A 57,671-nucleotide genomic window follows, 5' to 3' on the forward strand; every position below is an offset into this window, starting at 1 on the left:
CGTCCTCGCCGGCCGCCTCGCCCAGGCCCCGACCCTGAAGGACATCCCCGGCACCCTGTTCCTCGCCGGTGGCGCCCCGGTGACCGCCAAGGGCGCGCCGATCGCGGGCATCGGTGTCGCGGGCGCCCCCTCGGGCGACCTCGACGAGAAGTTCGCCCAGGCCGGCGTCGCCGCCCTCGGCAAGTAACCGCGGCAGCGGTCCACAGTCGGCGATGGCGCCCGGATCCCCCGCCGGGCGCCATCGCCTTTTTCCGTGTCGACCTTGCTTAGGATCGATACGTGACCCAGCGCAACCGGACGGACCGGCACCACCGGACCGGAGCAGCCGCGGGCGGCCTCGCCGCCGCCCTCACCGCCCTGGCACTCCTCGTGGGCGGCTGTACGGAGGCCACCGGCGGAGTCCGGGGGACCCCCGGGGCCGCCGGGCTGCGCGACCCGTACTTCCCGAAGCTCGGCAACGGCGGCTACGACGTCAGCCACTACGCCCTCACCCTCGCGTACGACCCCGGGACCGGGCGGCTCGACGGCACCGCCGAGATCACCGCCCGCGCCACCCAGGACCTCAGCGCGTTCAACCTCGACCTCGCCGGGCTCACCGTCGACCGGGCTTCCGTCGACGACGCGCCGGCCGCGGTCAACCGGGCCGGGAACGAGCTGACGCTCCGGCCGCGCGACGAGATCCGCGAGGGCGCGGAGTTCCGGACCACCGTCACGTACGGGGGCGTTCCCGAGCCGGTCACGGACGCGGACGGCTCCCAGGAGGGCTGGCTGCGCACCGACGACGGTGCCGTGGCGGTGGGTGAGCCGACGGGCTCGATGACCTGGTTCCCGGGCAACCACCACCCCTCCGACAAGGCCGCGTACGAGCTGACGCTCACCGTCCCGGCCGGGCTCGAAGGGCTCTCCAACGGCGTCAGGACGGCCCGCCGGACGGCGGCGGACGGCCGGGTGACGACCGAGTGGCACTCGGCCGAGCCGATGGCGAGCTATCTCGCGACGGTCGCGATCGGCCGGTACGAGACGGCGACCGCGGCGGCGACCGGGGCGCCTGGTTCCGTCCCCGTGCTCACGGCCGCCGAACGTCCGATCGCCGCCGCGACCGCCCCGCTGCGTGGCGAGATCCCCGAGATCATCGCCCGGCAGGCGCGGCGCTTCGGCCCGTACCCCTTCTCCACGGCCGGCGCGATCGTCACCGAGGACGGGACGCTCGGCTACGCCCTCGAGACCCAGACGCGGCCCGTCTTCCCGGCCGCCGCCTTCGACCGGACGACCCTGGTCCACGAGCTGGCCCACCAGTGGTTCGGGAACTCGGTGTCGCCCGCGAGCTGGCGGGACCTGTGGCTGAACGAGGGCTTCGCGACGTACGCCGAGTGGCTGTACACGGAGGAGTACGAGCACGTCCCCGCGCGGACGCACTTCGAGCGGGCCTTCGCCCAGGAGGCCAACTGGGCCTTCCCGCCGGCCGCCCCGCCCGCCGCCGAGAACCTCTTCGACCCGCCCGTGTACCAGCGGGGCGCGATGGTCCTGCACAAGCTCCGCGAGACGGTCGGGGACAGGACCTTCGACGAGATCCTGCGCGGCTGGCCCGCGAAGTACCGTCACGCCAACGCCTCCACGGACGACTTCACCGCCTACGCGGAGAGCGTGGCCGGTCGCGATCTGGACGCGCTGTGGGACGTGTGGCTGTACGGCGACGGCAGGCCGGCGCAGCCCTAGGGGGTGTCCGGCCTGATCGACCAGACACCCCCTACGGGACCAGCACGTCCTTGGCGGTCAGGCGTGGGCCGGACCAGCACAGGCGGTAGAGGTCGACCTCCGCGAGGAGGTTGCCGTTCGACCGGTAGAACACGCACTCCGTACCGGGTGGCCGGGGCGCCGAACGCGCGTCGTCCGGCGGATACGGGAAGGGGCGCGCCGGGAGCAGTTCAGCGAGCTCGGCGCGGGTCCCGCCGACGTGCAGCTCCTCGTAGCGGGACGGCGCCAGCACACCGGTGCTCAGCTGGTACGCGAGGAACACGGCGGCCGGCACGAAGAAGAGCGCCGCTCCGGCGGGTATCGCGAACGCGGCCGCGAGCCTGAGCCGGGTGCTGCGCCGCACCTGGGCGAGCCGCCGGGCCGCTTCGGACGCGGAGCCGCCGGCGTGCGGTCCGCCGCCGGTCTTCGTGCGGCTGTTCCGCCCGCTGCCGTCCTGTCCTCCGCCGTCCTGTCCTCTGACGTCCTGCCCCCTCGCGTCCTGTCCCCTGACGTCCTTCCCTGTGCCGTCCTTCCCGGCGTCGGGGTCCTCGGCGTGGTGCGGTGGGGTCGCGCGGTGCGGCAGGGTGGCGCTGACGTGGAAGCCGTCCTCGTACGGGCCGGTCCACAGGCTGCCGCCGAGGACGGTGACCCGTTCCCGCAGCCCCGCCAGACCGTGGCCGCCGGCCGGCCGGACGGCCGACGGGCCCGGCACCGGGAGGGCGTTGACGACCCGTACGCGGGTGTGGTCCCGCTCGTGGTCGTGGGTGATGCGGACCCGGACGGTGCTGCCGGGCGCGTGCTTGACGGCGTTGGTGAGGGCTTCGCGCACCACCCGGTACACCCCGCGTTCGATCAGCGGGGAGAGCACGGGCGGCGGTCCCTCGCGCTCCCACCGGACGGGGACGCCGGACGCGACCGCCCGGCCGAGGAGCGCCTCGACGGTGTCGGCGGGGGCCACGGCCGAGGGCAGGAGCGCGTCCGGCGCCGCGCGCAGCACCGTGACCGTCTCCCGCAGCTGGTCGACGGCGTCCGCGATCGTCCCGCGCAGCTCGGCCAGGTCCTCCCGGTCCCGTCCGGCCAGGGTGGGGGAGAGTTCGAGGGCCCCGGCGCGCAGTGCGGCCAGGCTGAGGGCGTGGCCGAGGGAGTCGTGCATGTCGGCGGCGATGTCGGCGCGTTCCGTCAGCCGGGCCCGCTCCGCCACGAACCGCTGCCGCTCCTCCAGGCTGCGCGCGAGCCGCCAGCCGCCGCTCACCAGCTCGGTCCGCCCGCGCCAGTACCGGCCGGCGAGCCACGGCAGGAGGAGCGCGGTCGGCAGCACCGTCAGCGTGTAGAACCACCACACCGGCCCCGCCCGCAGGACGGCGCAGACGGCGAGGGCGGCGGCCAGGCAGCCCGCGAGGACCAGCAGCGGGGTGCGCGTGCCGGCGGTCCGCACCCCGAGGAGGCAGCTCGTCGTGCCCAGGGTCAGGACGGCGACGTGCGCGGGGCTCGTGGCGTCCGCCAGGCCCGCGGCGCACAGGGCGCCGGCCAGGGCGACCGCCGCCGTCGGCCGGTGCCGGGCGAGCGGGACGACGACGGTCGCCACGAGGAGCGGGAGCACCAGGTCCCTCGCGACCGAGGGGGCCGGGTCGCCGCGGAACCAGACGACGTGGGCGCCGCACAGGGCGGCCCAGAGGGCCAGGTCGCCGAGGAGGCGCCGGGGCGCTGGGGCTGTCATCCGTCCGACGCTACGCGTCGCGCCGGAGCAGCAGGTAGCGGCCCGTCAGATGGGCGGCCAGCGCCCAGGCGGCCAGGAGCAGGACCGCCACGCCCGGGGGATGGGGAGTGCCGGGGCCGCCGCGCATGAGGTGGGTTCCCACGCTGTGCGGGAGCAGGTCGTGGACGGCGAGCAGGGCGGGGCCGCCCAGCGCCAGGAGGGTGGTCGGCAGCGCCCAGAGCAGGGTGACGAGCACGGTGAGTGCTCCGGCGGCGTGTCGGGTGGCGAAGGACACGCCCACGGTGAGGACGGCGACGAAGGCGTAGTAGCCGCCGACGGCGAGGGTCTGACGGGTGGCCGTGGCGGCGTCGAAGGAGGCGTGGCCGGAGAACGGGGCCCAGGCCACCGCCATGCCCAGGACCGCGCTCACGGTGCCGGCGGCGAACGAGACCGCGGCGGTGAGCAGGGCCTTGGCGAGCAGGACCCGGTGCCGGACGGGCACCCAGAGGAGCGAGGCGCGGATACCGGTGGTCGTGTACTCGCTGGTCACCGTGGTCATGGCCAGGACGACGACGGCGAACTGGACGAGGACGGCGGAGGAGACGGGGGCGTTGCCGAGAGGCTGGACGGGGTCGGCGTCGATGCGGGCGATCGAGCCGTAGTAGTAGGTGAACACCCCGGTGACCGCGAGGGCCGTGAGCAGACAGATGTACGGGGCGCGGACCGACCACAGCTTGGTCCACTCGGCGCCGAACGCCCCGGCGAGGCCGGCGCGTCCCGGGCTCGCGTCCGTGCGTCCCCTGGCCGGCGGGCCTTCCGTCGGGCCGCCCTCCGGCGGACGGCCGTCCGTGGTTCCGTTACGCGTACGGGTCGTGTTCACCGTTCTCGCCTCCCGTCACGTACTCGACGCTCCGCGCCGTCAGTTCCATGTACGCCTCCTCCAGGGAGGCCCCGACCTCGCTCAGCCGGTGCAGTCGGATGCCGTGCCGGTGGGCGAGGTCGCCGACCAGGGCGGCGCTCCGGCCCCGGACGACGACCGTCCCGGGGGCCGCCGATGTCTCCGCCTCCACCGTCACTCCGGGCTCGGCCGCGAGGTGGCGGACGAGGACGGACCGTTCTCCGGGGTCGGGCACCTCGGCCCGTACGGACGCGCCGGCGCCGCCCGCCAGGAAGTCGGCCATCGGGGTGTCGGCGAGCAGCCTGCCCCGGCCGATGACGACGAGGTGGTCGGCCGTCAGCTGCATCTCGCTCATCAGATGACTGGAGAGGAAGACCGTGCGGCCCTGGGCGGCCTGCCCGCGCACGAGTCGGCGCATCCAGCGCACGCCGTCGGGGTCGAGGCCGTTGACGGGTTCGTCCAGGACGAGCGTCGGGGGGTCGCCGAGCAGCGCCCCCGCCACGCCGAGACGCTGGAACATGCCGAGCGAGTACGAACCGGCCCGGCGGCGCGCCGCCTTGGCGAGGCCCACCAGGTCCAGGACCTCGTCGACCCGGCGTACCGGGATGCCGTTGCTGCGGGCCTGCGCGACCAGGTGGGAGCGGGCCGTACGGGTCGGGTGCACGGCCTTGGCGTCGAGGAGCGCGCCGACCTCGCGGACCGGGTGGCGCAGCGCCGCGTAGGGCCTGCCGTCGATGAGGGCGGAGCCCCGGGTGGGGTGGTCGAGGCCCAGGATCATCCGCATCGTGGTGGACTTCCCGGCGCCGTTGGGGCCGAGGAAGCCGGTCACCTTCCCTTCCCGGACGTCCAGGGTGAGGCCGTGCACGGCGGTCGTGCCGCCGTACCGTTTCGTGAGTTCTCTGAGTGCGATCACGGGATGGACGCTAGGAGCGGGTGCCGGGGCGGCGCATGGGGCGTTCGGCAGCGACCTCCTTCCCTTCGTCAGGGGTACGGCCCCTGCCTCCGGCCGTAGGCTCGACCGGTGGAAGAGAGCGCAGCAGCCCGCCGTCCGGTCCGTGTCCTGGTGGCGGACGACGAGGCGATGGTCCGGGCCGGGGTGCGGGCCATCCTGGCCCGGGACGAGCGGGCGGAGGTGGTCGCGGAGGCCGCCGACGGGCACGAGGCCGTCGAGCTGACCCGCCGTCACCGCCCCGACGTGGTCCTCCTCGACATCCGGATGCCGGGCCTCGACGGCCTTGCGGCGGCGGTGCGGATCCACCGCGTGCAGCCGACGGCCGGCGTGATCATGCTGACGACCTTCGGGGAGGACGCGTTCATCTCACGCGCGCTCGAAGAAGGGGCCAGCGGCTTCCTGCTGAAGGCGGACGACCCCCGGGAGCTCCTTCACGGGGTGCAGGCGGTGGGCGCGGGCGGGGCGTATCTGTCGCCGAGGGTGGCCGCCCGCGTCATCGCGGGCCTGCGCGCCCACCGGGCGGCCCGGCCCCACCGCCCTCTCGGCCACCTGACGCCACGGGAGCGGGACGTGCTCGCGGGGCTCGGCGCCGGGCTCTCCAACGCGGAGATCGGTGCCCGGCTCCATCTGGTCGAAGGCACCGTGAAGGCGCACGTCAGCGCGGTCCTCGCCAAGCTCGGGGCCAGGAACCGGGTGGAGGCCGCCATCACCGCGCACGAGGCGGGACTGGTCCCGCCGATGAAACCGGAAGGAAACCGATGAACACCCAAGTGCGGAAACGCGTCTCGGCCTACGCGATCGTCGTCGAGCAGGAGCAGCTGCTCCTGACTCGTCTGTCGGAGGCCTCGCCGGTCTTCGAGCCCGGTCTCTGGCACCTCCCGGGCGGCGGGATCGACCCCGGCGAGCAGCCGGTGGAGGCACTGGCGCGCGAGCTGTACGAGGAGACGGGCCGGGTGCTCACCGGGGCCCGGCTGGTCGACGCCCGTACGTACACGGCCACCCGGAAGGGTGTGACCTGGCACCTGGTGGCGGTCTTCTACGCGGTGGAGCTCCGTCCCGGTGATCCCCTGGCCGTCACCGAGACGGACGGCAGTACGGAGGCCGTCGCGTGGCGGCCGCTGACCGGGCCGGTGGAAGAGCTCTCCCCGGCGGCGGCCGACGCGCTCTCCCTGGTGGGGGTCAGGCCAGGGCCTTCCGCATGACCACGCACGCGCGGCCATGGGCGAGGTCCGGGCGGCGGTCGGTCTCCTCGTAGCCGAGGGAGGTCCAGAAGGCGAGGGCCTTCGGGTTGTTCTCCAGGACGGCGAGCCGCAGGCCCGTACGGCCCTCGGCGCGGAAGCGCTCCTCGACGTACGCGGCGAGCCGGCGTCCGTGGCCCGCGCGCCGTTCGTCCCCGTGGACCATGAGCAGTCCGAGCCACGGTTCGGGTTCCGCCGGGTCGGGGTGGCGGCCGAGGGTGACGGCGACGGCGACGAGCCGGCCCTCGGAGCGGGCGAGCAGGACCTCGGCGGTGGGCCGGGCGAGTTCGTCGGCGAGGGCGGCCGCGACCTGCTCGGGCCGGATGTCGGACGGGTCCGGGAAGTCGCCGCTCAGCTGCTGGAACTCCTCGTTCGAGGCGTACAGCGCGGTGAGTTCGGTGAGCAGCGGGCCGGGGAGGGCCGCACCGTCCTCCAGGGCCTTGGGGGCGAGGGCTTCGACGATCACGCGGCAAGGGTAGAGCCCCGGCGGAAAAACCCGGCCGGGGCTCAAGGGTGCTGCGGGGGCGTCGGTCAGAGGTTGACGCCGAAGTCGCGGGCGATGCCCTCGAGGCCCGAGGCGTAGCCCTGGCCGACCGCGCGGAACTTCCACTCGGCGCCGTTGCGGTACAGCTCGCCGAAGACCATGGCGGTCTCGACGGCGGCGTCCTCGGAGAGGTCGTAGCGGGCGAGCTCGGCGCCGCCGGCCTGGTTCACGATGCGGATGTAGGCGTTGCGCACCTGGCCGAAGTTCTGCGAGCGGTTGACCGCGTCGTAGATGGAGACCGGGAAGACGATCTTGTCGACGGTCGGCGGGAGGCCCGCGAGGTTGACGTTGATCTGCTCGTCGTCGCCGCCGCCCTCGCCGGTGCGGTTGTCACCGGTGTGGACGATGGTCTGGTCCGGCGTCGCCTTGTTGTTGAAGAAGACGAAGTGGGCGTCGGAGGCGACCTTGCCTGCGGCGTCCACGCCGATCGCCGAGGCGTCGAGGTCGAAGTCGGTGCCGGTGGTGGTGCGGACGTCCCAGCCGAGGCCCACGGTGACAGCGGCGAGGCCCGGGGCCTCCTTGGTCAGAGAGACGTTGCCGCCCTTGGACAGGCTCACAGCCATGGAAAGTCCCTTTCATCGTGGTGTCTTCGCCTGGAGAAACGCGTGGTGCCCCCGGACGGTTCCCGGCGCCCTCCCGGCGAAAACAGGATGACTCCGATGGCCCCCTGCGGGGAATATGGAGGGCATGTCCGGTCCGTATCCCATCCGCGGCTCCGTCTCGCTCCCCGAGGCCGAGCTCCAGTGGCGTTTCTCGCGTTCCTCGGGCCCGGGCGGTCAGCATGTGAACACCAGCGATTCCCAGGTCGAGCTGCGCTTCGACCTCGCGGCCACCGACGCGCTGCCCGAGGTGTGGAAGGCCCGCGCCCTCGAGCGCCTCGCCACCCGCCTGGTGAACGGCGTCGTGACGGTCCGCGCCTCGGAGCACCGCTCCCAGTGGCGCAACCGCGAGACGGCGGCGGTGCGGCTCGCCGCGCTGCTCGCCGAGGCGACGGCCCCGCCGCCGAAGCCCCGCCGTCCGACGAAGATCCCCCGCGGTATCAACGAGCGCCGGCTGCGCCAGAAGAAGCAGCGCTCGGAGACGAAGCGGACGCGCCAGTCCCGCGACTGGGGCTGAGCCGGCCCCGTACCGCCGTACGTCCCGGGCTCAGGACAGGTTCCGGTACTTCCCCTGGTAGTACGTCAGCGGCCCGCCGCCCGCCGCCCCGGCGTCCACCGTCAGGACCCGGCCCACCACGAGCGTGTGGTCGCCGGCCACGACCCGGCTCTCCGTACGGCACTCCAGGGTCGCCAGTGCGCCGCCCATGAGCGGGGCGCCGCTCTCCTCGCCGCGGGTGTACGGCAGGTCGGCGAAGAGGAGCCGGTCGCTGACGCGGTTCTTCATGGCGAAGCGTCCGGCGATGTGCCGCTGGTTCTCGCCGAGGAGCGACACCGCCCAGACGGGTACGTCGGTGAGCAGGTCGTCCATGCGGGAGCCGTTGCGCAGGCTGACCAGGACCAGGGGCGGGTCGAGGGAGACCGACACGAAGGCCGTGGCGGTCATGCCGACGTCCTCGCCGCGCGGGCCGTCGTCGGGGTCGTGCGCGGTCACCAGCACCACGCCGGCCGCGAGGCGGGACATCGCCGCCCGGAACTCGTCGTTGCTCACCCCCTCAGCATGGGGGATGGCCAGATCGGACACGGGGGGCGAGGTCGGAGTCTTCTGCAGCACACCCGCACGCTAATCCCGGCCGTTCGGGTGCCGCATCGGGCCGGGGGACCAGGCCGCCACCCCCGCCGGTCCTAGGACCCGCGACCCGCGGCGGGCGCGACCCGCGGCGACCGGCGGCGACCCGCCATGACCTGCTGTGACTTGAGTCACAGCGACCAGTATTTGCTGACCCTGTGTACCGGGTGCGCAGCTCGCTGTGATTCAGTGGCAGTGACAGTGCAATACGAACGGTGACTGTGCAACACGAAGCCGATGAGAACCCTGGAGTTGCTGTCGAGGTCTCGGGGAGAGCGAGCGATGGAGACCGAGTCGGAGCCGTACGTCCGTCTCTCGACCCTGCGGCAGCTGCATCAGGTCGTGGCGGACCTCAACACTGCGCGCAGCCTGGCGGACACCCTGCAGACCGTCGCCGACGGTGTGGTCGCCGGTCTCAACTACGAGCTTGCCTGCGTCAACCTCGTACGCCCCGACGGTGACCTCGTCGTCGCCGCCTTCGCCGGCAGCTCCGCCGCCGAGGCCCTGATCACCGGCCGGGTCGGCTCCCGCGCCTCCTGGGACCGCCGCCTGTCCATGGCGACCGCCTGGGGCGACCTGCGGTTCATCCCGCACACCGAGGGCTGGGTGCTGATGGAGGACGACGTCCCCCAGTGGCACACCGACGGCCCCGCACCCCGCTTCGAGGACGAGTGGCACCCGCACGACCGTCTCTACGCCCCCATGTACTCGCCCAGGATCGGCTCCGCCCGCCCGGGGGGAGCCCCGCCCGGCTCCGGCCGTGAGCTCCTCGGCGTCATATCCGTCGACCGTCCGCGCAACGGCCGGCATCCGGGCCCCTGGGGCCAGGAGGCGCTCCAGATGTACGCCTCCCAGTCGGCGATCGCCATCAGCAACGCCCGGCTCCGCTCCAACATGCAGCGCGCCCTCGTCCGCCTGGAGCGGGAGCAGCAGGCGCTCCGCGCCAGCGAGGAGTCCTTCCGGCAGGCCTTCGAGTACGCCCCCTCCGGCATGGCCATCGCCGAGATGGGCGGCGACCAGCACGGCCGGCTCCTGCGCACCAACGACGCCCTGTGCCGGCTCCTCGGCCGGCCCGCCGCCGCCATGCGGCGCTACTCCTTCGCCGACCTCGTCCACCCCGAGGACATAGGGACGCTGCTGCGGACCTCCGCCGAGGGCGGCCGGGCCGAGCTGCGGCTCGGGCGGCGCGACGGCACGTACGTATGGGTGTCCCTCCGCAACTCGGTCGTCGCCGACGCGGCCGACGGCCCCCGCTTCCTCCTCACCCACGTCGAGGACATCGAGGAGCGCAAGCGGCACGAGCTCCAGCTCGCCCACCGTGCCTCGCACGACGCCCTCACCGGCCTCCCCAACAGCGCCGAGCTGCGCTCCCGGCTCTCCGCCCGGCTGTGCGAGCGCCCGGCGGCCCACGTGTCGGTCGACCAGGCCGCGGGGTACGGCGGGGGGTACGAGTCGGGGCGGGACGGCGGCTACGGGGCGGGCTACGAGACGGGGTACGACCAGGGGCACGCCGATCAGCCCGGCCAACCCGCGGCGCACGCCGGCTATGACTCCGGCGGCTCGGGTGGTTCCGGTCACTCCGGCTACGAGTCGCCGTACGAGCACGAACACGAGCACGGCTTCGGTTTCGAGCCGGCGGGCGTCGGCCCGTACGACCACCACGTCCACATGGTGGCCCCCTCGGGCGGTGACATCGACGACGGCACCAAGGGCCTCGCCGTCCTCTTCTGCGACCTCGACGGCTTCAAGTCGATCAACGACCGCTTCGGGCACCACACCGGTGACGCGGTGCTCATCGAGGTCGCGCGCCGCCTCACCACCGGGGTCCGCGACGGTGACACGGTCGCCCGGCTCGGCGGTGACGAGTTCGTCGTCCTCGCCGACGGTCTCGGCGCGGCCGACGCCGCCGACCTGGCCGTACGCCTGCGCAACGCGATCATTCCGCCGATCCGGGTGGACGGCCGGGCGGTCCGGGTCGGGGCGAGTTTCGGCATCGGATGGGCCGAATGCGGGATGACCGTGGAAGAGGTCCTGAACTCCGCCGACCAGCGGATGTACGTGGAGAAACGCTCCCGCGCCAAGGTCCACCGCCGCGCCGGCTGAGGCTCCTGACACGCCCGGGGCCGCTTCGGGGGCTGGTCCGTTCGGGGTAGGCTCGGCCGGTCGGCGACGGCTGGCGAGCATGGAGAGGAACCCGGATGGCTGCCGGTAACGACGGCGCGAACAAGCCCGAGAACGACGACCCGTTCGGCTACCTGTACGAGGACGGTCAGGCCGCGGGCGCCCAGCCCCCCGGTGGGGGTGGCTACGGCTATCCCGGCCCCGCCGCGGCTCAGCCCGGCGTGCCCCGGACCTCGTACAACCAGGTCAGAACGGTCGGCGAGCGCCAGTACGGCGGTCAGCAGCACGCGCAGCCCTACGTACCGCCGCAGCAGCAGGCCCCGTACGGCCAGCCGCAGGCGCAGTACGCCGCCCCGGAGACCTACGGCGGCCCGCCGACCCGGCAGGGCCCCCCGCCGCAGCACCACCACGGTGGCGGCTCCGGTCGCGGCCCCAACACCCGGGGCATCCTCATCGGCGCGGTCGCGGTCGTCGCGGTCGTCGTGGTGGGCATCGCGGCCGCGGTGATCACGAACTCGGGCAAGGACGACGACAAGGACAAGCAGGCGGGCACCGGCGGCACCACCGCGACCGCGCCGGTGAAGCCGTCCGATGAGCCCAGCACCGAGCCGAGCCCGGACGAGACCCCGGCCGAACTCCCGAAGCAGGACGCGGCCACGCTGAAGCTGGGCGGCAGCGCGGGACTCGCCACGGACGTCAAGGGCGCCGAGGGCTCGAACGGCACGTACGTCGCGGGCTTCAACCAGGTCGGTTCCTCGGTGACCTGGAAGGCGAACATGCCGGAGGCGGGGAAGTACGCCCTGACCGTGCGCTACGCCATCCCCGCCGTGGACGCCAACGCCACCCTGACGGTGAACGGCAAGCCGAACTCCTCGCCCCTCGGCCTGAAGAACTTCATCCACTCCTCGGACCCGAACCTGGAGAAGAACTGGCAGACCACCTGGGCGCCGGTCGACCTCCAGAAGGGCGAGAACGAGATCAAGATCTCGTGCGAGACGGGCAATCAGTGCGACGTGCTGCTCGACTGGCTCGAGGTAGGGCCGCCGAAGAAGTCCTAGTCGGTCCTCGGCCGGCCGTGTGTCACGGCCGGTCCGGTTCCTCGGTGACCTTCACGCGGGGCAGCAGCTCCTCGTAGGCCGCTCGGTCGAACTCGCCGGCCACCGGGGAGAGCACCGTCGCCGCCGAGAGGGCGACCGCGCGGGACAGGCGGTCGGGCCACGGTGTGCCGTCGACCAGGCCCGACAGCAGGCCGGCGACGGCCGAGTCGCCCGCGCCCGTCGGGTTGCCCTTCACGGCGGCCGGCGGGGCCGCGCGCCACAGGCCCTCGGGGGTCGCGGCGAGCAGGCCTTCGGGGCCGAGCGAGGAGACGACCGTCCGGGCGCCGCGGCCCCGTGCCTCGCGGGTCGCGCGCAGCGGGTCGCGGGTGCCGGTGAGCTGGGCGAGTTCGTCCGCGTTGGGCTTGACGAGGTCCGGGCGGGCGGCGATGCCGCGCCGGAGGGGTTCGCCGCTGGTGTCGAGGAGGACGGGGACTCCGGCCGTACGGGCGAGGCGGACGAGTTCCGCGTACGCGCCGACGTGGATGCCCGGCGGGAGGCTGCCGCAGAGGGCGACCGCCGCGGCGCCGTCGAGGAGCGCGGTGAAGCGGGTGCGGAAGACGGTCCACTCGGCGGCGGTGACGGTGGGGCCCGGTTCGTTGAGCTGGGTGGTGTCGCCGGTCGTGGTGTCGACGATCGCGACGGTACGGCGGGTGGGGCCCGCGGTCTCGACGAGCTCGTCGCGGACCGGGGTCGCGGCCAGCTGCTCGCGGAGCACGTTGCCGGTGGCGCCGCCCGCGAAGCCGGTGGCGACGGTCTCGTGGCCGAGCGCGGCGAGTACCCGGGCGACGTTGAGGCCCTTGCCGCCGGGGCGCTCGATGACCTGGGTGACCCGGTGGGAGGCGTGCGGGGTGAGGGCGGGGACCCGATAGGTCAGGTCCACCGCCGTGTTGAGGGTGACCGTGAGGATCATCTGACCAACCCCCGTACTCCGTGTGAAGTCCTGCGGAACGCGCGCTCCGACGGGCACTGATCATGCCAAACGAAAGGCGGTTGGCCCAGACCCCCGGCCCACCGCCCTTCCGTGTGATTCCTGATCAGAAGCGTGCTCAGACCTTCGGGTCGACGATCCACTCGCCCTTGCGCATGACGCCCTTGAGGTTGAACTCGGCGTCCAGGACCACGATGTCGGCGTCCTTGCCGGGCTCCAGGGAGCCGACGCGGTCGTACACGCCGAGCAGCCGGGCCGGGTTGGCGGAGATCGCCTGGACGACCGACTCGACGGGGAGGCCGTCGATGGTGGCGGCACGCTTGAAGGCGCGGTCCAGGGTGAGGGTGGAGCCGGCGATGGAGCCGCCCTCGACGAGGCGGGCGACGCTGTCCTTCACCTCGACCTCCAGGGGGCCGAGCATGTAGCGGCCGTCGCCGAAGCCGGCGGCGTCCATGGCGTCGGTGATGAGGGCGACGCGTTCGGCGCCCGCGTGGTGGAAGGCGAGCTCCAGGGCGGCGGGGTGGAGGTGGGTGCCGTCGTTGATGAGCTCGACGGTGATCCGCTCGTCCTCCAGGAGGGCGGCGATCGGGCCGGGCGCGCGGTGACCGAGGGCGGGCATCGCGTTGTAGAGGTGGGTGGCGACGGTGGCGCCGGCGTCGATGGCCTCGACGGTCTGCTCGTAGCTGGCGTCGGTGTGGCCGATGGCGGCGATCACGCCGTGCTCGGCGAGCAGGCGTACGGAGTCGATGCCGCCGGGCAGTTCGGTGGCCAGGGTGACCATCTTGGCCTGGCCGCGGGCGGCGTCGATCAGCTTGCGGACGTCGGCCGGGTCGGGGTCGCGGAGCAGCGTCTCGTCGTGGGCGCCCTTGCGGCAGGGGGAGATGAAGGGGCCCTCGAAGTGGAGGCCGGCGATCTCGCCCTGTTCGGCCAGCTCGGAGAGCAGCCCGGCCCGCTGGGTGAGGAAGTCCATCTCGCCGGTGACGAAGGAGGCGACGACGGTGGTCGTGCCGTGCAGCCGGTGGGTGTGGACGCCCTTGAGGACCTCGTCGACGGTGCCGGAGGTGAAGGACGCGCCGCCGCCGCCGTGGTTGTGCATGTCGACGAAGCCGGGGACGAGCCAGTGCCCGGTCAGGTCGAGGGTCTCGGCGCCTTCTCGGCAGCTCCCGACAATGCGCTCGCCTTCGACGATCACACGTCCGTTCTCGACGATCCCGGTGGGCAGCACGACGTGTGCGCCGGCGAGAACCTTGTGATCGGCCATCAGGCGGAAACCTCCGAGTCGGTGGGGCGCTGGGGGCGCTGGTCGGCGAGCAGGTCCCAGGCGAGGAGGCCCGCGCCCAGGCATCCGGCGGTGTCCCCGAGGGCCGCCGGGACGATGGCGGGCAGCTTCTGGAACGTGACTCGCTCCTCCACCGCGGCCCGAAGTGGTGTGAACAAGGTTTCCCCGGCCTCGGCGAGTCCGCCACCGATGATGAGCGTGCGGGGGTCCAGCAGGGTGAGGGCGGTGACCAGGCCGTCCGCGAGGGCGTCGACGGCGTCCTGCCAGACCCGGAGGGCGGCGGCGTCGCCGGACTCGACGGCCTTGGCGCAGTCGGCGGCGTCGGCCTTCGGGTCGCCGCTCGCCTCGGCCCAGGCCTGGGAGACGGCGGAGGCGGAGGCGTACCGCTCGAGGCAGCCGCGCTGGCCGCAGCCGCAGACGGTGCCGCCGGGTCGGACGACGATGTGGCCGATCTCGCCGGCGTAGCCGTGGGCGCCGGCCTCGATGCGGTCGCCGATGCCGATGGCGCCGGCGATGCCGGTGCCGAGGGGCACGAAGAGGAAGCGGTCGGCGCCGTTGCCCGCGCCGATGCGGCCTTCGGCGAGGCCGCCGGTGCGGACGTCGTGGCCGAGGGCGACGGGGATGCCGTCGAGTCTGCCGCTGAGGAGTTCGCGCATGGGAACGTCGTGCCAGCCGAGGTTGGCGGCGTAGACGGCGATGCCGTTCTCCGCGTCGACGATGCCGGGGACGGCGACTCCGGCGGCCGCCGCGGGCTCGCCGTACCGCTCCTGGCCGAGGGCGCGGAGCTCGGCGGCGAAGCCGAGGATCGTCTCCACGACGGCCTCGGGGCCGCGGTCGCGTCCGGTGGCGCGGCGGGCCTCGTGGAGCAGGGTGCCGTCCGCCCCGACGAGGGCGGCCTTCATGCCGGTGCCGCCCACATCCAGGGCGATGACGTGTCTCACGGGTGACAGTTTGGCCCTCGGGGACCCAAAAGGTCTAGTCCACTGCCGAGGATTGTTGCGTACGGATACAAATTCGGGTCCCGTCATGGGCCCATCGTCCCGGTGACGTTGCGGAAGTGATACCCGAGTGGTGTAGACCTCATACCCGCGCACGCGAGAGACTTACGGCCCTGCGCAGAGCAAACGTGCGGCTCGATGCAGCTCAACGACGAGCAAAAGGTGGATGAAGCCGTGGAGCGGCGACGATTCCTTGGATTGACCGCGGCCGTCGCCGCACTCGGACTGACCGCCACGGTCGCCGGCTGTGGCTCCCTCGGAGGCGACTCCGGCGACGTGACCCTGAGACTGGTCGCGGCCGACTACGACCTCACCGGCGGCGACACCACCAAGAAGTACTGGGCCGACCTCGTCGCCGCCTTCGAGGCCGGCCACCCCGGCGTCAAGGTCGAGGTGCAGGTCGAGTCCTGGGACGACGTCGACCGCAAGGTCGCCGAGATGGTCAAGGCCGACAAGGCCCCCGACATCGCGCAGATCGGCGCCTACGCCGACTACGCGGCCGCCGGCCAGCTCTACGCCGCCGACGAACTGCTCTCCATACCCGTCCAGTCCAACTTCCTCGCGCCGCTCGTCGACGCCGGGGAGCACAAGCGGACCCAGTACGGGCTGCCCTTCGTCGCCTCCACCCGGCCGCTGTTCTACAACAAGGGCCTCTTCGACGAGGCCGGTGCCAAGGCGCCCACCACCTGGGACGAGCTCGCCGAGGCCGCCGAGAAGCTGAAGAAGAAGGGTGTCCGCACCCCCTTCGCGCTGCCCCTCGGCCCCGAGGAGGCCCAGGCCGAGGCCCTGATGTGGATGCTCAGCGGCGGCGGTGGCTGGACCGACGGCACCGACCACTACGCGGTCGACTCCGACGCCAACATCAAGACCTTCGACTGGCTCAAGAAGAACCTCGTCGGCAAGGGCCTCACCGGGCCCGTCGCCCCCGGCAAGCTCAACCGCAAGGCCGCCTTCGCCGCCTTCGCGAACGGCCAGGTCGGCATGCTCAACGGCCACCCCTCGCTCCTCAAGGAAGCCGCCAAGAAGGGCGTCGAGGTGGGCCAGGTCCCGCTGCCGGGCGCCGACGGCCAGGCCGAGGCCGCCATGGGCGTGGCCGACTGGATCATGGGCTTCAAGCAGAGCGGTCACCGCAAGGAGATCGGCGACTTCCTCAACTTCGTCTTCAGCGACGAGAACGTCCTGAAGTTCGCCGGCGACAACGACCTCCTGCCGGTCACCGTCACCGCCTCCACCCGCATGGAGACCGAGCCCGAGCACGCCAACCTGCGCGTCTTCCTCAAGACGCTCCCGGAGAGCCAGCTCCCGCCGGTCGGCAAGACGTCCTGGGCCAAGGTCAGCGAGAACGTCAAGCAGAACATCGGCAGGGCCGTCTCTCCGGCCGGGGTCCCCGCCGAGGTCCTCGGGGCGATCGGACGGGCGGCGACGGCGGCGGAGAACGCCGAGTAGGAGGCCCGCGCGACCGGGCGGCCACGGTGCCGAGGAGCGCCGGGTAATAGGTTGGTCGCATGACCGAGGAGCGGGAAGCGGCCGACAGCGGCGACGAGGGCGGGCTCGGTGAGCGCGAGCAGGCCCTTCTTGCCGTCGAGCGCCGCTCCTGGCCCGGCCCCGGTGCCAAGGAGCGCGCGGTCCGCGAGAGCCTCGGGCTCTCCCCGACCCGCTACTACCAGCTGCTCAACGCCCTCCTGGACGACCCCAGGGCCCTCGCCCACGACCCGGTGACGGTGAACCGGCTGCGGCGGGTGCGCGAGGAGAAACGATGGCGGCGGTGAAGCAGGCTTCGCCCAGGCCGGTGGGGGCTGAGGCCGGACCTTTCGGCGGGGCGCTCGGCTGAGGTCGGTCGTCGTCGTCGGGAGGGTGCTGAGGGATCGCGTCGCACCCAGGTCGGCCGGGGGCGGCGTCGTGCTTCGGCGAAGGCCGTACCGCCGGTTGCCGGGCGCCGTCTTGTTCGTGGCCCTGACGCGGGCGGCGTGCGTGGGTAGGGTCGGGAGCATGGTCAGCCTTCCGCACCCGACCACATCCGCCGGCCGCGACGGTCTGGCCGCGCTGCTCGCGCGGCCCGCGAAGGCCGTCGTCGCCCTCGACTTCGACGGCACCCTCGCCGAGATCGTCCCCGACCCCGAACGGGCCCGCGCCCACCCCGGCGCCGTCGAGGCGCTCGCCGCCCTCGCCCCCGCGGTCGCCTCCGTGGCCGTCGTGACCGGCCGCCCCGCCGGGGTCGCCGTCCGGTACGGCGGCTTCGCCGGCGTCCCCGGCCTGGAGCACCTCGTCGTCCTCGGCCACTACGGCGCCGAACGGTGGGACGCCGTCTCCGGCACCGTCCGGGCCTCCGCCCCGCACCCGGGCGTCGCCTCCGTCCGCGCCGAGCTCCCCGGCTTCCTCGACCGGGCCGGCGCCTGGCCGGGCGTCTGGATCGAGGAGAAGGGCCGCGCCGTCGCCGTCCACACCCGCCGCGCCCTCGACCCGGAGGGCGCCTTCGAGGCCCTCAAGGGCCCGCTGGGCGACCTCGCCACCCATCACGGCCTCGTCCTGGAGCCCGGCCGCATGGTCCTGGAGCTGCGGCCGCCGGGCATGGACAAGGGCGTCGCGCTCGCGGAGTACGTACGGGAGGTGGGCGCCGGGTCCGTGCTCTACGCGGGCGACGACCTGGGCGACCTGCCGGCCTTCGCCGCCGTCGAGAAACTCCGCTCCGACGGCACGCCGGGGCTGCTGGTCTGCAGCGGCTCGACGGAGGTCCCGGAGCTGGCCGACCGCGGGGACCTGGCGGTGCCGGGCCCGCCGGGGGTGGTGGAGTTCCTGGGGGCGCTCGCGGAGGCGGTACGGGAGGCCTGAGCCGGGTCGGGTCCCGTCAGCCCTTCCGTACGAGCAGGTCCACCAGGCTGGTCGCCTCCTCCCCGGCGCCGCTCGCGGCGAGCCCGCGGCGCATCAGCTCGAAGTAGGGCCGGATCAGCTCCGGGCTGACGCCCTGGTCCTCGGCGGTGGTCAGGAAGGTCGGCGTGCCGGCCACCTGCATCGCCAGGTTGGAGGCCGCGTCGTCGTACTCGCCGCTCGCCAGCCGGCGAGCGGTCCCGTCGACCATCGGACCGGTCATCGCCCTGACCCAGTCCCCGAGCACGGGGGCGAACGCGACCGGATCGATGTCCTCCCGCCGGATCAGGGCGAAGGCGTGCGCGACCCCCGCGAACATCCCGTACATCGCGCTCAGCAGGGCCACGTCGTGCAGGGCCGCGAAGCCCGCGTCCTCGCCGACGTAGGTGGTGCCGACCGGTACGGCGAGGGACTCCCGGTGGAGCTCGAACAGCTCCCGCGAGCCGCTGTAGAAGACATAGCCGCCGGCCTCCGGGACCCCGACCATCGGCGGGACGGCCATGATGCCGCCGTCCAGGTAGCGGGCGCCGCGCTCCTCGGTCCACGCGGCGCGGGCCCGGGCCTGGGCGGGGGTCGTGGTGGTCAGGTTGACCAGGTCCTTGCCGGTCAGGTCGACGCCGTCCAGGGTCGTCTCCACCGAGGCGTCGTCGAGGAGGCAGACGATGACGAGGGTGCTCGCCGCGACCGCCTCGGCCGCGCTGTCCGCGACCTTCGCGCCCTCGGCGGCCGCCGCCTCCGCGCGGGCCGGGGTGCGGTTCCAGACGGTGAGCGGATGTCCGGCGGCGAGCCAGGTACGGGCCAGGGCGGTGCCCATCGCTCCGAGGCCGAGGAGGGTGACGGGGGTCTTCCGATGCGGGTTCGCTGTCATGACCACAAGGCTGCTCCAGGGCTCTGACCTGCTCAAGTACCCACTTGGAAGTGGGTGGTTACCCTGAGGTGAGCGAACAGGTCAGGAGGGTGGGGCACATGGCGACGCTGAACCGGCCCGGAACCGAGGACGGCCACGTCTGCGGGATCGACGCCGCGATGGAGGTCATCGGCGGCAAGTGGAAGGTGCTCATCCTGTGGGCGCTGCACCAGCGGCCGCACTGCCGCTTCGGCGAGCTGCGGCGGCTCGTCCCGGGCATCACGGAGAAGGTCCTGGCCTCGCATCTGCGGGAGCTGGAGGCGGACGGCATCGTGGACCGGGTCTCCTACGAGGAGGTCCCGCCCCGCGTCGAGTACGCCCTCACGAAGGACGGCATCCGCCTCAACGAGGCCCTCGCGCCCCTGGCGATGTGGGGGAGGGAACGGGCCGCCTCCTAGCTCTCCTCCCGCAGCGCCTCCAGCTGGTTCAGGAACCAGCGCTGCGGGGGCAGGGACGTCGCCGCCGCCGCGAGCCGCTTCGTGCGGTCGGCGCGTTCGGACAGGGGCATCGTCAGGGCGGTGTGGAGGGCCTCGGCGGTCTCCGAGACGTCGAAGGGGTTCACCGCGAGGACGTCCTCCCGCAGCTCCTTGTACGCGCCCGCGCCCGTCGACAGGACGAGCGCGCAGCCCGCGTCCGAGACCACCGGTATCTCCTTCGCGACCAGGTTCATGCCGTCGCGCACCGGGTTGACCAGGGCCACGTCCGCCAGCCGGTACGCGGCGAGGGAGCGGGTGAAGTCGTCCTCCACGGAGACGATCACCGGCTGCCAGTCGGCCGTGCCGAACTCCGCGTTGATCTCGGCGGCCAGTTCCGTCACCGAGGTCGTGTACGCGCGGTACGACTCCAGGTCCTGCCGGGAGGGGTACGCCGAGGCCAGGTGGACCACCCGGTCGCGCCACTCCGGGTGGACGGTGAGCAGCTCCCGGTAGGCGAGGAGGCCGCGCAGGATGTTCTTCGACAGTTCCGTGCGGTCGACGCGGACGATGGTCCTGCGCTCGCCCACCTCGGCGCGGAGCCGGGCGAGGGCCTCGTCCACCTCGGGGCGGTGGGCCAGGGCCCGCAGCTCGTCGGCGTCGACGCCCAGGGGGTACGCCCGGACCCGGGTGCGGCCCTTCCCGACGCCGTGGCGGCGCCACTCGACCCCGTGCCAGGGGTCGCCGCTGGGCCAGACGCCCTGGGACGTGCCGGTCGAGTCGTCGCGCTGCGAGCAGCAGCTGATGAAGAACGACGCCCATCCCCAGGTGTGGAAGCCCAGCTCGTCGGCGCCGAGCATGCCCCACAGGAGCTCCTCGACGATGTCGTCCGGCACCATGCGCAGGTACTCGGAGGACACCCACGGCGTGTGCGTGAAGTGCCCGATCCGCAGGTCGGGGCGGATCTCCCGCAGCATCCCGGGGACGAGCGCCAGGTGGTAGTCCTGCACCAGGACCGCCGCGCCGTCGTCGGCCTCGGCGGCCAGGGCCTCGGCGAAGGCGCGGTTGTAGGCGCGGTACGACTCCCAGCGGCGCCGGAACTCCGCGTCGAAGACGGGCTCGCGGGGGGTGTCGTACAGGTGGTGGTGGAGGAACCAGAGCACCGAGTTCGCGATGCCGTTGTACGCGTCGGCGTACACCTCCGGGTCGATGTCGAGCATCCGGACGCCCGGCTCGCCGATGCCGCGCCGGACGGCCTCCCGGTCGCCCTCGCCGAGTGCCGCGCAGACCCACAGGCTGTCCTGCGAGGAGACGGCGCTCAGCCCGGAGACCAGGCCGCCGCCGCCCCTGCGGGTGTCGAGCTCACCGTCCTCGCCGCGCACGTACGAGACGGGTCCCCGGTTGGATGCCACGAGCACAGATGCCATGGGGCGAACCTAGCCCGTCCGGTAAACGCTCAAACGTACGTATACGAGACGGGTGGATCCGGCCACGGAGGGTGGCCGGACCTCCGGAGGGCCGTCAGTTCTCGCGCCGGCCGCGCATCGCCGCCTTCGCGACCAGGCCGGTCGCCGCGAGGGCGAGGCCCAGGGCGCCCAGCAGCCACAGCCGCTCGCCGTTGCCGCCGGTCTCGGCCATCGAGCCGCCGCCGCCGGTCTCGGCCATCGAGCCGCCGCCGGCGTTCCCGTGCGGTCCCGGGGCCGGGGGCGCGGGGGTGGTCGCGGCGGGGGTCGGGGTGGGCGTGGGCTCGGCCGGGGTCGGCGTCGGGTCCACGGGGGTGGGTGTGGGGTCCACCGGTGTCGGGGTCGGATCCACCGGGGTCGGTGTCGGCCTGGGGGTCGGCTTCGGCTTCTGGAGCTTCGGGGTCGCCGAGCAGGCCGGGTCCTCGCTGCCGTCTCCGCAGTTGGAGCGGGGTGTCTCGACCTCCACGCGGTTGCGGAGCCGCCCGTCTCCGGTCGGCGGGTTCCTGATCTTCACCGAGTAGGTGACGGTCGCCGTCTTCCCGGCCGGGATGGTCCCCGCGTACCCGATCCTCGGTGCCGTGTACGTCGCCGTGCCCAGGTTCGTCCGCACGTCGCCCCGGTAGTCGGCGTCGTCGAGGTTCCCGGTGAGGTCGTCGCTGAACTCGGCGTTCGGGTAGTCGAGCGCGCTGACGTTCTTCGCGGTGATCGTGTACGTCAGCGTGTCGCCCGGCTTCACCGTGCGCGGGCTCGCCGTCTTGGTGATCTCCAGGTCGGGGACCGGCACGGAGAAGGCCAGCGCGGAGGGCACGTAGGTGTCGCCGCGCGTCGAGAAGGTCAGATCGGCCGAGGTGGCGCCCTGCGGGACGGCGCCGTCGGGGATGTCGAAGGCCTTCGCGTCGATGCTCAGGTTGTCGACCAGGTCGGGGGTGACGGCACCGTCGTCCTCGCTGATGAAGAAGTTGTCGGTGTTGCCCGTGTGGGCCTCGGTGACCTTCCTGCCGTCGACGAGGAAGGTGTCACCCGGGGTGTTCCCGTCGCCCTCGTACGCGGTGACGCTCGCCCGCGCCTTGCCGCCGCTCCGGTGGAAGCCGTCCACGGTGATCGTGGTCGCGGGGGAGGTCGAGCGCTGGAGGACGTGCCCGCCGTACACGTACACGTTCCGCCGCTCGGGCGCGCGGACCGGGTCGGGACCCGGGAACCTGTGGACGACGGTCAGCGACCAACCCGCCACGCAGCCCTTGCCGTTGGGCGCCCAGATGTTGCCGACGGCCACCTGTGCGTCCGTCCCCGACGTGCCCGCGAAGGCGGCCGTCACGTCCGACTCGCCCGTGTAGTAGTGCGGGCCGTCGGTGTCGGCCGGGTCGGCGACCATGCTGTCGATCGAGACCGGCGTCGCGGCGCCCGCGCCGACCTTGATCACCGGGGCGGTCGTCGTGGGGTCGCCGGGCGAGCGCTCGACATCGGCGCCGGAGATGTCGCAGCGCTTCAGCCGCGCCCCGCTCGGCCCCTTGTACGTGCCGTCGTTGCCACCCCAGAAGAGCCGGGCGTACGCCACCTCCGCGCCCGCCGGGATCCGCACACGGCCGGTGCTGGAGCCGTATGCGCTCCCCGGGGCGCCGGCATCGATCCGCCGCATCACGAAGGTGTTGTTGTTGTCCGAGCCCTGGCCGCGCGCCGCGGCCGCACAGCGGGCGGCCAGGTCGGCGGGGGCGGTCGGACAGCCCATGACCGTGTTGCCGATGGTCGCGAAGTCGCCGTACAGCGACTCGTCGTACCGCTTGCCGAACGGCTCGACCACGTCCGCCGCGGCCGGCCCCGCCGCGGTGAACGCGAGCGAGCCCGCCGTCAGTCCGACGGCCACGACGGCCGCGAGCACCCTGCCCAGGTGATGTTGTCTGAAGCGCATGAAAGGGCAATGTATGCAAAACGGATCATCATCGGGCGTTACGCCACGCGGCGGCGTGCGTACTCCACGATCTCCGCCATCGGCGGCCGCTCCTCGGTGTCCACCGGGTACGTCCGCGGCTCGAAACCCTTCTCGCCCCGCTCGAACTGCGTCAGCCGCGGCCGCACCAGATGCCCCCGCGAGAGGCGCAGCTGCGCCGTCCGGTAGATCGCCGCCGCCATCCGGCCCAGCGCCTGCCCGTCCTGGTGCCGGTGCTTGCGCACCCCCACGTCCACCTGGGCGAGCGCGTCCAGGCCCACCGTGTGCAGCGCGTCCACGAGCAGGCCGAGCTCCACCCCGTAGCCGACCGGGAAGGGCAGCCGTTCGAGGAGGGACCGGCGCGCCGCGTACTCGCCGCCCAGCGGCTGGACGAAACCGGCCAGCTGCGGCCAGTGCAGATTGAGGAGAGGGCGGGCCACGAGTTCCGTCACCCGGCCCCCTTGACCAGGGGTCTTGCCGGAGGCGAGCCCGTCGAACTCGGGGCCGAGGGGGCGGTCGTACATCGCCTTCACGAAGTCGACGTCCGGGTCGGTCAGCAGCGGTCCCACGATCCCCGACACGAAGTCCGCCGAGAAGTCCCGGAGGTCCGCGTCGATGAAGCACACGACGTCCCCGGTGGTCACCATCAGTGACCGCCACAGGACCTCGCCCTTGCCCGGCACGGCCGGTATCCGGGGGAGTATCGCGTCCCGCGCGACCACCCGCGCCCCGGCCGCCGCCGCCACCTCCGCCGTACGGTCCGTGGAGCCCGAGTCGATCACCACCAGCTCGTCGACGAGCGGCACCGCCTCCGACATGAGCTCGCGCCGGATCACGGCGACGATGTCACCCACCGTCGCCTCCTCGTTCAGCGCCGGCAGGACGACGCTGACCCTCGTGTTCCGCTTCGCGGCGAGGATCCGCTCCAGCGGCCGGTCCGCCACGGACCAGGACCGCCGGTCCAGCCAGCGCTCCACCTCTTCCAGCACGTGATCTCCATCTCGCGGTTCGGACGGCCGGTCCAAGCGTCCGGGCCTTCGGTTACAGTCTTGAACAACGCGGATGCCCGATGCACGTCGGGGTGCCGCCCGCGCCGGAGCGCAGGAACGAAAGTTCAACGCGCTTCACAATCGAATACCGCTCATCCAGAGGGGCAGAGGGAAACGGCCCGTTGAAGCCCCGGCAACCCTCCAGTCGGTTACTCGTCCTCCAGCGAGGCTCCCGGCTAGGGAAGGTGCCAAATCCGTCTCATGACGAAAAATTCGTCATGGGAAAGATGAGGAGAAAGGGCCTCGCCTCCATGGCTGTACAGACTGTTACCCCCGCCACTTCGGTCGACCTCGGTCCCGCGTCCGGACTTTCCTGTCGTGAATGCGGTGAAATCTTCCCGCTCGGCCCGATCTTCGCCTGCGAACTCTGTTTCGGGCCGCTCGAAGTCGCGTACGACCTCCCCACCGGTGACCCCGAGGCGCTGCGCAAGCAGATCGAGGCCGGTCCCGCCAACATCTGGCGCTACGCCCCGCTACTGCCCGTCCCCGCCGACGTCGCCGACAAGCCCAACCTGAACCCGGGCTGGACCAAGCTCGTCCAGGCCGACAACCTCGCCCGCGAGATCGGCGTCGCGCCCGGCAAGCTCTTCGTCAAGGACGACTCCGGCAACCCGACCCACTCCTTCAAGGACCGGGTCGTCGCCCAGGCCATCGAGGCCGCCCGCGCCTTCGGCTTCACCACCCTCTCCTGCTCCTCCACGGGCAACCTGGCCGGCGCCGTCGGCGCCGCCGCCGCCCGCGCCGGCTTCCGCTCCTGTGTGTTCATCCCGCACGACCTGGAGCAGGGCAAGGTCGTCATGGCCGGTGTCTACGGCGGTGACCTCGTCGCCATCGAGGGCAACTACGACGACGTCAACCGCTTCTGCTCCGAGCTCATCGGCGACCCGCTGGGCGAGGGCTGGGGCTTCGTCAACGTCAACCTCCGCCCGTACTACGGCGAGGGCTCCAAGACGCTGGCGTACGAGATCTGCGAGCAGCTCGGCTGGGTCATCCCCGACCAGCTCGTCATCCCGATCGCCTCCGGCTCCCAGCTCACGAAGATCGACAAGGGTCTCCAGGAGCTCATCAAGCTGGGCCTCGTCGAGGACAGGCCGTACAAGATCTTCGGTGCCCAGGCCGAGGGCTGCTCCCCGGTGTCGGTGGCCTTCAAGGCCGGCCACGACGTCGTGCGCCCCCAGAAGCCGAACACGATCGCCAAGTCGCTCGCGATCGGCAACCCGGCCGACGGCCCGTACGTCCTCGACATCGCCCGCCGCACCGGCGGCGCCGTGGAGGACGTCGACGACGAGCAGGTCGTGGACGCGATCAGGCTCCTCGCGCAGACCGAGGGCATCTTCGCCGAGACCGCGGGCGGCGTGACCGTCGGCGTCGCGAAGAAGCTCGTCGAGAACGGGCTGATCGACCCGAACCTCACCACCGTCGTCCTCAACACCGGCGACGGACTCAAGACCCTGGACGCGGTGGCCGACACCTCTCAGGCGACCGTCACCATCCGCCCGAGCCTGGACGCGTTCCGCGACGCCGGCCTGGCCCTCTGAAAGGTTACGAAGACATGGCCGTGAACGTCCGCATCCCCACCATCCTCCGCACCTACACGGGCGGTCGGTCCGAGGTCCAGGCCGAGGGCGGGACCCTCGCCGAGGTCATCGCCGACCTGGAGAAGAACCACACGGGCATCGCCGCCCGCGTCCTGGACGACCAGGGCAAGCTGCGCCGCTTCGTCAACGTCTACGTGAACGACGACGACGTGCGCTTCGAGCAGGGCCTGGAGACGGCCACCCCGGCCGGCGCCGGCGTCTCGATCATCCCGGCCGTCGCCGGAGGCTGACCGTCGAGCACTGTGCCGGCGGGCCGACCGTCGAGCACAGTGCCGGAGGACTGAGCCCCATAGGGCTCGCTGCTTGTCCCGTCTTTCTTAATTGCCCCTTCCGCGCCATAAAGCGGAAGGGGCAATTCTGTATGGTTGAGCGCGGTAGAGTTGGGGAAGTCCCCTCCGCTGCTCATGCCAGGCGCATATGAGAATGCGTCCCCGCACGACAAGAAGCAGCCAAAGTGTGTGCGCGTTGTGTACCTTCTGCGCGCTTTGCCGGGCCCGACTTGCCCGTTAATTCAAGGGAATCTCCCCAATTCGCCTTTCCGTGGCGCCCAGAATTCTCGCTCGATTGACCTGTTGCAGAGGGCAGTTGGGCAGATACATTCAGCCGCGGTCGACGCGTTCCGGCGCAGGGTCTGACCCGGGTTCCGCGAAGTGCGGGTCCCGCGCAAGGGCCAGTAATAGGGGAGTTAGGCATGGCTCAGGGCACCGTCAAGTGGTTCAACGCGGAGAAGGGCTACGGCTTCATCGCGGTCGACGGTGGTGCGGATGTTTTCGTCCACTACAGCGCGATCCAGATGGATGGCTACCGCAGCCTCGAAGAGGGACAGCGAGTCGAGTTCGAGATCTCGCAGGGCCAGAAGGGTCCGCAGGCGGACATGGTCAAGCTCGCCGTCTGAGCGCGGCGCGATCGGCCACCGACGCAACGCCGTCGAGGGGTCCGCATCCCTGAGGGGATGCGGACCCCTCGCGCGTTCCCGGCCCCGTTCCGAGCGCGTTCCGCACCAGTTCCGAGCCCGTTCCGCGTCTGTTCCGCGCCCCTCTCGCGCCCCTCCCGCAACCCCTTGCCCCGCATCCCGATCGTCGAGAGTCGCTTGCACTCTCCTAGGGCGAGTGCTAATCATTGGCGTTAGCACTCGGAAGGTGAGAGTGCTACGAGGATCGGGCAGACGAGGCCGCCGGCCGGGTGGGGCAAGGAACCACGCGGAGCTGCGGAGGCCGTCCGTCGCGGGCGTCGGCGCGGTCCTGGAGCGTTATCCACCCCATGTCCGGGAGGACCACTTCACATGGCCAAGATCATCGCGTTCGACGAGGAGGCCCGGCGCGGTCTCGAGCGCGGCATGAACCAGCTCGCTGACGCCGTCAAGGTCACCCTCGGCCCCAAGGGTCGCAACGTCGTCCTCGAGAAGAAGTGGGGCGCCCCCACGATCACCAACGATGGTGTCTCCATCGCCAAGGAGATCGAGCTCGAGGACCCGTACGAGAAGATCGGCGCCGAGCTGGTCAAGGAAGTCGCCAAGAAGACGGACGACGTCGCCGGCGACGGTACGACCACCGCCACCGTTCTCGCCCAGGCGCTCGTCCGCGAGGGCCTGCGCAACGTGGCCGCCGGTGCCAACCCGATGGCCCTCAAGCGCGGTATCGAGAAGGCCGTCGAGGCCGTCTCGGGCGCCCTGCTCGAGCAGGCGAAGGATGTCGAGACCAAGGAGCAGATCGCTTCCACGGCCTCCATCTCCGCCGCCGACACCCAGATCGGCGAGCTCATCGCCGAGGCGATGGACAAGGTCGGCAAGGAAGGCGTCATCACCGTCGAGGAGTCCCAGACCTTCGGTCTGGAGCTGGAGCTCACCGAGGGCATGCGCTTCGACAAGGGCTACATCTCGGCGTACTTCGCCACCGACATGGAGCGCATGGAGTCGTCGCTCGACGACCCGTACCTCCTGATCGTCAACTCCAAGATCTCTTCGGTGAAGGACCTGCTCCCGCTCCTGGAGAAGGTCATGCAGTCGGGCAAGCCCCTGCTGATCATCGCCGAGGACGTCGAGGGCGAGGCCCTGTCGACCCTGGTCGTCAACAAGATCCGCGGCACCTTCAAGTCCGTCGCGGTCAAGGCCCCGGGCTTCGGCGACCGTCGCAAGGCCATGCTGAACGACATCGCCATCCTCACCGGCGGCACGGTCATCTCCGAGGAGGTCGGCCTGAAGCTGGAGAACGCGGGCCTCGACCTGCTGGGCCGCGCCCGCAAGGTCGTCATCACCAAGGACGAGACCACCATCGTCGACGGTGCCGGTGACAGCGAGCAGGTCGCCGGTCGCGTGAACCAGATCCGCGCCGAGATCGAGAACAGCGACTCGGACTACGACCGCGAGAAGCTGCAGGAGCGCCTGGCGAAGCTCGCCGGCGGTGTTGCGGTCATCAAGGCCGGTGCCGCGACCGAGGTCGAGCTCAAGGAGCGCAAGCACCGCATCGAGGACGCCGTTCGCAACGCGAAGGCGGCCGTCGAGGAGGGCATCGTCGCCGGCGGCGGCGTGGCCCTGCTCCAGGCTTCCTCGGTCTTCGAGAAGCTCGAGGCCGACCTCTCGGGTGACGAGGCCACGGGCGCGAACATCGTGAAGCTGGCCCTCGAGGCCCCGCTGAAGCAGATCGCGGTCAACGCCGGCCTCGAGGGCGGCGTCGTGGCGGAGAAGGTCCGCAACCTGCCCGTCGGTCACGGCCTGAACGCCGCGACCAACGAGTACGTCGACCTCATCGCCGAGGGCATCATCGACCCGGCGAAGGTCACGCGCTCCGCGCTGCAGAACGCCGCGTCGATCGCCGCGCTGTTCCTCACCACCGAGGCCGTCATCGCCGACAAGCCGGAGAAGGCGTCCGCGCCGGCCGGCGGCGGCATGCCGGGCGGTGACATGGACTTCTGATCCTCCGGGATCGGTGGTTCATCGCTGAACGCGAACGAGGGCGGCACCCCCTGGTGGGGGTGCCGCCCTCGGGCGTTTCCAGGCGGTCACTGCTGGAAGTGCTGGGCGGGGGCGGTGGGGAGATCCTGGAAGTGCCCCTTCGTGAAGGGAACGGACCATGGTCACCCTCCTGACGACCCCGGCCGACCGCGAGCTGGTCATCACCCGCACCTTCGACGCCCCGCCGGCCAGGGTCTGGGAGGCGTGGACGGTTCCCGCGCACGTACGGGAGTGGTACGGGGTGTCCGGGCTGACCACGACGGTCGTCGACATCGATCTGCGGGTGGGCGGCGCGTGGCGCTGGGGCCAGACCGCCCCGGAGGGGCAGCAGATCGTCTTCTCCGGCAGGTACGAGGACGTCGTCCCGGTCGAGCGGCTCGACTACACGGAGGTCTTCGAGCAGATGCCGGACGGGGACCCGGTCCGGGTCACGCTCACGTTCGACGCGACTCCGGACGGCGGCACGGCCCTGACCAGCACGTCCTTCTGGCCGTCGAACGAGATCAGGGACCAGTCGCTGGCGGCGGGCATGGAGGCGGGGGTACGGGAACAGTACGACCGGCTCGCGGAGCACCTGAAGTCGATGTGAGGCCGGGGCCCCACCGCGTTACGGGCGCCGGAAGAGCGCTGTCCAGAGGAAGGCCTCGCCGAAGGCGGGGGAATCGGCGGTCTCGTCGTGCATACGACGGACCTCGACGTCGGTCAGGTCGGCGAAGATGCCGCGCAACGAGGCGTCCGTATAGGCGAGTCCGCCGTCCAGCCCGCCCTTCCGGTAGAACTCGGCGTCGGGCAGTTCGGAGCCCATGCCGCCCTCTCCGGCGGCGAACGCGGTGAGTGCGAGGTGTCCGCCGGGTGCGAGGACGCGGTCCAGGAGCGCGAGGTAGCTGATGCGGCGGTGCGGCGGCAGGTGGTGGAAGCAGCCGGAGTCGTAGACGAGGTCGTACGGGCCGTCCAGGGCAGCGGCGAAGGCGTCGCCGCACACGAACCGCACCGTCTCCGCCCCGGCCTCCGCGGCGCGTTCCTCCGCCCAGCGGATCGCGGTGGCGGAGAGGTCGACGGCGTCCACCTCGTACCCGAGCGACGCGAGATACAGGCTGTTCCGCCCGGGCCCGCACCCGAGGTCGAGGGCCCGGCCGCCCCCGGCCGGGAGCAGCCCCCGCTCGACGTACGAGACCAGGTTCTCGTCGGGCTTGGCGACGAAGAACGGCACGGGCTTGTCCCGGTCGGCGTAGAACCCGTCCCACCAGTCGGCGCCACCCTCCGTCCACCGGTCGGCGCCGGGCGCGAAGAGCCCGTCGAGCAGGGTCAGGACGTCGTCGACGGTGCGGATGTCACGGTTGTTCAGGTCCATCGGGATCCCCCTCCGAGTCGATCTCCAGGGTACGGGGTGGAGGGGTAAAAGCCCAGGTCAGGAGTGGTGTACGGAGGTGTTCTGCGGGTGCTGGGCGGGCTGCGGCCCGGGGCGGAGTCCGGAGAGGTGGCGCCCGGGGCGCGGGCTCCCGGAAGGCGGCCTCCAGGGCCGGGAAGAGGGCTTTCCGGCCCTGGCGCAGGTGGGTTTCTGGCGCGTTCAATTCGCGTGAATGTACGATCCGGCTGCCGACAGGGGGGGGTCCCGCCGGCCCCGGCCCGCGCGGTCCACTCCGCCCTGTCCTGCCTGTCCTGCCTGACGTGCCGCCCCCTGTGTCGCTGCTGTCTGCATGCTTCACACCCGCACGAGGGGACACACGTACTTGTCCGTCCGAAGAGCCGTCGCGCTCGCACTGAGCGCGACCCTGGGCATCACCGGCCTGACGGCCGCCACCGCACCCGCCGCGACGGCTGGGACCACGTCCGACGTGCCGTACGAGGCCACGATCGCCGCGCCCACGGACCCCGCCGGAACGCCTGACACCTACTTCTGGGGGGTCGGCACAGGCGTCCAGCTGTCGCGCGACGGAGAGGCCGCGCACCCCTCCTGGCAGAGTCTGAAGGACGGGCGTGTCGCCCACGCTCCCCCCTGCTACTCGTCCGACCCCATCATCCGCGGCGACCGCGTGGCCTGCGTCTCGGACCTCGGGGACGAGGTGACCGTCCACGACTTCGTGAGCGGTGCCGCCTTCACCCGGACCTTCGGATCCGAGCAGCACCACCCCGGCCTCGCGGCGGACCGGCTGATCACCACCGGGTTCGGCGACGGCGGCGGGGTCGTGAACCTGCTGGGCTACGGCCCTGATGCCCCCGCCGACCTGGACGTGTCCGTGCCGGGTGCCGTCGAGGCGCCCTACGTCGTCGCCCACGACGACGCCGGCGCGCTCATCTCCTACACCGACGCCGCGTCCCGGCACACCGCGATGCTCGACTTCGCCACCGGCGCGCTCACGCCCGTGCCCGAGGGGCCGTTCGACCTGTTCGCATCCCGTGCGGTCCTCAGCGCCGACTGGATCGTCCGGTACGACGCGTCGCGCACGGACCAGGCGTTCGTCGTCTCCCGCACGGACCATGGCGACCCGGGTACGACCGTGAAGCTGCCGAACGACAGCGCCGATGCCCAAGCGCGGATCGGCGTCGTCGGCGACTGGATCGTGGGCCACTACGACGAGCCGTCCGACCCGTACACGTTCACGACCGTCCCCGTCGTCGCCACGCCCATCGCCGGGGGTGACACACGGGGCCTCGGCATCGTCGCCCGGTCGGGCGGGGGCGTCGGGACGGGTGCGGACGGCGCCCTGTACCTGCTGGGCGGCACCGACTCCGCCCACTGGGGCGTTCGACGCGTTTCCCCGGGAGCCGGCGGTGTCCCGGTCACCTCCCAGGCCCTGGCCACTCCTCCGACCATCTCGTACACCGCTCTGACCACGGCCAACGGCCGGGTCGTCACGGAGACGCAGACGGACACCCCCCATACGCTCCGGGGATTCAACCTGCCCCTCACCGGCGCGCGTACGCCGACGCAGGCCTGGACCTGCGAAGCGCTGTCCGGCACCGCCGCGAACTGCCCGTCGATCCTCAAGTCGTCGGGCTCCACGGGGGCGTGGTGGCACGACACCGGGGACGGCCGCCTGGTCACCCTGGACACGGTGAGCCGCCCGGCGTCCGGCGGGCAGCCCTCGTGCTCCGACTGTGCAGTCCAGGCGCGTGTGACCACACCCGGAGCCGCGGGAACCACGCGTACGGTCACGCTCGGCCACACGGGCAAGCTCAAGGCGGGCCAGCTCTACAGCACCTCCGGCCGCTACGTGCACTTCCGCGGGAACACGGACTCCGGAGCGCGCTCGATCGTCGCGGACGTCGAGACGGGGCAGATCCTCCGGAACTCCGCCGCCGGCACCGGGCAGGCGCTGTGGGGAGGCCGGCTCTGGGCGGCGTCCGCGACGGACGACACCGTCTCCGCGATCGACCTGCGGACGGGCGCGACCGTCGAGACGCTCGACCTCGGGACGGACTGCCGGTCCTCCTACCTCCAGGTCGTCGGCAGGTGGATCTACTCGCGCTGTTCCTCGACGTCGACGGACGCGGTGGTGTACGACCGCGAGAAGAAGGTCGCGGTCGACGTCTGGGTTCCTCGTCACACCGAGCCCAAGCTGGGTGACGGCTTCCTCGCCCACGCCTCCCACACCGAGTACGGGTACACCCTGGGGGTGACCGACGTGCGCTCCGGTCGGCCGGAGGACCGTGAACTCGGCATCCTCGCCGGTTACGACGTCGAGGACGAGAGCAGGATCTGGGCGGTCGACCGTTTCGGCGGGGCCGTCGCGTTCGCCGACTCCCTGCGGAAGGTCCATGTCTCCGGACTCGGGGGTGCCACGGGCCGGCTGACCGCCATCGACTCCGACACCCCCGCCGCCGCCCTCAAGTCGGCGCCCTGGAAGCCCCGCTGGTGGCTGTCCAAGCCGGCCGCCTCGTGGTCTCTGACGCTCAGGAACAAGGCGACCGGCAAGGTCGTCCGGACCGTGGCCGGCGGCGAGGCCCGAGGCATCGTCGCGCCCGTCTGGGACGGCAAGGACGCGACCGGAAGGCTTGTCGCCAACGGGGCCCACACCTGGACGCTGACGGCGAAGCCCGCCGACGGGCAGGGCGCCGACCTCACGTCCTCCGGGAGCCTCTCGGTCTCCGGTGGCGCGGCCGTCCGGCGCGACCTCGCCGGGGACGACGGGTTCGGTGATCTGCTGGTGATGGACACGGCCGGGCTCGTGTCGATGTACCGGGGGACCGGTACGGGGGCGCTTTCCGCGCGGATCGCCGGTACGGGGGCGAAGTTCCCGACGTCGTCGGTGTTCGTGCCGACGGGTGATCTGAACGGTGACCGGTGCGCGGATGTGTACGTCCGTGTGGGGGACCAGCTGCGCGCGTACCGGCCCGGGTGCGGGAAGGTGGTCTCCGCCTCCTCGCCGTACACGCTGGTCGGGTCGGGCTGGGGACAGTACGACGTGCTGACGTCCCCGGGGGACGTGAACGGCGACGGTTTCGCCGATCTGGTCGTGCGTCAGGCGTCCACCGGCGATGTGTACTTCCACGCGGGTACGGCCGACCACCGGGTGAAGTCCCGGGTCCGGATCGGTGCCGACTGGAAGCTGTACAAGAGGCTTGCCGGCGCCGGTGACCTCAACGGCGACGGCCGCGGTGACCTGCTCGGCATCGACGCGGCGGGCGTGCTCTGGCGGTACTACGGCACCGCGACCGGCGGCGTCACCGCGCGTGTGAAGGTCGGCGGCGGCTGGGGCGGCTACGCGCTCGTCGGCGTCGGCGACCTCTCGGGCGACGGCCGCGCGGACCTGGTCGCCCGCGACACCGCCGGGAGGCTGTGGCGGTACAGCGGCACCGGGACCGGCGGGTACGGCGGGCGGGTGCTGATCGGTACGAGCGGCTGGAACGGCTTCAAGGGGTTGTACTGACGCTCGCTCCACCCTTCCCGCCCCGAGGGCCCGGCCGCCACGGCCGGGCCCTCGGGCGTTCGCGCGGCGATCCGGGCGCGCGAAGGAAAGGCGCCAATCTGGCAGGTGCCCCGGGCTTACGCCAGGCCGAAAGCCCTCGGGTGTGAACCCGGGTGTATGGGTAGGGAACGGACGTTTCCGTCACGCTGTGCTGTCCGGTACGTGTCGCGTGCGATTGGCCGGACTGCTCCGTTGTCCCCGAGTCCGGCCACCGCTAGTGCCATTGGCGGCCGGGGCCTCCGCTCCCCATCATCGTCCGGGGTGCGCCGCACCAGCCATCGGTGAGGCCTTCGAGGAGGCGACGACCGTGCAGACGACCGACGTGCCGGTGGTGGGGAACGGGTGACCGTCTTCACCGGTCACCGCCTCGCCCGACTCATCGCCGACCGCACCGGGCGGCCCGCCCTCGCGCACGACGCCGACGTCGTCGGCCGCGTGCTGCCGTTCAGGGTCGGTTCCCACGCCGCCGACGAGCTCATCGACTGGTCGCGCGCCCCCGACGACCCCCTCTACCGGCTCCTCGTGCCCCACCGCGACCTGCTCGCCCCCGCGGACTTCGCCGCCGTCGAGCAGACCCTGCGGGACGGCGACCGGGACCGATTACGGCTCGTCGTCGACGGCCTGTGCGAACGACTCGACCCGCACCCGGCCGGCCGGGACGCCGAGGCCGTCCGGCACACCTACCCGGGCACCCTGCTCGTCGTCCCCGACCGGCGCCGCACCTGCCCCACCCACTGCGCGTCCTGCTTCCGCCGGCCCCTGTACGCCGGGAACCCGGCGCCCGGACGGGCGCGGGGCGGGCCCGAGGCGATGACGGCCCGCCTGGCCCGGCACCCGGAGATCACGGACGTCGTCCTCGACGGCGAGGACCCGCTCGCCATGAGGGCGGCGGACCTCGACGCGTACCTCTCACCGCTCCTGGCCACTCCCCAGGTACGGACGATCCGCATCCGGACGAGGGCCGTGATCCACGCCCCGGAGCGCTTCCTCTCCGCAGCCGAGGACGCCGCCGCCGCCGACGCCGACGAACTCCTCCGCGTCCTCGAACGGGTCGTCGCGGCCGGCCGCCACCTCTCGCTGCTCCTCCACCTCACCCACCCCCGGGAGCTCGATCCGGCACCGACCCGCCGGGCCGTCGCCCGCGTCCTCGCGACGGGAGCGGCGATACGCACCCAGGCCCCCGTCCTCCGGCGCGTCAACGACGACGCCGGAGTCTGGGCGCGCATGTGGCGGGAGCAGACCGCGCTCGGCCTCGTCCCGTACCGCATGCTCGTCGAGCGCGGCGCGGGCGCGCGCCGCTGCTTCGGCCTGCCGCTCGCCGAGGTTCTGGACGTCCACGCGGAGGCGGTACGGCAGCGGGCCCAGGCGCCTGTGGTCGGCGGCCCGGTGATGTCCACGGAGCTGGGTGCGCTCGCCGTGGACGGCGTGGTCCGGCTCGGGCAGGGCCCGGCCTTCGCCCTCCGCGTGCTCCGGGCCCGCGATGCCGCGCCGGCCGGCGCCGTGGCGTACGCCCGCTTCGACCCGGTGGCGAGGTGGTGGGACGAGCTGACCCCGTACGGGCCCCGGGACCGGATCCTGATCCCGGGGGAGCCGTTGACGGCGGCGGACGTGGTGGGCTGAACCGTGTCGTCGTCTCCCGGGGCTTCAGGCCGCGGGCGGGGCGAGCAGTCCCGTGTCCTGCCCTGCGCGACGGAGCGAGTCCGTGACGAAGCCGTTCGCCTTCAGCTCCTCGACGGTGGATCGGAGGAAGGCGACGGTCTCGGGCGCGCGGCCGGCAGTTGTGCCGACCGCCTGCCGGATCTCCATGAACCGGCCCTCGATCAGCCGGACTTCGGGGTGCTCCTGTGCGTACGAGGTCATCGGCTGGCGGATGCCGGCGCCCACCTCGAGACCCTCGCCGCGGAAGGTGTCGACGCCCTCCGCACCGCGCACGACCGTCGCGTGCGCGAGGGACCGGGAGAGGAACAGGTCGTACGCGGAGCCCTGCTTGACGCCGATCCGGACGCCGGGCGCGTCGACGTCCTCGACGGTGGTGAGGCCGGAGTCGCGCGGGACGGCGTACACGCCCTCGATGACGACGTACGGGGCGGTGAACGCGACCTCCGTCTCCCGCGCCGGATCCACGGCGAGGAAGCAGAGGTCGGCCCGGCCGTCGGCCATCGCCTCGAAGGACTTCCGCGCCGCGTCGAAGCAGAGCAGCTCGACGGGAAGTCCGAGCCGTGCCCCGATCTCCCGCGCCAGATCGACGGTGATCCCGGACGGCGCCTCGGGGGTGCCCTGTGCGAGCACCGGGTTCCCGAGGTTGATGGAGGCCCGGAGGGTGCCGGTGGGGGCGAGGTCGGCGGCGAGGGCGGGGGCGGGGCTCGGCGTGTGCGTCATGAAGGTGGAGTCTAGGAAGCGTCGGCGGCGGGCTCGCGGTGCACTCCGGCGAGGAGGGCCAGGTCCTCGTCGGTGAGCCGGATCGCGCCGGCGTCGACGTTGGCGGCGAGGTGCTCGGGGTCGCCGGTGCCGGGGATGGCGAGGAGGTGCGGGCCCTGGTGAAGGGTCCAGGCGATCCGGATCTGGGCGGGGCTCGCGCCGTGGGCCTCGGCGACGGCGAGGACCTCGGGGCTCTCGGGGGCGGTGGCTCCGCCCTGACGGCCGGCGGCGGCGATCGCGTAGAAGGGCACGAAGGCGATGCCCTGCTCGCCGCAGCGACGTACGAAGTCCTCGTACTCGGGGCGGACCCCGATCCCGTACATGTTCTGCACGCAGACGACGGGGGCGATGGCCTGCGCCTCGGTGAGCTGCTCAGGGGTGATGTTGGAGACGCCGAGGTGGCGGATGAGGCCGGCCTCGCGGAGCTCGGCGAGGGCGCCGAAGCGTTCGGCGATCGAATCGGTGCCGACGATGCGGAGGTTGACGACGTCGAGGTGGTCGCGGCCGAGCTGACGCAGGTTCTCCTCGACCTGGCCGCGCAGGGCGGCGGCGGTGCGCGCGTGGGTGCCCCAGGCGCCGGAGGCGTCGCGGCAGGGGCCGACCTTGGTGGCGATGACGAGGTCGTCGGGGTAGGGCCCGCCGACGGCGCTGCTGATCAGCTCGTTGGCGGAGCGGAGCGGGGAGAAGTAGAAGGCGGCGGTGTCGATGTGGTTCACGCCGAGGTCGACGGCCTTGCGCAGCACGGCGATCGCCTCGTCGCGGTCGCGGGGCACGGCGTGCTCGACGAGTGCCTCACCACGCTGGGGCAGCCGCATGGCGCCGAACCCGATGCGGTTGACCGTGAGGTCCCCGAGGAGCCAGGTACCGGCGGCGGAGGCGAGGGTGGGAGAGGTGGGAGGGGTGGTGGCGGTGGTGACGGTGGGGGAGGTGGTCATGCGGGGATGATTCCCCAGGGGATTCGGGACCGCCATCGGATAAGGGATTCCGCTCAGGCGTCCCGGGCCCACCCGTCTGGTGTGTCCCCTCCCGCCCCTCCCTCCCGAACGCCCCTCATATCTCCGGGGGTTGGCCCTACCCCCGGGTCGCGTGCCTGCCGGATGGGACGGGGGGTCCCGCTTCGACAGGCTGTGGGCATGACAGCGAATCCTGGACGTCACGCTTCTCTTCTCGGTCTCTCCGTCGCCATCGTCGCCGGGCTCGGACTCGCCGCCGGCGGCGGCGTCGCTCCCGCCTCCGCCGCCGGGCTCGACTGGGGGGTGTGCGACCCCGCCGTCAAGCCGCTTCCCGGGCAGCAGTGCGCCACGCTCTCCGTACCCCTCGACTACGCCGATCCCGACGGGCAGCAGATTCGGCTCGCCGTGTCCCGGATCGCCAGTACCCGCCCCGACGCCCGGCGCGGGACCCTCATGGTCATTCCCGGTGGGCCCGGCAGCTCCGGCGTCCAGCGGCTCGGGCAGAAGGGGGCCGCCCTCGGCCGGGAGACGGACGGGGCCTACGACCTCGTCGCCTTCGACCCTCGCGGGGTCGGCGGGTCCGCCAAGGCCGGCTGCGGGCTCGCCGAGGCCGATCGGTGGATGGTCACCCTGCGGTCCTGGCCCGGTGCCGACGGGTCGATCGATGAGAACGTGGCCCGGTCGAAGCGGACCGCCGAGGCCTGCGCCCGCAACGGCGGTGCCATGCTGCGCGGCCTCACCACCGCCAACCAGGTGCGCGACCTCGAACGGCTGCGGCTGGCCCTCGGGGAGCGCAGGCTCTCCGCCTGGAGCGTCTCCTACGGGACCTACGTCGCCGCCGCCTACGCCCAGAAGTTCCCGGAGCGGACCGACCGTTGGGTCCTCGACAGCAGCAACGACCCCGACCCCCGGCGCGTCGCCCGCGGCTGGCTGGAAGGCATGGCGCAGGGCGCCGAGGACCGCTTCCCCGACTTCGCCGCCTGGGCCTCGCACCCCGACCGGGGGGACACCGGGCTTCGGCTCGCCCAGCGCCCCGAGGACGTCCGGCCCCTCGTGCTCGGTCTTGCCGCCCGGCTCGATCGCGAGCCTCGTCCCACCGGCACCTCCGGTGTGGATCTCACCGGGACCATGCTGCTCCAGGCGCTTCAGCAGGCGCTCTACTCCGACGCCTCCTTCCCCGCCTTCGGCCGGCTCGTCGCCGCCGCCCTCGACCCGAAGGGCACGCCCGAGCTGCCGCCCGAGCTCACGGGCGCCCTGCCCGATGACGCCGCCGCCATCACCATGGGTGTCATCTGCAACGACGTCGACTGGCCCCGGCAGTCCGTGCGGACCTACGAGCGGGCGGTCGCCGCCGACCGCGTGCGGCACCCGCTGACGGCCGGCATGACCGTGAACGTCACCCCCTGCGCGTACTGGAAGGGCGGTGCCGTCGAGAAGCCCGTCCGCATCACCGACCGCGGGCCGTCCAACATCCTCATGATCCAGAACCTGCGGGATCCCTCCACCCCGTACTCCAAGGGGATGGCGATGCGGCGCGCGCTCGGTGACCGCGCCCGGCTCGTCTCCGTCGACCACGGCGGGCACGGGGTCTACCTCGGGAACGGGAACGCCTGTGGGGATCGGGCCGTGACCCGCTTCCTCACCGAGGGCGTCCGGCCGGACGGGGACGTCCTCTGCCGGTAGGCCTCTCCCGCACACCGCCGATGTGCGGGAGCCCGGTCGGAATTCCTCCGGCCGGGCTCCCTTCTTCCTTCGCTCAGACCTTCGCCGGCTCCGGCTCCCGCTCCGGCGTCGGGCCGCCCTTCGCCACCGTCACCTCCGTCTGCTCCGCCTCCGTGTCCACGTTGAACTCCTCCAGGAGTTCCTTGCTGAAGCCCCAGAAGTACGTCGCCGTGAAGCCCGCCAGGTAGCCGACGATCAGGCCGCCCGCGTAGATCGCGATCGTCTCGCCCAGGCCCTTGCTGCCGTCGAGGAGGGGGAAGAGGGCCCAGCCCGAGGGGCCGATCGCCGTCGAGCCGACCGTGTCGCCCAGCATGCTGAACAGTCCGACGAAGCCGCCGCCGAACGCTCCGCCGACGCAGGCCGTGATGAACGGGCGGCCGAGGGGGAGCGAGACGCCGTAGATGAGCGGCTCGCCGACGCCCAGGAAGCCGGCCGGGAGCGCGGACTTGATCGTGCGGCGGATCGAGCCGTTGCGCGGGAGCTTCAGGTAGACGGCCATCGCCGCGCCGACCTGGCCCGCGCCCGCCATCGCCAGGATGGGGAGGAGGACCGTGTAGCCCTGCTGCTCGATGAGCGTGGTGTGGATCGGGATGAGGGCCTGGTGCAGGCCCAGCATCACCAGCGGCAGGAACAGGCCGCCGAGGAGGAAGCCCGCTCCGGCGCCCGCGTTCGCGAGGAGCCAGTCGGCGAACTCGCCGATGGCGGTGGAGATCTCACCGGCCACGAACATCAGGCCGAAGATCGTGACCAGGCCCGAGATCAGGACCGTCAGGGTCGGAGTGACCAGGACGTCGAGGGACTCCGGCACCCAGCGGCGGCACCACTTCTCCACGTACACCGCGAGGATCGCCGCGCCGAGCGCGCCGAGCACACCGCCCTGACCGGGGGAGAGGGTCTGGCCGAAGGCGTCGATCTTGGCGACGCCCGGGAAGACGATGATCGCCGCGACCGCGCCGCCGAGGATCGCCGTACCGCCGAACTCCTTCGCCGTGTTGTAGCCGACGAAGACCGCGATGAGGGCCATGAAGCCGCTCGCCATCGCCGCGAGCGCCGGGGTGACGCCGGGCAGCCGGCCGAGGTTGATCAGCAGGCCGTTGAGGCCGGCGATGATGCCGCAGCCGATGAGCGCGGGGATCAGCGGGACGAAGATGTTCGCGATCCGGCGGAGGAAGAGCTTGAACGGGGTGGCGTTCTTCGCCTTCCGCGCCGCCTTCAGGGCCGCGCCCTGCGCCGCGAGGTCCTCCGCCGAGTGCGTCGGCTGCGGGGCCGCCGCCACCAGGGCCTCGATCTCCGGGGTCACGCGGGCGACGGTGCCAGGGCCGAGGACGATCTGGTACGTGTCGTCCTCCACCACGCCCATCACGGCGGGCAGTGCCCTGAGGGCCTCGTCCTGGACGAGCGAGCGGTCGCGCAGCCCCAGCCGGAGGCGGGTCATGCAGTGGGCCACGGAGCTGATGTTCTCGGCGCCGCCGACGAGGGGGAGGATCGCGGCGGCGATGGCGCGGTTCTTGTCGTCTGTGCTCATGGTGCGGTGGTGCCTTGCTGTGAGGGGTGCCTCTGGGGGAGGGGGCCGACGGGTGGTGCCCCCCCCGGGGGTTACGTCGTGGGCCCGGCCGCGTGCAGCGCCGCGCGCAGGTGGCCCCGGGAGACCGTCAGCCGTTCGGCGGCCGTGGGGGCGTCGATGTCGGCGAGGATCATGAGGATCGCGTTCTTCACCTCCCCGTCGGCGGCGGCGAGGGCGGTCTCGATCTGCTCGTCCGGCGCGCCGGTGGCCAGGGCGACGATCCGCCGCGAGCGGGCCTGGAGCTTGTCGTTGGAGGCGCGGACGTCGACCATCAGGTTTCCGTACGTCTTGCCGAGCCGGATCATCGTGATGGTCGAGATCATGTTGAGGACGAGCTTCTGGGCGGTGCCCGCCTTGAGCCGGGTCGAGCCGGTGAGCAGCTCCGGGCCGGGGACGACCTCGATGCCGTGCTCGGCGGCGGCGGCGAGCGCGCTGTCCTCGTTGCAGGAGAGGCCGATGGTGAGCGCGCCCCGCGCGCGGGCGTGCTCGACGGCGCCGATGGCGTACGGGGTGCGGCCTGAGGCGGAGATGCCGACGACGGTGTCGTCCGCGGTGACGCCGAGCGCGGTGAGGTCCTCGGCGGCGAGTTCCTTGGAGTCCTCGGCGCCTTCGACGGCCTTGACCATGGCGGAGGGGCCGCCCGCGATGAGGCCGACGACCTCGCTCGGGTCGGTGTTGAAGGTGGGCGGGCACTCGCTGGCGTCGAGGACGCCGAGGCGGCCCGCGGTGCCGGCGCCCATGTAGATGAGGCGTCCGCCGCGGGCCATGCGCTCGGCGGTGGCGTCGATGGCGGCGGCGATGGCCGGGAGCTGCCGGGCGACGGCGGTGGGGACGGTGGCGTCCTCCCCGTTCATGAGCGCGGCGATCTCGGCGGTGGGGAGCTGGTCGATCTCGGCCAGTTCCGGACGGAACGCCTCGGTGGTGAGGGTGGCCAGCTGGGCGCGGAGTTCGGAGTACGTAGCAGACACGTGCGGCTCTTTCGGTGCTGTGGTCGTCAGCGGGTGCGGGGTGAGTGGCGGTGGGCCAGGGCTTCGTACGAGGCGGCGAGGGCAGGGGCCGCCGTCTCGTACGTACGCTGTGTGACACAGGTGAACAGGCAGTCCACGACCAGGAGTTGGCTGGTCCGGGACGACATGGCCGCGGGGCGCAGTTCGCTCTCGCGGGCGGTGGAGGTGGTGAGGACGTGGTCGGCGTACTGCGTGACCGGCCCGTCCGGGCGGCCGGTGATCGCGACCGTCGTCGCCCCGTGGTCGAAGGCGACCCGGAGCGGTTCTATGACGTCGCCGGTCGAGCCGGAGTGGGTGATGGCGATGGCGACGTCGCCGGAGCGGAGCTGCACGGCGTTGGTGACGGCGAGGTGCGGGTCGCTGTGGGCGTGCGCGATGAGGCCGATGCGGAGGAGTTTCTGGCCGAGGTCCTGGGCGACGAGGCCGGAGGCGCCGATGCCGTAGATGTCGATGCGGCGGGCGGTGGCCAGGGCGGCGACGGCGGCGCCGAGCTGGACGGTGTCGAGTCCGGCGGCGGTGTCGGCGAGCGTCTGCTGCTCGTCGTAGGCGAGCTTGGCGACGACGTCGGCGATCGGGTCGTCGACGGCGATGTCGGCGGTGACGGCGGGTGCGCGGCCGGACTGCTGCTGGGCGGCGAGCCCGGCGAGGGCGAGCCGGAGGTCGCGGTAGCCGGGGTAGCCGAGGAGGCGGGCGGTGCGGACGACGGTCGCCTCACTGGTGCCGGTGAGCTCGGCGAGGCCGGTGACCGTGAGCGCGGCGCAGCCGGCGGGGTCTCCGGCGACGGCTTCGGCGACCCGCTGCATCGAGCGGGTCATGGACGGCGCGAGGGTCCGCACCTTGGCCGCGAGCGCGGCGGGGGCGGGGGGCGCGTCGCCTTTGAAACTTTCCTTCACTTCATTGGTCACACCTGAAAGATACTTTCGGAGGGGTGGTGCGACAAGACCCCGTCGGTCCCGGATCGGGGCGGGACCTTCGGTCCTTCGCGGACACCCCCGAGCTGCGCTCGTCCCGGGTGACAATGGGTGCATGGACGACATCGACCCCGTGGAGCAGGCGCTGCACGCCGCTCGCGCCCTGGTACTGGCCGACCTGGTGGCCCGCGAGGTCGCAGCCGCCGAGGTGGTGTCGATGGTGGAGGACGCGGTGACCCACCGGCGCTGGTGGGTCGAGCAGTGGCCCGAGGGCCTGACGTACGTCGCCGGTCTCGTCGCCCAGGACGTCCAGGACGCCCTCCTCGAACGGTACGGCCGCTGGCCGCTCTGCCCGGTCTGCTCCACCGGTGACCCGCACGCCCTGGACGTGGAGCCCGAGCTGGGGCCGGACCCGCACTGGGTCTGCGGGAAGCAGGGTGTCGTGGTCGCGCCGGTCGGCGGTCTCACATGAGACGGCCCGGAGCGGGACGGCGGCCCGGACCGGTACGGCGGCCCGGAGTGAGGAGCTCCCGCACGTGACCCTCTACATCGACCCGCCCACCTGGCCGGGGCACGGCCGCATGTGGTCGCACCTGGTCAGCGACGTCTCCTTCGAGGAGCTGCACACCTTCGCCGCCTCGATCGGCGCCCCGCCCCGCGCCTTCGAGCGGGACCACTACGACATACCCTCCGACCGGTACGCGGACGCCGTGGCCGGCGGTGCGCTGGAGGTCGGGTCGAAGGAGCTGCTGCGACGCCTCACGGCGGCGGGGCTGCGGCGGCCGAAGGGGCGCCCGGCGCCCTCCTGACGGCGTTCGGCGCGGGTCAGGCGACGTGGGACGCGATGGCGCGGGCGCACTCCAGCGATTCGGTGTGGGTGGTGTCGACCTCCACGTCGTAGTCGACGCCCCGGTGCACGAGGTCCGCCTGCTGCGCGGCCATTCCGGTGACCCGGTCGCCGCGCGCGACCTCGCGGCCCTCGGCGACGTGGCTTGCGCACCGGACGCCGACCCAGAGCACGTCGAGGTCGCCGACGACGTTCCGCCAGCGGTCCTGGGCGGCCGCTCCGCCCAGGAAGACGTCGTCGATGATGACGCGGGCGCCGGCGCGGGCCATGGTGACGACGCCCTGGGCCCAGGCGCCCTCGAGGGCGCGGAACTCGGTGCCGATGTTCACTCCGCCGTCGGCGCCGAACGCGATGCCGTCGTCGGAGCTCTGCATCCTGAGGGGCATCGCGTCGATGAGCGAGTCGACGCCGAACGCGAGCCAGGGGTCGGGGAGTACGGCCTGGAGGCACCGTACGATGCCGGACTTCCCCGCGCTGGAACCGCCGTTGATGATGATCATCTGTGTCGTCACCGTGCCACCGTACGGCGGTGACGGGGCCGTGCCGAAAGGATTTCGGCCGGTGCCGGGGGTGTCAGCGGGACGTGGACGACATGGCCTTCTCGGTCTGCGGGGTGCCGGAGGTCACCACGCGGGACGGGGACCCGTGGAGCTTCAGGGCCACCGCGGCCGTCGCCAGGCCGACGGCGGTCATCGCCGCGCCCGCCCAGGCCGTCGAGGCGAAGCCGAGGCCCGCGTCGATGACCGTGCCGCCGAGCCAGGGGCCGCCCGTGTTGCCGAGGTTGAAGGCGGCGGTGGTGGTGGCGCCCGCGAGGGTGGGGGCGGCGCCGGCGACGTTGAACATGCGGGCGTTGAGGGCCGGGGCCGTGTAGAAGGCGGAGACGCCGAGGAGGAAGGTCAGGACGATCGTGGCGACCGGGCTGGACGCGAAGAGGGCCAGGGCGACCAGGAAGGCCGTGGAGGCGGCGATGCCGGTGAGCAGTACGCCGAAGAGGTGGGCGTCGGCGACCCGGCCGCCGATCGTCGTACCGATCACGGCGCCGATGCCGAAGAGTCCGAGGACGCCCGAGACCCAGCCCTTGTCGAGGCCGGACACGTCGGTGAGCAGCGGGGCCAGGTAGGAGAAGGCGCAGAAGACACCGCCCGCCGCGAGGGCGGTGACGACGATCGAGAGGAGGACCTGGCGGTCGCGGTAGATGGCGACCTCGTTCTTGAGGCGGGGCTTCGTCTCGGGGAGGGGGATGCGGGGGATGCGGGTCACCACGCCGACCAGGGCGATCGCGGACGCGAGTCCGACCGCCCAGAACGCGGAACGCCAGCCGAGGTGTTCGCCGAGGAACGCGCCGGCCGGGACGCCGAGGACGTTGGCGATGGAGAGGCCGCCGATCATGACCGCCATGGCGCGGGCGCGCGAGCCGACCGGGACCATCGCGATGGCCACCGCCGCGCCGACCGCCCAGAATCCGGCGCAGGCGAGGGCGCTGATGATGCGGGAGGCGAAGAGGATCGCGTAGTTGGGCGCGAGGGCGCCGGCTATCTGGCCGAGGCCGAAGACGGTGATGAGGGCGATGAGGGTGGTCTTGCGGGGGAGCCGCAGGGTGGCGACGGCGAGCAGCGGCGCGCCGACGACCATGCCGATCGCGAAGGCCGAGATGAGCAGCCCGGCGCGGGGGATGGAGACGTTCATGTCCTCCGCGATGGGCGGCAGCAGTCCGGAGAGCATGAACTCGCTCGTGCCGAGCGCGAAGACGGACAGGCCGAGGATGTAGACGGCCAGCGGCATGCGGGTGGCGGATCCGGTGCTCGCCGCGGCGGGCTCGGAGGCCGGTGCGGCGGGCTCGGGAGCGGGTGTCGTGGGCTCGGCGGAGGAAGACGGCATGACATGCGTCAACCTGTGGTTTGTGCCTGTCATTCCTGCTTCGCCGGGGATCTCGGCATATGGACAGATGCCTCCCGGGGGCGCTTTACGCTCGGTAACAACATGATCAATCAGGCGGTCGCCTTGCCCGGTGCTGGCATGTTGTGTGCCTTTCGTGAAGGTTATTTGATCTTCACGTGTGGCGTCGGACATGACATGGTCGCGGAGTAAAGCGGCAGCGCCGGTTCGTGGGGGGCGAGCGTGCCGGCACTGTCGTGGCCAAGGGGGAAGTCTGCCTGGTCGGCGCCTGTGTCGTCGGTGTCATGCCCATGTTTAGACGCCCATGTGCAGAGTGCTGCCGGACGATCGCGAGATTGCAAGGCAGAACATGTCATTGCTCAGAGACGTCGGCAGACGCCGGCGTCGCATACGGGCCGCCCTGAACAGGGCGACCGCGACCACCGCCTTCATGACGGCCTCCGCCGTCCTGGTCGGCATGATCCACAGCTCGCCCGTCGCCGCCGCGACCGAGCCCGAGCAGGACGACCTCACCCAGTACCGCAACAGCATCGGCTCCGAACGACGCCTCGACCGCTGCAAGGGCGCGCAGGCCCTGCACATCGGCGGCCCGCTGTTGAAGGCCAAGGCCATCGAGGGCCTGGCCGGAACCGAGGCCGAGCTCGACACGGTCCTCGGTGACGACCTCGACTGGTGGCTCGACAGCCCCCTGGACGTCGCCGCCGACGCCGACGAGGACGCCGGGGGCGTCTACGCCAACGCCGTCCGGGACCGCGACGAGGCCCTGTCCCTCGCCAACCAGGTCTACGCCCAGAAAGACGCCGGCGACCATCGGCTGGACTGGTTGGCGCCGACGTTCGGCGACGCCGTCTGGAACTTCACCATCGGCACCCAGCGGGAACTCGCCAAGCACCTCGACGACGACACCCTCAGCAAGGCCAGTCCCGAGGCCCTCGCCCGCGCCAAGGTCATCGCCGAGGAGAACCGCGGCAAGGACGAGTGGCACGACTGGGCATCGAAGAGCATGCTCAGCGACAGCCAGGTCAGCTGGAGCTCCAGGACCTCCACCGACATCGCGGCCTACCTGAAGCGCGGCGGCTTCCCGACCGTGGCGCCCGTCAAGGACTCGCCCGAGTACCGCGTCGAGGTCGAGGACCTCAAGCAGGCCTGGGCCGCCTGCGACTACGCCAACCCGTACGACCCCTCGCGCAAGCTCAACGAGCCCGTCATGGCCGCGATGATCGAGTGGGAGCTGGAGTACGCCGGTCAGGCGGCCCAGCGCGCCACGATCATCCGCGCGGAGGCCGAGGCCTCCGCGGCCACCCGCGAGGCCACCGACGACCTCGTCGAGGCACTGGGACAGGCCTGGCTCGCCGAACAGCTCCTGCGCTGGCGCAAGAACTGGCAGGACGCACTCGCCGGCTGGCCCTTCCCCACCTATCCGGGCCAGCCCGACCAGGCGATGTACGACAGGGCCGACGCCGACCTCGCCCGCTACCGCGCCAACGTCGCCGCCCTCGTCACCTCGGCGAAGGCACAGGCGGCCAAGGCCACCGCCGCCGCCCAGCGGGCGACCACGGCGCAGCAGCAGGCGTGGGCCGTCGCCGACACGACCCATGTGCCGCGCGGCCGGGGTCTGATGTACGCCCAGCAGTCCGTGCAGGTCGCCCGCGCCTCCGCGGCCGCCGCCACGGCCGCCGCGAAGGCGACGGAGACCGCGCTCGCCGCGGCCAAGGCCACGGTCGCCACCAGCGACGCGCTCCTCGCCAAGGCGAAGACCGAGTCGGCGGCGCTCAACACCGAGTTCCGCCGGGTCGCCGCCGAGGAGGCCGCCGCCCAGGCGAAGGCCGCCGCCGACAGCGCCGTGGCCAACGCCACGGCCGCCGCGGAGGGCGCGAACACCGCGAAGGCCGCCCGTACGGCGGCCGAGGAGAAGCGCGACAAGGCCAAGACCGCCGCCGCCACGGCCGCCTCCGAGCGGGCCAAGGCGGAGGCGGAGAAGGCCACCGCCGTCGCCTCCCGCACCAAGGCCGCCACCGAGCGCGCCAAGGCCAAGGCGGCCGAGGAGAAGGCCGCCACGCAGCAGACCACCGCCACGAGCGCGGGGACGGCTGCAGGCACGGCGACCGCCGATGCCACGGCGAAGCGGAAGCTCGCCGACGAGAAGGCGAAGGCCGCGCAGACCGCGCGTGAGAAGGCCGTCGCCGCACTGCGGACGAAGCAGGCCACCGCGGCCCGCGCCGCCGCCCTCGAAGCCGCCGCGACCGCCGCCGCGGGCAGCGCCGCCGCCGCCGAGACGCGGGCCGCGGCCACCGCCGCCCGTACGGCCGCGAACGAGGCCGTGCAGGCCGCGGCCGCCGCGCAGACCGCCGCCGACCAGGCGACCACCGCCGCGGTCTCGGCGCGCAGCGCCGCCACCACGGCGGAGGGCGCCGCCGAGCGCGCCAAGACCAGTGCCGCCACGGCCTGGTCCGCCTACTACGCCTCGTTGGGCGAGGCTTCCTCGGCGCACGCCGCCGCGGCCACCGCCCTCGACGCGTCGCAGGACGCCGCGATCCGCGCCGACCACGCGGCGACGGCCTCGGAGAACGCGACCGAGCTGGCCAAGAAGGCCCAGCGGGAGTCGGACGCCGCCGGGACGAGCGCCGCCGAGGCCGTGAAGTCGGCCGCGACCGTCGTCGGCCGTGCCTACGCCGCCGCCCAGGCCGCACTCGCCGCCCGGGACGCGTCCAAGGCGGCGATCACCTCCGCCGCCGAGGCCGTCGCCCTCGGCAGTCCGTACCAGGAGAAGGACAGCGCGGCCGCGTTCGCCGTACTGGTCGGACAGTCGTCGAAGACGGCCGCCGAGCAGCAGGCAGCCGCCGCCGCGGCCAAGGCCACCGCCGCCGCAGCCGCCGCGGCGTCCGCACAGCAGACCGCCGCCCAGGCCACCGGTGACGCGAAGCTCGCGGCCGAGGCCGCCGCCCGTGCGGCAAGCGATTCGGTCCGTGCCGTCGAGGCCGCGACCCGGGCCCAGGCGTCCGCCACACAGGCATCCGACGCCCAGAAGGGCGCGGAGGCCGCCTCCGACGCCGCCGCCGGTCACGCCGCGCAGTCCGGGAACGACGCCCTCAGCGCCCGTTCCACCGCCGGTGCGGTGAGCGGCATCGCCGCCGAGGCCGCCCGCGAGGCGACCGACGCAGAGAAGCACGCCGCCGAGGCGAACGAGAAGGCCGGCCGGTCCTCCGAGGCGGCCCTGGAGGCCGCGAGGAAGGCCGCCGACTCGGAGAAGGCCGCCAAGGACGCCGAGGACAAGGCGTCCGACGCGGCGGGCGACAGCTCCGCCGCCGAGGAGGCCGCGAAGAAGGCCGAGCGGGAGCAGCGCGAGAAGAACGAGGCCGCGCACGAGGAGGCCCTCGCCGAGGGCGTCACGCCCATCAAGGGCGGTGCCTCCAACTGGCCGGCGCTCGGTGAGCGCGAGCAGCAGATCCTTCTCGGCGCCTGTGGTCAGACCTGTGTCGACGACTACCGGAAGGGCCTCGCGGCCGTCTCCGTGAACGTCGTCGAGTGGGCCGCCGCCAACGGCGGGCAGATCCTCTTCGAGCAGCTCGACGCCGCCAAGGTCAAGGAGTGCCTGGCCTCGTCCGACGTGGACGACTGCCTCTGGGCCCTGGTCGACATCCCCTCGTCGTCCGTGATCGTGGGTCGTGTGCCCGCGCTCGCGCTGGCGATCGAGAAGGTCTCCGACGGCATGCGGAAGATCTTCCGCGACGCGGACGACGCGCTGCGCCGGCTCAACGAGCTGACGACCGTCATCAGTGGTGCCCGCAGCACCCCGCGCCTGGAGCGCTGCCTCGCCGGAGTCGCCCTGCACGCGGGCGGCGCCAGGACGAAGGCCGTGGCCATCCAGGGCCTGTCCGGTACGAACGCCCAGCTGCACGAGGTCATCGGCGACCTCAGCTGGCTCCAGCTCATGGCCCTGGGCCAGGCGACCAGCCAGGACAAGGCGGCCGCGTACCAGTACGCGGACGCCATCGCGGCCCGCAAGGCCGTCCTGGAGGACGCCAACCGGCCGTACGCGATGAGCTCGTTCGACGACGGGATCACGCTGCACGCACCGCAGTTCGGCGCGGAGGTCATGGCGTTCACCCACGCCTCGCAGCCGAAGCTGTCGACGCGTCTCGGCTGGGACGGGCACACCAACCCGAGTGCCGAGTCGCTGGCGAAGGCCCGCGAGATCACCGAGCAGAACCGGGGCAAGGACGACTGGCACGACTTCGCGGCGGACTCCATGCTGCGGTCGGCCAACACGACCAACACCCAGTTCTGGGGCGGCATCACCTCCGCCGACATCGCCACCTATCTGCGGCACGGCGGCTTCCCCGCCAAGAAGATCACCGAGGGCACCGCGGCGTTCCGCGTCGAGGTCGAGAACCTCAAGCAGGCCTGGGCCACGTGCAACCACGGTGACCCGGTCGACCCGCGCAACGCCCTCAGCGAGGTCGTCTCCCGGGCCTCGGCCGAGTGGGAGTCGGAGTACGCAGGTCAGAACACGCAGCGCACGCTCATCATGCGGGCGGAGGCCGACGCCGCCGCGGCGACGAAGGCCGCCACCGACAACATGATCGAGGCCATCGGCCAGGCGTGGCTCGCCGACCAGATCCTGCGCTGGCAGAAGTACTGGCACGACAAGCTCGCGGCCGACCCGGACCACATCCTCAAGCCGAAGCAGGCTCTCTTCGACCAGGCGAAGTCCGACCTGGAGAAGGCCCGCGGCAAGGTCCGGACGCTCGTCACCACGGCCCAGGAGCAGGCCGGTCTGGCCACCGCCGCCGCGCAGCGCGCGGTGACCGCCCAGCAGGACGCCTGGGCTCTCGCGGACGCCGCTGAGGCGCCGCGCGGCCGGGGTCTGATGTACGCCCAGCAGTCGGTGCAGGTCGCCCGCGCCTCCGGCGCGGCCGCCACGGCCGCGGCGAAGGCGACGGAGACGGCGCTGAACGCGGCGAACGCCACGGTCTCGACGTCCCACACCCTGCTGGCTCTGGCGCAGACCCAGACGCACGCGGTGAACACCGAGTTCCGCCGCATCGCCGCGCAGGAGGCCGCCGCCCAGGCGAAGGCCGCAGCGGACAGCGCGGACAGGCACGCCGCCGAGGCCGAGGCGAATCTGAAGATCGCCCAGGAGGCCAAGGCCACCGCCGAGAGGGAGGAACAGGAGGCCAAGCAGGCGTCCGCGACGGCGCAGGCCAAGCGCGCCGAGGCCGAGCTGGAGCGCGCCAACGCGGCGGCGCACCGGGCCACCGCCGAGCGCGAGCGGGACAAGGCCAGTGCGGCCGAGGCCCGCGCCGTGGAGGAGCAGGGCAGGGCGAGTACCGCCCGTGCCACGGCGGACGGTGCCGGCGAGGCGGCCGGGACCAAGCGGGACGACGCGGCCGAGGCCGAGGAGGAGGCGAGGCTCGCACGGAACCGTGCCCTCGTCGCCGAGCGCGAGAAGAGGGCCGCCGACTCGCGGGCCGCGGCGCTCGAATCCGCAGCGGCCGCGGCCGTGGGCACCGAGGCCGCCACCGAGACGCGGCAGTTGGCCACCGAGGCGCGTACGGCCGCGAACGAGGCGACCACCGCCGCGACCAACGCCCGTGCGGCGGCGGACGAGGCGGGCACGGCTGCGGTCAACTCCCGTTCGGCCGCTCTCCGTTCCAAGGGGGCCGCGAAGCGTTCCGAGGCCGCGGCCGACGGCGCCTGGGCGGCGTACTCGACCGCACTCGGTTCGGCGGCGGCCGCCCATGCGGCCGCGGCCACGGCGATCGACGCCTCCGAGGCGGCCGCGCAGAACGCGCGGAACGCCGAGGCCGAGTCCCGGAAGGCGTCCGCGGCGGCGCTCCTCGCCAAGCAGGAGGCGGGGCTCGCACACAGCGAGGCTCTCAAGACCGCGCAGTGGGCGGCCGAGACGGCCGGTCACGCGTACGCCGTCGCCCAGGCGGCGAGCGCGGCGCGGGACACCGCGACGCAGACCGCCAAGCCGGCGAACGAAGCAATCGCCATCGGCACTCCGTACCAGGAGACCGACGCGTCGGCGGGCTTCGCCGTCCTCACCGGCCAGAGCGCGCTGACCCTCTCGGAGCAGCAGGCGAAGGCCGCGGAGGCCAAGGCGACCCAGGCGGCCGCGTACGCGGCGGAGGCCCAGCGCCTCGCCGACCGGGCCGCGGCCGACGACAAGCTCGCCGCACAGGCGGCAGCGGCGGCGGCCAAGGATGCGGAGCGCGCGGCGAAGGCCGTCAAGCGCGCCCAGACCGCGGCGGTGGAAGCGGAGAAGGCGGCCAAGGCCGCTCAGGCCGCGGCCGGTCGCGCCGACGGTTACGCCATGCAGGCGGGCAAGGACGCGCTCGCCGCGACCTCGGCCGCCAACGCGGCGATGGGCGAGGCCGCTTCGGCCGACAGTGCGGCCACGGAGGCGGAGAAGGACGCCGCCGGTGCCCGTGCTGCGGCGACCACGGCGGAGAACGACGCCGCGGCCGCCCGTTCCACGGCCACCCAGGCCGAGAGCGACGCCACCGCGGCCGAGACCTCGGCGTCGAACGCGCAGAACCACGCGAAGGAGGCCGACGAGGCCGCCAAGCGGGCGGAGGAGGAGTACCGCAAGAGCGTCGTGGCGCAGCAGGCCAAGCACGTCGAGGCGGGAGCCCTCTACGACGGGCCGCAGCTCGGCGTCGACGACGAGGAACTGCTGAGGCAGCTCTGCGGTCAGGAGTGCGTCGACGAGTACAAGGCGGCCAGGGACCTGGCGTCCGGGGACATCATCGAGTGGGTCAAGGCCAATGGCGGCGCGATCCTCCTCGAACTGTTCGGCCTCACCAACATCAAGGAGTGCCTCTCCAGCGGGGACTTCGAGGCCTGCATGTGGGCCCTCGTCGACGTGGCGGCGAATCTCGTCCCCGTCCTGAAGATCCCCGCGGTGGCGAAGGCCCTGTACCGGATCGGCAAGGCGCTCTACGGCTTCTTCGAGAAGTCGAGGCTCGCCCAGAAGGTGCTGTCCAAGTACAACGCCCTGCTGAAGAAGACCAAGAACCTTCCTTCCTGCCTGGTTCCGCAGCCGAAGCCGAAGGGCGCGGTCTCGAACGCCTCGTTCGCCGGCACGGCGTCCTTCGCCAGGATGTCGTTCACCACGGCGTCGTTCAGCGCTTCTTCGTCCTCCTCCAGCAGCCGCGGCGGCTGGGACGACCTCTACCCCGAGTCCTCGCAGCCTCCGGGCGCGGAGGACGCGTGGGCGGAGTACGAAGCCGCGAAGCAGCCGGAGAAGGAGGACCCGGGCGGCTGGGACAAGGTCAACCCGGGGAAGATGTGCCGGAAGATCGCGGCCGGCAAGTGGTTCTTCGAGGAGATCAAGGAATACCACTTCGACGGAGGCAAGAAGACCGAGCACGACAAGGGCATCTGGAAGGCCAACACCTCGGACGACGTGCTCAAGAAGATCTTCGAGATGGCGGAGCACATGTGCGACAACTGGGAACCGGCTTCGAAGCCGCGGTACCGCAAGTGCACCTTCGACCCCGGACTCGGGATCCTCGGCAGGAAGCACCGTGACGGGCCCGAACTCCGCACGACCCAGGTCCAGGTGGTCGTGTCCATCGACGGAGACGCGATCACCATGTATCCGGTGTAGAGCCGCTGGTCGGCGCTGATCCGCTGATCCGCGCCGATCCGCCCCTCTTCACGAGAACGCCCGGCCGGGAGCCTCCCGGCCGGGCGTTTCGCGTGTGGCCACCGCGGCCCTGCCGGAGGTTCCTTACCGCAGGTAAAGAGTTGATCAATGGACGATCGCTTTGTCCGGCACCGAGTTCGGTGCCCCGTTGGTGAAGATTATTTGATCTTCACGTGCGGAACCGTGCGTGACATCGTCACGGGGCAAGCGGCAGTGCCGGTTCGTGGGAGTGGGGAGCGCGCCGGCCGTTGCCGTGCCGAGTGGTGGGGCCTGGGCGATGGCGTCTCCTGTCATGTCCATGCTTAACGGCTGCCGGACGATCGCGAGACGCAAGGCAGAACATGTCATTGCTCAGAGACCCCGGCAGACGCCGGCGTCGCATTCGGTCCGCCCTGGCCAGGGCGACCGGGATCACCGCCCTCCTGACCGCCTCCGCCGTCCTCGTCGGCGCCATCCAGGCCTCGCCCGTCGCGGCGGCCGACACCGAGCCCGAGCAGGACACCGGCTTCGGACGCAACAGCATCGGCGAGGACCGCCGGCTCGACCGCTGCCTCACCGGTGTGGCGCTGCACGTCGGCGGCCCGCTGATGAAGGCCAAGGCCATCGAGGGCCTCACCGGCACCGAGACCCGGCTGCGGGAGACCATCGGGGACATCGGCTGGATCGGTTTCGGCCCCCTGGGCGTGGCCCGCGACGCCGACGAGGACGCCGCCGGGGTCTACTCCGACCTGGTCGGCGCCCGCAGGACCGCCCTCGACGACGCCAACAAGGTCTACCGCGAATCGGCGTGGGCCAGCGACGACATGGAGTGGCACGCCCCCGCGTTCGGCGCGGACGTCACCTACTTCACCGGCGTCACGCAGAAGGAACTCGCCTGGCAGCTCGGCTGGGACGGCCACAGCAACGCCAGCCCCGAGGCCGTCGCGCGCGCCCGGGCCCTCATGGAGGAGAACCGCGGCAAGGACGACTGGCACGACTTCTACGTCGACTTCATGCTGCGGGACAGCGAGGTCAACAACACCCGGTATACCGGGGGTACGACCTCCAGCGACATCGCGTCCTACCTGCGGCACGGCGGCTACGCGACCGAGACGCCCGCCAAGGACTCCCCGGAGTACCGCGTCGAGGTCGAGAACCTCAAGCAGGCCTGGGCCGCCTGCGACTTCCAGAACCCGGTCGACCCGCGCCGCGTCCTCAACGACCCGGTCATGAGCGCGATGGTCGAGTGGGAGCAGGAGTACGCCGGTCAGGCCACCCAGCGCGCCGAGATCATCCAGGCGGAGGCCGACGCGGCGCTCGCGACCCGCGAGGCCGCCGACGACATGGTCGAGGCCATCGGTCTCGCCTGGTTCGCCGACCAGATCCTGACCTGGCGCGAGTACTGGACGGACCTGCTCGCCCGGGACCCCGAGACCATCTTCGACAAGCCCGACCAGGCGATGTACGACAAGGCCACGGCCGACCTCGCCCGGACGCGTACCGACGCGGCCGCCGCGGTCGCCTCGGCCAAGGCGTGGGCCGCCAAGGCCACCACCGCCTCGCAGAAGGCCGCCACCGCGCAGCAGGAGGCGTGGGCCGTCGCCGACACCGCCCATGTGCCGCGCGGCCGGGGTCTGATGTACGCCCAGCAGTCGGTCCAGGTCACCCGCGCCTCCGCGGCCGCCGCCGCGGCCGCCGCGAAGGCGACCGAGACGGCCATGAACGCCGCGAACGCCACGGTCGCCACCAGCGACGCGCTGCTCGCCAAGGCGCAGACCGAGTCGCACGCGATCAGCACCGAGTTCCGTCGCGTCGCCGCCGAGGAGGCCGCCGCCCAGGCGAAGGCCGCCGCCGACAGCGCCGAGGCCAACGCCACGGCCGCCGCGGAGAGCGCCGCCACCGCGAAGGCCGCCCGTACGACGGCCGAGGAGAAGCGCGACAAGGCCAAGACCGCCGCCGCCACCGCCGCCTCCGAGCGCGCCAAGGCGGAGACGGAGAAGGCCACCGCCGTCGCCTCCCGCACCAAGGCCGCCACCGAGCGGACCAAGGCGGAGCAGGCCGAACAGCGGGCGTCGACCCAGCAGACGACGGCGAAGAACGCCGACACGGCCGCCGGGACGGCGACCGCCGACGCGTCGGCGAAGCGCAAGGCCGCCGACGAGAAGGCGAAGGCCGCGCAGACCGCGCGTGAGAAGGCCGTCGCCGCCCTGCGGACGAAGCAGGCCACCGCGGCCCGCGCCGCCGCCCTCGAAGCCGCCGCCACCGCCGCCGCGGGCACCGCGGCCGCCGACGAGACCCGGGCCGCCGCCACGGCCGCCCGTACGGCGGCGAACCAGGCCGTCGCAGCCGCCACCGCCGCGCAGACGGCGGCCGACCAGGCCACCGCGGCCGCGGTCTCGGCGCGCAGCGCCGCCACCACGGCGGAGGGCGCGGCGGAACGCGCCCAGGCGAACGCGGGCAGCGCGTGGTCGGCGTACCACTCGTCCCTCGGCGCGGCCTCCACCGCGCACGCCGCCGCGGCCGTCGCCCTGGACGCGTCCCAGGACGCGGCCACCCGGGCCGACAACGCCGCCACCGCGTCGGAGAACGCCACCACGCTCGCCAAGAAGGCCGAGCAGGAGTCGCTCGCGGCCGGGACGAGCGCCGCCGAGGCCGTGAAGTCGGCAGCGACCGTGGTGGGCCGGGCGTACGCCGCCGGCCAGGCCGCGCTCGCCGCGCGCGACAGCGCCAACGCCGCGGTCGCCGCCTCCAGCGAGGCCATCTCCATCGGCACGCCGTACAAGGAGAAGGACAGCTCGGCCGCGCTCGCCGTGCTCGTCGGCCAGTCGTCGAAGACGCTCGCCGAGCAGCAGGCGGCGGCCGCGGAGGCCAAGGCCACCGAGGCGGCCGCGGCGGCGGAGTCCGCGCAGCAGGCAGCCGCGCAGGCCACCGGTGACGCGAAGCTCGCCGCCGAGGCGGCCGCGCGCGCCGCAAGCGATTCGGTCCGTGCCGTCGAGGCCGTCACCCGCGCCCAGGCGTCGGCAGCCGACGCCTCCGACGCGCAGAAGGGCGCGAAGTCCGCTTCCGACGCCGCCTCCGGCCATGCCCAGCAGGCCGGGAACGACGCCCTCACCGCCCGCGGCACCGCGGACGACGCGAGCAGCGCGGCCGTCGAGGCCGACCGTGAGGCCGCCGCGGCCGAGAAGCACGCCGCCGAGGCGAACGAGAAGGCCGGCCGGTCCTCCGAGGCCGCCGAGGAGGCCGCGCGCAAGGCGGCCGAGGCGGAGAAGGAGGCCAAGGACGCCGAGACGAAGGCCGGCGACGCGGCGGGCGACAGCTCCGCCGCGGAAGAGGCCGCGAGGAAGGCCGAGGAGGAGCAGCGCGAGAAGAACGAGGCCGCGCACCAGGCCGCCCTGGAGGAGGGCACCACGCCCATCGAGGGCGGTGCCTCCAACTGGCCGGCGCTCGGTGAGCGCGAGGAGCAGATCCTCCTCGACGCCTGTGGTCAGACCTGTGTCGACGACTACCGGAAGGGCCTCGCGGCCGTCTCCGTGAACGTCGTCGAATGGGCGGGCGCCAACGGCGGGCAGATCCTCTTCGATCTGCTCGACGCCGCCGAGGTCAAGGAGTGCCTCGCCGGGAACGACGTCGAGGACTGCCTCTGGGAGCTCGTCGACATCCCGTCGTCCGCCGTGATCGTGGGCCGTATGCCCGCGCTCGCGCTGGCGATCGAGAAGGTCGCCGACGGCATGCGGACCATCTTCAACGCCGCCGACGACGCGCTGCGCAGGCTCAACGACCTCGCGGCCGTCATCAGCGACGTCCGCTCCACCCCGCGCCTCAACAGGTGCCTCGCGGGAGTCGCCCTGCACGCGGGCGGCGCCAAGACGAAGGCCATGGCCATCCAGGGCCTGACCGGCGGCGACGCGGGTCTGGAAGCCGTCATCGGCGAGCGGGGCTGGATCGGGTTCATGCCCCTGGGGCAGGCCAACGACCAGGACCGCGAGGCGGGTTACCTCTACCTGGACTCCTTCGCGGCCCAGAAGGCGATCCTGGAGGACGCCAACCGGCCGTACGCGATGAGCTCGTTCGACGACGGGATCACGCTGCACGCACCGGAGTTCGGCGCCGACATCAGCGCCTACACCGCCGCCACGCAGGCGAAGCTGGCCGGCCGGATCGGCTGGGACGCGCACACCAACGCGAGCCCCGAGGCGATCGCCAAGGCCCGCCAGATCACCGAGCAGAACCGCGGCAAGGACAGCTGGCACGACTTCGCGGCCGACTTCATGCTGCGGGACTCCAGCGTCGACAACACCCGCTTCTTCGGCGGTACGACCTCCACGGACATCGCCACCTATCTGCGGCACGGCGGCTACCCCGCCCAGAAGGTCACCGAAGGCACCCCCGAGTTCCGCGTCGAGGTCGAGAACCTCAAGCAGGCCTGGGCCACGTGCAACCACGCCGACCCGGTGGACCCGCGCCACGCCCTGAGCGAGGCCGTCTCCCAGGCCTCGGCCGAGTGGGAGTCGGAGTACGCCGGTCAGGCCGCTCCGCGCGCTGTCATCATGCAGGCGGAGGCCGACGCGGCCGCCGCGACCCGGACCGCCACCGCCACCATGATCGAGGCCATCGGTCAGGCGTGGCGCGCGGACCAGATCCTGCGCTGGCAGAAGTACTGGCACGACCAGCTCGAAGCCGACCCGGACCACATCCTCAAGCCGAAGCAGGCCCTCTTCGACAAGGCGAAGACGGACCTCGCGAACGCCCGGGGCAAGGTCCAGGCCCTGGTCACCAAGGCCAAGGAGCAGGCCGCCCTGGCCACCGCCGCCTCGCAGCGCGCGGTGACCGGCCGGCAGCAGGCCTGGGCCATCGCGGACGCCTCCGAGGTGCCGCGCGGCCGTGGCCTGATGTACGCCCAGCAGTCGGTCCAGGTGGCGCGCGCCTCCGGCGCCGCTGCCACGGCCGCGGCGAAGGCGACGGAGACGGCGCTGAACGCGGCGAACGCCACGGTCTCGACGTCGGAGGCGCTCCTCGCCCTGGCGCAGACCGAGGCGCACGCGGTGAACACCGAGTTCCGCCGCATCGCCGCGCAGGAGGCCGCCGCCCAGGCGAAGGCCGCGGCGGACAGCGCCGACGCGTACGCGGCGTCGGCGGCGGCGAACGCCGCGACCGCCAAGAAGGCCAAGGAGACGGCCCTCGCGGAGGAGCAGGACGCCAAGAAGGCCGCGGCCGACGCCCAGGCGTCGCGCGCGGTGGCCGAGCTGGAACGCGCCAACGCGGCGGCCTACCGGGCCACCGCCGAGCGCGAGCGGGACAAGGCGGCGGGCCACGAGGCCGACGCCGTCGCCCAGGGCCGGATCGCGTCCGACGCCCGCACCTCGGCCGAGGCGGCGGGATCCACGGCCTCGTCCAAGCGGGCCGTCGCCGAGCAGTCGGAGCGCGACGC

The 57,671-nt window shown here is 72.7% G+C and carries 44 protein-coding genes and 1 riboswitch (1 of these 45 running past the window's edge); of the genes, 23 read left to right on the plus strand and 21 right to left on the minus strand.

The annotated features are described in order from the left end of the window. Together E0F75_RS33060 and E0F75_RS33065 are read left to right on the plus strand one after the other, a co-directional pair. A partial coding sequence (locus E0F75_RS33060) for a heme-binding protein (protein WP_229314649.1) occupies positions 1–187 on the plus strand: 187 nt, incomplete at its 5' end. 92 nt (positions 188–279) lie between these two features. Next, the gene (locus tag E0F75_RS33065; protein ID WP_229314650.1) at positions 280–1,716 is read left to right on the plus strand and encodes a M1 family metallopeptidase; all 1,437 of its coding nucleotides are present in this window, start codon (positions 280–282) and stop codon (positions 1,714–1,716) included. A gap of 31 nt (positions 1,717–1,747) precedes the next feature. On the opposite strand, the gene E0F75_RS33070 is transcribed toward E0F75_RS33065, so the two are convergent. The 3 genes from E0F75_RS33070 to E0F75_RS33080 are packed head-to-tail and all read right to left on the minus strand — an operon-like array spanning position 1,748 to position 5,241. Further along, positions 1,748–3,451 carry a sensor histidine kinase gene (locus E0F75_RS33070; protein ID WP_229314651.1) on the minus strand — a complete coding sequence of 568 codons (1,704 nt, stop codon included), beginning with the start codon at positions 3,449–3,451 and terminating at the stop codon, positions 1,748–1,750. A 10-nt stretch (positions 3,452–3,461) separates the two neighbouring features. Beyond that, positions 3,462–4,310 carry an ABC transporter permease gene (locus E0F75_RS33075; RefSeq protein WP_229314652.1) on the minus strand — a complete coding sequence of 283 codons (849 nt, stop codon included), beginning with the start codon at positions 4,308–4,310 and terminating at the stop codon, positions 3,462–3,464. Further along, positions 4,288–5,241, minus strand: a complete 954-nt coding sequence (locus E0F75_RS33080) for an ABC transporter ATP-binding protein (protein ID WP_229314653.1) — start codon at positions 5,239–5,241, stop codon at positions 4,288–4,290. Before E0F75_RS33080 ends, E0F75_RS33075 begins: the two co-directional genes overlap by 23 nt. Positions 5,242–5,349: 108 nt before the next feature. On the opposite strand from E0F75_RS33080, the gene E0F75_RS33085 reads away from it, so the two are divergent. Together E0F75_RS33085 and E0F75_RS33090 are read left to right on the plus strand one after the other, a co-directional pair. Further along, positions 5,350–6,042 carry a response regulator transcription factor gene (locus E0F75_RS33085; protein WP_308189624.1) on the plus strand — a complete coding sequence of 231 codons (693 nt, stop codon included), beginning with the start codon at positions 5,350–5,352 and terminating at the stop codon, positions 6,040–6,042. Further along, positions 6,039–6,482 (plus strand): NUDIX hydrolase, encoded by a 444-nt coding sequence (locus E0F75_RS33090; protein WP_229314654.1) that lies wholly within the window; start codon positions 6,039–6,041, stop codon positions 6,480–6,482. The genes E0F75_RS33085 and E0F75_RS33090 overlap by 4 nt, the downstream gene beginning before the upstream one ends. Here the strand turns inward: E0F75_RS33090 and E0F75_RS33095 are convergent. Continuing rightward, positions 6,460–6,984, minus strand: coding sequence for an N-acetyltransferase (locus tag E0F75_RS33095; protein ID WP_229314655.1), 525 nt, complete (start codon positions 6,982–6,984; stop codon positions 6,460–6,462). The two genes, E0F75_RS33090 and E0F75_RS33095, sit on opposite strands and share 23 nt — an antisense overlap. Positions 6,985–7,049: 65 nt before the next feature. Continuing rightward, on the minus strand, positions 7,050–7,625 hold the full coding sequence (locus tag E0F75_RS33100) for a TerD family protein (protein WP_229314656.1): 576 nt from the start codon (positions 7,623–7,625) through the stop codon (positions 7,050–7,052). A gap of 115 nt (positions 7,626–7,740) precedes the next feature. Here E0F75_RS33100 and arfB point away from each other — a divergent pair, with 115 nt between their 5' ends. Then, a complete protein-coding gene (gene arfB / locus E0F75_RS33105) occupies positions 7,741–8,178 on the plus strand; it encodes an alternative ribosome rescue aminoacyl-tRNA hydrolase ArfB (protein WP_229314657.1) in 438 nt (145 codons plus the stop codon). 30 nt (positions 8,179–8,208) lie between these two features. Here arfB and E0F75_RS33110 read toward each other — a convergent pair whose 3' ends face one another. Then, a complete protein-coding gene (locus E0F75_RS33110; protein WP_229314658.1) occupies positions 8,209–8,772 on the minus strand; it encodes a flavin reductase family protein in 564 nt (187 codons plus the stop codon). Positions 8,773–9,069: 297 nt separating this feature from the next. On the opposite strand from E0F75_RS33110, the gene cdgB reads away from it, so the two are divergent. Together cdgB and E0F75_RS33120 are read left to right on the plus strand one after the other, a co-directional pair. Then, positions 9,070–10,890, plus strand: a complete 1,821-nt coding sequence (cdgB, locus tag E0F75_RS33115) for a diguanylate cyclase CdgB (RefSeq protein WP_229314659.1) — start codon at positions 9,070–9,072, stop codon at positions 10,888–10,890. A 95-nt stretch (positions 10,891–10,985) separates the two neighbouring features. Then, positions 10,986–11,966: a CBM35 domain-containing protein gene (locus E0F75_RS33120; RefSeq protein ID WP_229314660.1), complete on the plus strand. Its 981-nt coding sequence runs from the start codon at positions 10,986–10,988 to the stop codon at positions 11,964–11,966. Positions 11,967–11,988: 22 nt separating this feature from the next. On the opposite strand, the gene E0F75_RS33125 is transcribed toward E0F75_RS33120, so the two are convergent. The 3 genes from E0F75_RS33125 to E0F75_RS33135 all read right to left on the minus strand — a co-directional run bounded on the left by E0F75_RS33125 (position 11,989) and on the right by E0F75_RS33135 (position 15,153). Beyond that, positions 11,989–12,915, minus strand: a complete 927-nt coding sequence (locus tag E0F75_RS33125; RefSeq protein WP_229314661.1) for a 1-phosphofructokinase family hexose kinase — start codon at positions 12,913–12,915, stop codon at positions 11,989–11,991. 136 nt (positions 12,916–13,051) lie between these two features. Beyond that, positions 13,052–14,194 (minus strand): N-acetylglucosamine-6-phosphate deacetylase, encoded by a 1,143-nt coding sequence (gene nagA, locus E0F75_RS33130; protein WP_229314662.1) that lies wholly within the window; start codon positions 14,192–14,194, stop codon positions 13,052–13,054. Next, entirely contained in the window at positions 14,194–15,153 is a 960-nt protein-coding gene (locus E0F75_RS33135) for an ROK family protein (RefSeq protein WP_229314663.1), read from the minus strand. Before E0F75_RS33135 ends, nagA begins: the two co-directional genes overlap by 1 nt. Before the next feature lie 195 nt (positions 15,154–15,348). Between E0F75_RS33135 and E0F75_RS33140 the strand changes: the two genes are divergently transcribed. The 3 genes from E0F75_RS33140 to otsB all read left to right on the plus strand — a co-directional run bounded on the left by E0F75_RS33140 (position 15,349) and on the right by otsB (position 18,039). After that, positions 15,349–16,656, plus strand: a complete 1,308-nt coding sequence (locus tag E0F75_RS33140; protein WP_229314664.1) for an ABC transporter substrate-binding protein — start codon at positions 15,349–15,351, stop codon at positions 16,654–16,656. 59 nt (positions 16,657–16,715) lie between these two features. After that, a complete protein-coding gene (locus tag E0F75_RS33145; protein WP_229314665.1) occupies positions 16,716–16,979 on the plus strand; it encodes a DUF3263 domain-containing protein in 264 nt (87 codons plus the stop codon). 220 nt (positions 16,980–17,199) lie between these two features. After that, positions 17,200–18,039, plus strand: coding sequence for a trehalose-phosphatase (otsB, locus tag E0F75_RS33150; protein WP_229314666.1), 840 nt, complete (start codon positions 17,200–17,202; stop codon positions 18,037–18,039). Positions 18,040–18,055: 16 nt separating this feature from the next. Here otsB and E0F75_RS33155 read toward each other — a convergent pair whose 3' ends face one another. Further along, positions 18,056–18,943, minus strand: coding sequence for an NAD(P)-dependent oxidoreductase (locus tag E0F75_RS33155; RefSeq protein WP_229314667.1), 888 nt, complete (start codon positions 18,941–18,943; stop codon positions 18,056–18,058). A 98-nt stretch (positions 18,944–19,041) separates the two neighbouring features. On the opposite strand from E0F75_RS33155, the gene E0F75_RS33160 reads away from it, so the two are divergent. Next, positions 19,042–19,380 (plus strand): helix-turn-helix domain-containing protein, encoded by a 339-nt coding sequence (locus E0F75_RS33160; protein ID WP_229314668.1) that lies wholly within the window; start codon positions 19,042–19,044, stop codon positions 19,378–19,380. On the opposite strand, the gene E0F75_RS33165 is transcribed toward E0F75_RS33160, so the two are convergent. From E0F75_RS33165 to E0F75_RS33175, 3 genes are all read right to left on the minus strand, one after another. Next, entirely contained in the window at positions 19,377–20,822 is a 1,446-nt protein-coding gene (locus E0F75_RS33165) for a trehalose-6-phosphate synthase (protein WP_229314669.1), read from the minus strand. The two genes, E0F75_RS33160 and E0F75_RS33165, sit on opposite strands and share 4 nt — an antisense overlap. A 94-nt stretch (positions 20,823–20,916) precedes the next feature. Then, positions 20,917–22,764: a DUF11 domain-containing protein gene (locus E0F75_RS33170; RefSeq protein ID WP_229314670.1), complete on the minus strand. Its 1,848-nt coding sequence runs from the start codon at positions 22,762–22,764 to the stop codon at positions 20,917–20,919. A gap of 38 nt (positions 22,765–22,802) precedes the next feature. After that, positions 22,803–23,771: a glucosyl-3-phosphoglycerate synthase gene (locus tag E0F75_RS33175; protein WP_229314671.1), complete on the minus strand. Its 969-nt coding sequence runs from the start codon at positions 23,769–23,771 to the stop codon at positions 22,803–22,805. A gap of 149 nt (positions 23,772–23,920) precedes the next feature. After that, positions 23,921–24,065: riboswitch (SAM riboswitch) on the plus strand. On the opposite strand from E0F75_RS33175, the gene thrC reads away from it, so the two are divergent. From thrC to E0F75_RS33200, 5 genes are all read left to right on the plus strand, one after another. After that, positions 24,059–25,369: a threonine synthase gene (gene thrC, locus E0F75_RS33180; protein WP_229314672.1), complete on the plus strand. Its 1,311-nt coding sequence runs from the start codon at positions 24,059–24,061 to the stop codon at positions 25,367–25,369. (Overlaps the previous riboswitch by 7 nt.) A gap of 14 nt (positions 25,370–25,383) precedes the next feature. After that, positions 25,384–25,659 carry a MoaD/ThiS family protein gene (locus tag E0F75_RS33185; RefSeq protein ID WP_229314673.1) on the plus strand — a complete coding sequence of 92 codons (276 nt, stop codon included), beginning with the start codon at positions 25,384–25,386 and terminating at the stop codon, positions 25,657–25,659. 461 nt (positions 25,660–26,120) lie between these two features. Further along, entirely contained in the window at positions 26,121–26,324 is a 204-nt protein-coding gene (locus E0F75_RS33190) for a cold-shock protein (RefSeq protein WP_015035246.1), read from the plus strand. Between the two features lie 387 nt (positions 26,325–26,711). Next, on the plus strand, positions 26,712–28,340 hold the full coding sequence (groL, locus tag E0F75_RS33195; protein ID WP_017238234.1) for a chaperonin GroEL: 1,629 nt from the start codon (positions 26,712–26,714) through the stop codon (positions 28,338–28,340). 157 nt (positions 28,341–28,497) lie between these two features. Next, complete coding sequence (locus E0F75_RS33200; RefSeq protein ID WP_229314674.1) at positions 28,498–28,968, plus strand: SRPBCC domain-containing protein; 471 nt, start codon at positions 28,498–28,500, stop codon at positions 28,966–28,968. Positions 28,969–28,986: 18 nt separating this feature from the next. Here the strand turns inward: E0F75_RS33200 and E0F75_RS33205 are convergent, their stop codons facing one another. Then, positions 28,987–29,730, minus strand: a complete 744-nt coding sequence (locus tag E0F75_RS33205) for a class I SAM-dependent methyltransferase (protein WP_229314675.1) — start codon at positions 29,728–29,730, stop codon at positions 28,987–28,989. A gap of 379 nt (positions 29,731–30,109) precedes the next feature. Here E0F75_RS33205 and E0F75_RS33210 point away from each other — a divergent pair, with 379 nt between their 5' ends. Both E0F75_RS33210 and E0F75_RS33215 read left to right on the plus strand, forming a co-directional pair. Then, complete coding sequence (locus E0F75_RS33210; RefSeq protein WP_229314676.1) at positions 30,110–33,250, plus strand: FG-GAP-like repeat-containing protein; 3,141 nt, start codon at positions 30,110–30,112, stop codon at positions 33,248–33,250. A 381-nt stretch (positions 33,251–33,631) separates the two neighbouring features. Beyond that, positions 33,632–34,909 carry a lysine 2,3-aminomutase gene (locus E0F75_RS33215; protein ID WP_229314677.1) on the plus strand — a complete coding sequence of 426 codons (1,278 nt, stop codon included), beginning with the start codon at positions 33,632–33,634 and terminating at the stop codon, positions 34,907–34,909. Positions 34,910–34,933: 24 nt separating this feature from the next. On the opposite strand, the gene E0F75_RS33220 is transcribed toward E0F75_RS33215, so the two are convergent. After that, positions 34,934–35,668, minus strand: a complete 735-nt coding sequence (locus E0F75_RS33220) for a transporter substrate-binding domain-containing protein (RefSeq protein ID WP_229314678.1) — start codon at positions 35,666–35,668, stop codon at positions 34,934–34,936. Between the two features lie 11 nt (positions 35,669–35,679). Beyond that, positions 35,680–36,642, minus strand: coding sequence for an aldo/keto reductase (locus tag E0F75_RS33225; RefSeq protein WP_229314679.1), 963 nt, complete (start codon positions 36,640–36,642; stop codon positions 35,680–35,682). A 198-nt stretch (positions 36,643–36,840) separates the two neighbouring features. Between E0F75_RS33225 and E0F75_RS33230 the strand changes: the two genes are divergently transcribed. Continuing rightward, positions 36,841–38,343, plus strand: coding sequence for an alpha/beta hydrolase (locus tag E0F75_RS33230; protein ID WP_229314680.1), 1,503 nt, complete (start codon positions 36,841–36,843; stop codon positions 38,341–38,343). Between the two features lie 73 nt (positions 38,344–38,416). Here E0F75_RS33230 and E0F75_RS33235 read toward each other — a convergent pair whose 3' ends face one another. The 3 genes from E0F75_RS33235 to E0F75_RS33245 all read right to left on the minus strand — a co-directional run bounded on the left by E0F75_RS33235 (position 38,417) and on the right by E0F75_RS33245 (position 41,858). Continuing rightward, positions 38,417–39,907: a PTS transporter subunit EIIC gene (locus E0F75_RS33235; RefSeq protein ID WP_229314681.1), complete on the minus strand. Its 1,491-nt coding sequence runs from the start codon at positions 39,905–39,907 to the stop codon at positions 38,417–38,419. Between the two features lie 71 nt (positions 39,908–39,978). Beyond that, positions 39,979–40,914 carry an N-acetylmuramic acid 6-phosphate etherase gene (gene murQ, locus E0F75_RS33240; RefSeq protein WP_229314682.1) on the minus strand — a complete coding sequence of 312 codons (936 nt, stop codon included), beginning with the start codon at positions 40,912–40,914 and terminating at the stop codon, positions 39,979–39,981. 26 nt (positions 40,915–40,940) lie between these two features. Continuing rightward, positions 40,941–41,858 carry a MurR/RpiR family transcriptional regulator gene (locus E0F75_RS33245; RefSeq protein ID WP_229314683.1) on the minus strand — a complete coding sequence of 306 codons (918 nt, stop codon included), beginning with the start codon at positions 41,856–41,858 and terminating at the stop codon, positions 40,941–40,943. Between the two features lie 121 nt (positions 41,859–41,979). Here E0F75_RS33245 and E0F75_RS33250 point away from each other — a divergent pair, with 121 nt between their 5' ends. Then, a complete protein-coding gene (locus tag E0F75_RS33250) occupies positions 41,980–42,336 on the plus strand; it encodes a hypothetical protein (protein ID WP_229314684.1) in 357 nt (118 codons plus the stop codon). A 64-nt stretch (positions 42,337–42,400) separates the two neighbouring features. Then, on the plus strand, positions 42,401–42,673 hold the full coding sequence (locus E0F75_RS33255; RefSeq protein ID WP_229314685.1) for a DUF4031 domain-containing protein: 273 nt from the start codon (positions 42,401–42,403) through the stop codon (positions 42,671–42,673). A gap of 16 nt (positions 42,674–42,689) precedes the next feature. Here E0F75_RS33255 and cpt read toward each other — a convergent pair whose 3' ends face one another. After that, positions 42,690–43,223, minus strand: a complete 534-nt coding sequence (gene cpt, locus E0F75_RS33260) for a chloramphenicol phosphotransferase CPT (RefSeq protein ID WP_229314686.1) — start codon at positions 43,221–43,223, stop codon at positions 42,690–42,692. Positions 43,224–43,284: 61 nt separating this feature from the next. Next, positions 43,285–44,493: a Cmx/CmrA family chloramphenicol efflux MFS transporter gene (locus tag E0F75_RS33265; protein ID WP_229314765.1), complete on the minus strand. Its 1,209-nt coding sequence runs from the start codon at positions 44,491–44,493 to the stop codon at positions 43,285–43,287. Between the two features lie 463 nt (positions 44,494–44,956). On the opposite strand from E0F75_RS33265, the gene E0F75_RS33270 reads away from it, so the two are divergent. Beyond that, positions 44,957–52,225, plus strand: a complete 7,269-nt coding sequence (locus E0F75_RS33270; protein ID WP_229314687.1) for a hypothetical protein — start codon at positions 44,957–44,959, stop codon at positions 52,223–52,225. Positions 52,226–52,605: 380 nt separating this feature from the next. Further along, positions 52,606–57,671 carry the 5' portion of a Tox-REase-5 domain-containing protein gene (locus E0F75_RS33275; protein ID WP_229314688.1) on the plus strand. The gene runs 2,284 nt beyond the window's last position, so 5,066 of the gene's 7,350 nt are visible here — the first part of the coding sequence; the start codon lies at positions 52,606–52,608; the stop codon falls past the right edge of the window.

The organism is Streptomyces sp. CB02980 (assembly GCF_014451325.2).
In the GTDB taxonomy this organism is placed as follows: Bacteria; Actinomycetota; Actinomycetes; order Streptomycetales; family Streptomycetaceae; genus Streptomyces.

Excerpts from the sequence above, each read along its gene's own strand:
- groL (WP_017238234.1), top strand. The coding sequence starts at position 26,712 with ATGGCCAAGATCATCGCGTTCGACGAGGAGGCCCGGCGCGGTCTCGAG.
- E0F75_RS33090 (WP_229314654.1), top strand. The coding sequence starts at position 6,039 with ATGAACACCCAAGTGCGGAAACGCGTCTCGGCCTACGCGATCGTCGTC.
- E0F75_RS33120 (WP_229314660.1), top strand. The coding sequence starts at position 10,986 with ATGGCTGCCGGTAACGACGGCGCGAACAAGCCCGAGAACGACGACCCG.
- E0F75_RS33140 (WP_229314664.1), top strand. The coding sequence starts at position 15,349 with ATGCAGCTCAACGACGAGCAAAAGGTGGATGAAGCCGTGGAGCGGCGA.
- E0F75_RS33070 (WP_229314651.1), bottom strand. The coding sequence starts at position 3,451 with ATGACAGCCCCAGCGCCCCGGCGCCTCCTCGGCGACCTGGCCCTCTGG.
- E0F75_RS33225 (WP_229314679.1), bottom strand. The coding sequence starts at position 36,642 with ATGACCACCTCCCCCACCGTCACCACCGCCACCACCCCTCCCACCTCT.
- E0F75_RS33250 (WP_229314684.1), top strand. The coding sequence starts at position 41,980 with ATGGACGACATCGACCCCGTGGAGCAGGCGCTGCACGCCGCTCGCGCC.
- nagA (WP_229314662.1), bottom strand. The coding sequence starts at position 14,194 with ATGGCCGATCACAAGGTTCTCGCCGGCGCACACGTCGTGCTGCCCACC.
- E0F75_RS33165 (WP_229314669.1), bottom strand. The coding sequence starts at position 20,822 with ATGGCATCTGTGCTCGTGGCATCCAACCGGGGACCCGTCTCGTACGTG.
- E0F75_RS33160 (WP_229314668.1), top strand. The coding sequence starts at position 19,042 with ATGGCGACGCTGAACCGGCCCGGAACCGAGGACGGCCACGTCTGCGGG.
- E0F75_RS33155 (WP_229314667.1), bottom strand. The coding sequence starts at position 18,943 with ATGACAGCGAACCCGCATCGGAAGACCCCCGTCACCCTCCTCGGCCTC.
- E0F75_RS33230 (WP_229314680.1), top strand. The coding sequence starts at position 36,841 with ATGACAGCGAATCCTGGACGTCACGCTTCTCTTCTCGGTCTCTCCGTC.
- E0F75_RS33185 (WP_229314673.1), top strand. The coding sequence starts at position 25,384 with ATGGCCGTGAACGTCCGCATCCCCACCATCCTCCGCACCTACACGGGC.
- otsB (WP_229314666.1), top strand. The coding sequence starts at position 17,200 with ATGGTCAGCCTTCCGCACCCGACCACATCCGCCGGCCGCGACGGTCTG.
- cdgB (WP_229314659.1), top strand. The coding sequence starts at position 9,070 with ATGGAGACCGAGTCGGAGCCGTACGTCCGTCTCTCGACCCTGCGGCAG.
- E0F75_RS33270 (WP_229314687.1), top strand. The coding sequence starts at position 44,957 with ATGTCATTGCTCAGAGACGTCGGCAGACGCCGGCGTCGCATACGGGCC.
- E0F75_RS33125 (WP_229314661.1), bottom strand. The coding sequence starts at position 12,915 with ATGATCCTCACGGTCACCCTCAACACGGCGGTGGACCTGACCTATCGG.
- E0F75_RS33235 (WP_229314681.1), bottom strand. The coding sequence starts at position 39,907 with ATGAGCACAGACGACAAGAACCGCGCCATCGCCGCCGCGATCCTCCCC.
- E0F75_RS33200 (WP_229314674.1), top strand. The coding sequence starts at position 28,498 with ATGGTCACCCTCCTGACGACCCCGGCCGACCGCGAGCTGGTCATCACC.
- arfB (WP_229314657.1), top strand. The coding sequence starts at position 7,741 with ATGGAGGGCATGTCCGGTCCGTATCCCATCCGCGGCTCCGTCTCGCTC.
- E0F75_RS33190 (WP_015035246.1), top strand. The coding sequence starts at position 26,121 with ATGGCTCAGGGCACCGTCAAGTGGTTCAACGCGGAGAAGGGCTACGGC.
- E0F75_RS33205 (WP_229314675.1), bottom strand. The coding sequence starts at position 29,730 with ATGGACCTGAACAACCGTGACATCCGCACCGTCGACGACGTCCTGACC.
- E0F75_RS33170 (WP_229314670.1), bottom strand. The coding sequence starts at position 22,764 with ATGCGCTTCAGACAACATCACCTGGGCAGGGTGCTCGCGGCCGTCGTG.
- E0F75_RS33145 (WP_229314665.1), top strand. The coding sequence starts at position 16,716 with ATGACCGAGGAGCGGGAAGCGGCCGACAGCGGCGACGAGGGCGGGCTC.
- E0F75_RS33220 (WP_229314678.1), bottom strand. The coding sequence starts at position 35,668 with ATGACGCACACGCCGAGCCCCGCCCCCGCCCTCGCCGCCGACCTCGCC.
- E0F75_RS33265 (WP_229314765.1), bottom strand. The coding sequence starts at position 44,493 with ATGCCGCTGGCCGTCTACATCCTCGGCCTGTCCGTCTTCGCGCTCGGC.
- thrC (WP_229314672.1), top strand. The coding sequence starts at position 24,059 with ATGAGGAGAAAGGGCCTCGCCTCCATGGCTGTACAGACTGTTACCCCC.
- E0F75_RS33100 (WP_229314656.1), bottom strand. The coding sequence starts at position 7,625 with ATGGCTGTGAGCCTGTCCAAGGGCGGCAACGTCTCTCTGACCAAGGAG.